The sequence below is a fragment of the Nonomuraea sp. NPDC048916 genome (genome assembly GCF_040649575.1).
Lineage (GTDB): Bacteria > Actinomycetota > Actinomycetes > Streptosporangiales > Streptosporangiaceae > Nonomuraea.
In genome coordinates this window covers 113,504-168,333 of sequence record NZ_JBEZFS010000014.1, presented here as the reverse complement: position 1 = coordinate 168,333, position 54,830 = coordinate 113,504, and the positions used below count along the sequence as shown (strand labels likewise).

At 70.5% G+C, this 54,830-nt stretch carries 61 protein-coding genes and 1 tRNA gene (1 of these 62 cut by a window edge); 29 read left to right on the top strand and 33 right to left on the bottom strand.

Features of this window, described 5'->3' with window-relative positions; all coding sequences use genetic code 11:
• The first annotated feature begins 150 nt into the window (after nt 1–150).
• Genes AB0C16_RS17900 through AB0C16_RS17890 form a run of 3 tightly spaced genes read left to right on the top strand, consistent with a single transcriptional unit; the run spans nt 151 to nt 3,302 of the window.
• Nucleotides 151–381 carry a hypothetical protein gene (locus AB0C16_RS17900; RefSeq protein ID WP_357684102.1) on the top strand — a complete coding sequence of 77 codons (231 nt, stop codon included), beginning with the start codon at nt 151–153 and terminating at the stop codon, nt 379–381.
• Between the two features lie 6 nt (nt 382–387).
• The gene (locus tag AB0C16_RS17895) at nt 388–1,425 is read left to right on the top strand and encodes an SDR family oxidoreductase (RefSeq protein ID WP_357684100.1); all 1,038 of its coding nucleotides are present in this window, start codon (nt 388–390) and stop codon (nt 1,423–1,425) included.
• Between the two features lie 50 nt (nt 1,426–1,475).
• A complete protein-coding gene (locus AB0C16_RS17890) occupies nt 1,476–3,302 on the top strand; it encodes a transketolase (protein WP_357684098.1) in 1,827 nt (608 codons plus the stop codon).
• A gap of 300 nt (nt 3,303–3,602) precedes the next feature.
• On the opposite strand, the gene AB0C16_RS17885 is transcribed toward AB0C16_RS17890, so the two are convergent.
• Both AB0C16_RS17885 and AB0C16_RS17880 read right to left on the bottom strand, forming a co-directional pair.
• On the bottom strand, nt 3,603–3,989 hold the full coding sequence (locus AB0C16_RS17885) for a ChaB family protein (protein ID WP_357684096.1): 387 nt from the start codon (nt 3,987–3,989) through the stop codon (nt 3,603–3,605).
• Nucleotides 3,990–4,076: 87 nt separating this feature from the next.
• Nucleotides 4,077–4,358, bottom strand: a complete 282-nt coding sequence (locus tag AB0C16_RS17880; protein ID WP_357684094.1) for a hypothetical protein — start codon at nt 4,356–4,358, stop codon at nt 4,077–4,079.
• Between the two features lie 34 nt (nt 4,359–4,392).
• Here AB0C16_RS17880 and AB0C16_RS17875 point away from each other — a divergent pair, with 34 nt between their 5' ends.
• The 7 genes from AB0C16_RS17875 (at nt 4,393) to AB0C16_RS17845 (ending at nt 8,827) form a co-directional block, all read left to right on the top strand.
• A complete protein-coding gene (locus tag AB0C16_RS17875) occupies nt 4,393–4,902 on the top strand; it encodes a shikimate kinase (protein WP_357684092.1) in 510 nt (169 codons plus the stop codon).
• 48 nt (nt 4,903–4,950) lie between these two features.
• Nucleotides 4,951–5,469 carry a GNAT family protein gene (locus AB0C16_RS17870; protein ID WP_357684090.1) on the top strand — a complete coding sequence of 173 codons (519 nt, stop codon included), beginning with the start codon at nt 4,951–4,953 and terminating at the stop codon, nt 5,467–5,469.
• A 141-nt stretch (nt 5,470–5,610) separates the two neighbouring features.
• On the top strand, nt 5,611–6,966 hold the full coding sequence (locus AB0C16_RS17865; RefSeq protein ID WP_357684170.1) for a serine/threonine-protein kinase: 1,356 nt from the start codon (nt 5,611–5,613) through the stop codon (nt 6,964–6,966).
• Between the two features lie 158 nt (nt 6,967–7,124).
• On the top strand, nt 7,125–7,262 hold the full coding sequence (locus AB0C16_RS17860) for a hypothetical protein (RefSeq protein WP_357684088.1): 138 nt from the start codon (nt 7,125–7,127) through the stop codon (nt 7,260–7,262).
• A 9-nt stretch (nt 7,263–7,271) separates the two neighbouring features.
• Nucleotides 7,272–7,508 (top strand): hypothetical protein, encoded by a 237-nt coding sequence (locus AB0C16_RS17855; protein ID WP_357684168.1) that lies wholly within the window; start codon nt 7,272–7,274, stop codon nt 7,506–7,508.
• Nucleotides 7,396–7,734: a crosslink repair DNA glycosylase YcaQ family protein gene (locus tag AB0C16_RS17850; RefSeq protein WP_357684086.1), complete on the top strand. Its 339-nt coding sequence runs from the start codon at nt 7,396–7,398 to the stop codon at nt 7,732–7,734. The genes AB0C16_RS17855 and AB0C16_RS17850 overlap by 113 nt, the downstream gene beginning before the upstream one ends.
• 148 nt (nt 7,735–7,882) lie before the next feature.
• Nucleotides 7,883–8,827, top strand: a complete 945-nt coding sequence (locus AB0C16_RS17845) for a sugar kinase (RefSeq protein ID WP_357684085.1) — start codon at nt 7,883–7,885, stop codon at nt 8,825–8,827.
• Nucleotides 8,828–8,876: 49 nt separating this feature from the next.
• On the opposite strand, the gene AB0C16_RS17840 is transcribed toward AB0C16_RS17845, so the two are convergent.
• The 3 genes from AB0C16_RS17840 to AB0C16_RS17830 form a co-directional block, all read right to left on the bottom strand.
• The gene (locus AB0C16_RS17840; RefSeq protein WP_357684083.1) at nt 8,877–9,359 is read right to left on the bottom strand and encodes a DUF4232 domain-containing protein; all 483 of its coding nucleotides are present in this window, start codon (nt 9,357–9,359) and stop codon (nt 8,877–8,879) included.
• A gap of 81 nt (nt 9,360–9,440) precedes the next feature.
• Nucleotides 9,441–10,685 (bottom strand): cytochrome P450, encoded by a 1,245-nt coding sequence (locus AB0C16_RS17835; protein ID WP_357684081.1) that lies wholly within the window; start codon nt 10,683–10,685, stop codon nt 9,441–9,443.
• A 26-nt stretch (nt 10,686–10,711) separates the two neighbouring features.
• Nucleotides 10,712–12,043: a glutamine synthetase family protein gene (locus AB0C16_RS17830; RefSeq protein ID WP_357684079.1), complete on the bottom strand. Its 1,332-nt coding sequence runs from the start codon at nt 12,041–12,043 to the stop codon at nt 10,712–10,714.
• Between the two features lie 185 nt (nt 12,044–12,228).
• On the opposite strand from AB0C16_RS17830, the gene AB0C16_RS17825 reads away from it, so the two are divergent.
• Entirely contained in the window at nt 12,229–13,056 is an 828-nt protein-coding gene (locus AB0C16_RS17825; RefSeq protein ID WP_357684077.1) for an acetoacetate decarboxylase family protein, read from the top strand.
• 271 nt (nt 13,057–13,327) lie between these two features.
• On the opposite strand, the gene AB0C16_RS17820 is transcribed toward AB0C16_RS17825, so the two are convergent.
• The gene (locus AB0C16_RS17820; RefSeq protein ID WP_357684075.1) at nt 13,328–14,824 is read right to left on the bottom strand and encodes an APC family permease; all 1,497 of its coding nucleotides are present in this window, start codon (nt 14,822–14,824) and stop codon (nt 13,328–13,330) included.
• Nucleotides 14,825–14,997: 173 nt separating this feature from the next.
• Between AB0C16_RS17820 and AB0C16_RS17815 the strand changes: the two genes are divergently transcribed.
• A complete protein-coding gene (locus tag AB0C16_RS17815) occupies nt 14,998–15,570 on the top strand; it encodes a MarR family transcriptional regulator (protein WP_357684073.1) in 573 nt (190 codons plus the stop codon).
• 18 nt (nt 15,571–15,588) lie between these two features.
• On the opposite strand, the gene AB0C16_RS17810 is transcribed toward AB0C16_RS17815, so the two are convergent.
• The gene (locus AB0C16_RS17810) at nt 15,589–16,287 is read right to left on the bottom strand and encodes a gamma-glutamyl-gamma-aminobutyrate hydrolase family protein (RefSeq protein ID WP_357684071.1); all 699 of its coding nucleotides are present in this window, start codon (nt 16,285–16,287) and stop codon (nt 15,589–15,591) included.
• 101 nt (nt 16,288–16,388) lie between these two features.
• On the opposite strand from AB0C16_RS17810, the gene AB0C16_RS17805 reads away from it, so the two are divergent.
• The 6 genes from AB0C16_RS17805 (at nt 16,389) to AB0C16_RS17780 (ending at nt 22,535) form a co-directional block, all read left to right on the top strand.
• Nucleotides 16,389–17,843 carry an aldehyde dehydrogenase gene (locus AB0C16_RS17805; RefSeq protein WP_357684069.1) on the top strand — a complete coding sequence of 485 codons (1,455 nt, stop codon included), beginning with the start codon at nt 16,389–16,391 and terminating at the stop codon, nt 17,841–17,843.
• On the top strand, nt 17,836–18,777 hold the full coding sequence (locus tag AB0C16_RS17800; protein ID WP_357684067.1) for a catechol 1,2-dioxygenase: 942 nt from the start codon (nt 17,836–17,838) through the stop codon (nt 18,775–18,777). The genes AB0C16_RS17805 and AB0C16_RS17800 overlap by 8 nt, the downstream gene beginning before the upstream one ends.
• Nucleotides 18,777–19,622 carry a fumarylacetoacetate hydrolase family protein gene (locus AB0C16_RS17795; protein WP_357684065.1) on the top strand — a complete coding sequence of 282 codons (846 nt, stop codon included), beginning with the start codon at nt 18,777–18,779 and terminating at the stop codon, nt 19,620–19,622. Before AB0C16_RS17800 ends, AB0C16_RS17795 begins: the two co-directional genes overlap by 1 nt.
• Nucleotides 19,623–19,635: 13 nt before the next feature.
• Entirely contained in the window at nt 19,636–19,824 is a 189-nt protein-coding gene (locus AB0C16_RS17790) for a ferredoxin (protein WP_357684063.1), read from the top strand.
• A gap of 5 nt (nt 19,825–19,829) precedes the next feature.
• The gene (locus AB0C16_RS17785) at nt 19,830–21,020 is read left to right on the top strand and encodes an FAD-dependent oxidoreductase (RefSeq protein ID WP_357684061.1); all 1,191 of its coding nucleotides are present in this window, start codon (nt 19,830–19,832) and stop codon (nt 21,018–21,020) included.
• A gap of 99 nt (nt 21,021–21,119) precedes the next feature.
• Nucleotides 21,120–22,535 (top strand): aminobutyraldehyde dehydrogenase, encoded by a 1,416-nt coding sequence (locus AB0C16_RS17780; RefSeq protein WP_357684166.1) that lies wholly within the window; start codon nt 21,120–21,122, stop codon nt 22,533–22,535.
• A gap of 8 nt (nt 22,536–22,543) precedes the next feature.
• Here AB0C16_RS17780 and AB0C16_RS17775 read toward each other — a convergent pair whose 3' ends face one another.
• From AB0C16_RS17775 to AB0C16_RS17755, 5 genes are read right to left on the bottom strand one after another with little or no spacing between them, the layout of a single operon-like run.
• Nucleotides 22,544–23,560: a branched-chain amino acid ABC transporter permease gene (locus AB0C16_RS17775; RefSeq protein ID WP_357684059.1), complete on the bottom strand. Its 1,017-nt coding sequence runs from the start codon at nt 23,558–23,560 to the stop codon at nt 22,544–22,546.
• The gene (locus AB0C16_RS17770) at nt 23,557–24,414 is read right to left on the bottom strand and encodes a branched-chain amino acid ABC transporter permease (RefSeq protein ID WP_357684057.1); all 858 of its coding nucleotides are present in this window, start codon (nt 24,412–24,414) and stop codon (nt 23,557–23,559) included. Before AB0C16_RS17770 ends, AB0C16_RS17775 begins: the two co-directional genes overlap by 4 nt.
• A complete protein-coding gene (locus AB0C16_RS17765; protein WP_357684055.1) occupies nt 24,411–25,652 on the bottom strand; it encodes an ABC transporter substrate-binding protein in 1,242 nt (413 codons plus the stop codon). Before AB0C16_RS17765 ends, AB0C16_RS17770 begins: the two co-directional genes overlap by 4 nt.
• A gap of 12 nt (nt 25,653–25,664) precedes the next feature.
• Nucleotides 25,665–26,360: an ABC transporter ATP-binding protein gene (locus AB0C16_RS17760; RefSeq protein ID WP_357684053.1), complete on the bottom strand. Its 696-nt coding sequence runs from the start codon at nt 26,358–26,360 to the stop codon at nt 25,665–25,667.
• Nucleotides 26,347–27,114, bottom strand: coding sequence for an ABC transporter ATP-binding protein (locus AB0C16_RS17755; RefSeq protein ID WP_357684051.1), 768 nt, complete (start codon nt 27,112–27,114; stop codon nt 26,347–26,349). Before AB0C16_RS17755 ends, AB0C16_RS17760 begins: the two co-directional genes overlap by 14 nt.
• Before the next feature lie 364 nt (nt 27,115–27,478).
• On the opposite strand from AB0C16_RS17755, the gene AB0C16_RS17750 reads away from it, so the two are divergent.
• Entirely contained in the window at nt 27,479–27,643 is a 165-nt protein-coding gene (locus AB0C16_RS17750) for a hypothetical protein (RefSeq protein WP_357684049.1), read from the top strand.
• Nucleotides 27,644–27,675: 32 nt separating this feature from the next.
• On the top strand, nt 27,676–28,059 hold the full coding sequence (locus tag AB0C16_RS17745; RefSeq protein WP_357684048.1) for a histone-like nucleoid-structuring protein Lsr2: 384 nt from the start codon (nt 27,676–27,678) through the stop codon (nt 28,057–28,059).
• Between the two features lie 252 nt (nt 28,060–28,311).
• Here AB0C16_RS17745 and AB0C16_RS17740 read toward each other — a convergent pair whose 3' ends face one another.
• The 17 genes from AB0C16_RS17740 to AB0C16_RS17660 form a co-directional block, all read right to left on the bottom strand.
• On the bottom strand, nt 28,312–28,767 hold the full coding sequence (locus AB0C16_RS17740; protein WP_357684046.1) for a RidA family protein: 456 nt from the start codon (nt 28,765–28,767) through the stop codon (nt 28,312–28,314).
• Nucleotides 28,764–29,270 carry a (2Fe-2S)-binding protein gene (locus AB0C16_RS17735; RefSeq protein WP_357684044.1) on the bottom strand — a complete coding sequence of 169 codons (507 nt, stop codon included), beginning with the start codon at nt 29,268–29,270 and terminating at the stop codon, nt 28,764–28,766. Before AB0C16_RS17735 ends, AB0C16_RS17740 begins: the two co-directional genes overlap by 4 nt.
• A gap of 1 nt (nt 29,271) precedes the next feature.
• Nucleotides 29,272–31,512, bottom strand: coding sequence for a xanthine dehydrogenase family protein molybdopterin-binding subunit (locus AB0C16_RS17730; RefSeq protein WP_357684042.1), 2,241 nt, complete (start codon nt 31,510–31,512; stop codon nt 29,272–29,274).
• Nucleotides 31,509–32,375 carry an FAD binding domain-containing protein gene (locus tag AB0C16_RS17725; protein ID WP_357684040.1) on the bottom strand — a complete coding sequence of 289 codons (867 nt, stop codon included), beginning with the start codon at nt 32,373–32,375 and terminating at the stop codon, nt 31,509–31,511. Before AB0C16_RS17725 ends, AB0C16_RS17730 begins: the two co-directional genes overlap by 4 nt.
• Nucleotides 32,375–33,001, bottom strand: a complete 627-nt coding sequence (locus AB0C16_RS17720; RefSeq protein WP_357684038.1) for an SRPBCC domain-containing protein — start codon at nt 32,999–33,001, stop codon at nt 32,375–32,377. Before AB0C16_RS17720 ends, AB0C16_RS17725 begins: the two co-directional genes overlap by 1 nt.
• Nucleotides 32,998–33,795 carry a fumarylacetoacetate hydrolase family protein gene (locus AB0C16_RS17715; protein ID WP_357684036.1) on the bottom strand — a complete coding sequence of 266 codons (798 nt, stop codon included), beginning with the start codon at nt 33,793–33,795 and terminating at the stop codon, nt 32,998–33,000. The genes AB0C16_RS17720 and AB0C16_RS17715 overlap by 4 nt, the downstream gene beginning before the upstream one ends.
• Nucleotides 33,796–33,827: 32 nt before the next feature.
• The gene (locus AB0C16_RS17710) at nt 33,828–34,166 is read right to left on the bottom strand and encodes a Dabb family protein (RefSeq protein ID WP_357684034.1); all 339 of its coding nucleotides are present in this window, start codon (nt 34,164–34,166) and stop codon (nt 33,828–33,830) included.
• Between the two features lie 4 nt (nt 34,167–34,170).
• Complete coding sequence (locus AB0C16_RS17705) at nt 34,171–34,830, bottom strand: PAS domain-containing protein (protein WP_357684032.1); 660 nt, start codon at nt 34,828–34,830, stop codon at nt 34,171–34,173.
• The gene (locus AB0C16_RS17700; protein ID WP_357684030.1) at nt 34,827–35,897 is read right to left on the bottom strand and encodes an ABC transporter substrate-binding protein; all 1,071 of its coding nucleotides are present in this window, start codon (nt 35,895–35,897) and stop codon (nt 34,827–34,829) included. The genes AB0C16_RS17705 and AB0C16_RS17700 overlap by 4 nt, the downstream gene beginning before the upstream one ends.
• A gap of 21 nt (nt 35,898–35,918) precedes the next feature.
• Nucleotides 35,919–36,773: an ABC transporter permease gene (locus AB0C16_RS17695; RefSeq protein WP_357684028.1), complete on the bottom strand. Its 855-nt coding sequence runs from the start codon at nt 36,771–36,773 to the stop codon at nt 35,919–35,921.
• 7 nt (nt 36,774–36,780) lie between these two features.
• Nucleotides 36,781–37,581 (bottom strand): ABC transporter ATP-binding protein, encoded by an 801-nt coding sequence (locus tag AB0C16_RS17690; protein ID WP_357684026.1) that lies wholly within the window; start codon nt 37,579–37,581, stop codon nt 36,781–36,783.
• 146 nt (nt 37,582–37,727) lie between these two features.
• A complete protein-coding gene (locus tag AB0C16_RS17685; protein WP_357684024.1) occupies nt 37,728–38,591 on the bottom strand; it encodes a PhzF family phenazine biosynthesis isomerase in 864 nt (287 codons plus the stop codon).
• A gap of 19 nt (nt 38,592–38,610) precedes the next feature.
• Entirely contained in the window at nt 38,611–40,944 is a 2,334-nt protein-coding gene (locus tag AB0C16_RS17680; protein ID WP_357684022.1) for a pyruvate dehydrogenase, read from the bottom strand.
• A gap of 103 nt (nt 40,945–41,047) precedes the next feature.
• The gene (locus AB0C16_RS17675; protein WP_357684020.1) at nt 41,048–41,260 is read right to left on the bottom strand and encodes a hypothetical protein; all 213 of its coding nucleotides are present in this window, start codon (nt 41,258–41,260) and stop codon (nt 41,048–41,050) included.
• A 492-nt stretch (nt 41,261–41,752) separates the two neighbouring features.
• Nucleotides 41,753–41,826, bottom strand: a tRNA-Lys gene (locus AB0C16_RS17670).
• 46 nt (nt 41,827–41,872) lie between these two features.
• Nucleotides 41,873–42,796, bottom strand: a complete 924-nt coding sequence (locus AB0C16_RS17665; protein ID WP_357684017.1) for a nucleoside hydrolase — start codon at nt 42,794–42,796, stop codon at nt 41,873–41,875.
• Between the two features lie 256 nt (nt 42,797–43,052).
• Nucleotides 43,053–43,445 carry an OsmC family protein gene (locus AB0C16_RS17660; protein WP_357684015.1) on the bottom strand — a complete coding sequence of 131 codons (393 nt, stop codon included), beginning with the start codon at nt 43,443–43,445 and terminating at the stop codon, nt 43,053–43,055.
• Between the two features lie 72 nt (nt 43,446–43,517).
• Between AB0C16_RS17660 and AB0C16_RS17655 the strand changes: the two genes are divergently transcribed.
• Nucleotides 43,518–44,195 carry a hypothetical protein gene (locus AB0C16_RS17655; RefSeq protein ID WP_357684012.1) on the top strand — a complete coding sequence of 226 codons (678 nt, stop codon included), beginning with the start codon at nt 43,518–43,520 and terminating at the stop codon, nt 44,193–44,195.
• A 59-nt stretch (nt 44,196–44,254) separates the two neighbouring features.
• Nucleotides 44,255–45,028, top strand: a complete 774-nt coding sequence (locus tag AB0C16_RS17650) for an FAD:protein FMN transferase (protein ID WP_357684009.1) — start codon at nt 44,255–44,257, stop codon at nt 45,026–45,028.
• Here the strand turns inward: AB0C16_RS17650 and AB0C16_RS17645 are convergent.
• Nucleotides 45,025–45,300, bottom strand: coding sequence for a hypothetical protein (locus tag AB0C16_RS17645; RefSeq protein WP_357684006.1), 276 nt, complete (start codon nt 45,298–45,300; stop codon nt 45,025–45,027). The genes AB0C16_RS17650 and AB0C16_RS17645 overlap by 4 nt on opposite strands.
• A 136-nt stretch (nt 45,301–45,436) precedes the next feature.
• Between AB0C16_RS17645 and AB0C16_RS17640 the strand changes: the two genes are divergently transcribed.
• Nucleotides 45,437–45,817, top strand: coding sequence for a phage holin family protein (locus AB0C16_RS17640; RefSeq protein ID WP_357684003.1), 381 nt, complete (start codon nt 45,437–45,439; stop codon nt 45,815–45,817).
• A gap of 3 nt (nt 45,818–45,820) precedes the next feature.
• Nucleotides 45,821–47,140, top strand: a complete 1,320-nt coding sequence (locus AB0C16_RS17635; protein ID WP_357684000.1) for an aromatic amino acid ammonia-lyase — start codon at nt 45,821–45,823, stop codon at nt 47,138–47,140.
• A gap of 181 nt (nt 47,141–47,321) precedes the next feature.
• On the opposite strand, the gene AB0C16_RS17630 is transcribed toward AB0C16_RS17635, so the two are convergent.
• Nucleotides 47,322–48,281 (bottom strand): LacI family DNA-binding transcriptional regulator, encoded by a 960-nt coding sequence (locus AB0C16_RS17630; protein WP_357683997.1) that lies wholly within the window; start codon nt 48,279–48,281, stop codon nt 47,322–47,324.
• 210 nt (nt 48,282–48,491) lie between these two features.
• Between AB0C16_RS17630 and AB0C16_RS17625 the strand changes: the two genes are divergently transcribed.
• Both AB0C16_RS17625 and AB0C16_RS17620 read left to right on the top strand, forming a co-directional pair.
• Complete coding sequence (locus tag AB0C16_RS17625) at nt 48,492–49,367, top strand: amidohydrolase (protein ID WP_357683994.1); 876 nt, start codon at nt 48,492–48,494, stop codon at nt 49,365–49,367.
• Nucleotides 49,364–49,927, top strand: coding sequence for a cysteine dioxygenase family protein (locus AB0C16_RS17620; protein ID WP_357683991.1), 564 nt, complete (start codon nt 49,364–49,366; stop codon nt 49,925–49,927). The genes AB0C16_RS17625 and AB0C16_RS17620 overlap by 4 nt, the downstream gene beginning before the upstream one ends.
• Here AB0C16_RS17620 and AB0C16_RS17615 read toward each other — a convergent pair.
• On the bottom strand, nt 49,905–50,564 hold the full coding sequence (locus AB0C16_RS17615; protein ID WP_357683988.1) for a (2Fe-2S)-binding protein: 660 nt from the start codon (nt 50,562–50,564) through the stop codon (nt 49,905–49,907). The genes AB0C16_RS17620 and AB0C16_RS17615 overlap by 23 nt on opposite strands.
• A 115-nt stretch (nt 50,565–50,679) precedes the next feature.
• On the opposite strand from AB0C16_RS17615, the gene AB0C16_RS17610 reads away from it, so the two are divergent.
• Entirely contained in the window at nt 50,680–51,681 is a 1,002-nt protein-coding gene (locus tag AB0C16_RS17610) for a LacI family DNA-binding transcriptional regulator (protein WP_357684164.1), read from the top strand.
• Between the two features lie 77 nt (nt 51,682–51,758).
• On the opposite strand, the gene AB0C16_RS17605 is transcribed toward AB0C16_RS17610, so the two are convergent.
• On the bottom strand, nt 51,759–52,970 hold the full coding sequence (locus tag AB0C16_RS17605) for an MFS transporter (RefSeq protein ID WP_357683985.1): 1,212 nt from the start codon (nt 52,968–52,970) through the stop codon (nt 51,759–51,761).
• Nucleotides 52,971–53,074: 104 nt separating this feature from the next.
• Between AB0C16_RS17605 and AB0C16_RS17600 the strand changes: the two genes are divergently transcribed.
• Nucleotides 53,075–54,058 (top strand): ArsR family transcriptional regulator, encoded by a 984-nt coding sequence (locus tag AB0C16_RS17600; protein ID WP_357683982.1) that lies wholly within the window; start codon nt 53,075–53,077, stop codon nt 54,056–54,058.
• 121 nt (nt 54,059–54,179) lie between these two features.
• Nucleotides 54,180–54,830 carry the 5' portion of a sugar-binding domain-containing protein gene (locus tag AB0C16_RS17595; protein ID WP_357683979.1) on the top strand. The gene runs 309 nt beyond the window's last position, so 651 of the gene's 960 nt are visible here — the first part of the coding sequence; it begins with the start codon at nt 54,180–54,182; its stop codon lies off the right edge, out of view.

Here is a 54,830-nt window from a genome sequence, read left to right as displayed (position 1 = left end):
CTCGCCGGGAGGCCCGCAGCGCCCCGGCGACCCGCCACGTTAGGCGGCAAACGGTCCGGGCAGTTGGCCCACATGTCTGAGAAGAGCGACATACCCGATAAAAGCAACGTCCCAGAAAAGAGCACTTGGGAAAAGCGTGAGCATTGGGAAGTGCGGTCGAACTCCGGCAGGCCCATGGTGCCCGCGACGCCACGCGACGTCGTGCACATCAGAGTGGGGTCGTTCGTCCTCATCTTCTCCTTCGCGTTCGGCGTGCTCGGCCTCATCGCCAAGGCTCCCCTGCTGACCGTCATCGCGATCGTGGCCGCCGTGGTGACGATCGTCGACATCGTGCTCGCCATACGACGCCAGAAGGACCGCAACGTGGGAGAGGCAGGCTGAGAAGGCATGCGACCGCAGCAGGAAGAATCACGACGTACGGACGGCCTCCGCGACAAGGTGGTCGTGGTCACCGGGGCGAGCGGCGGTGTCGGGCGGGCCGTGGTACGCCGGCTCGGCGAGAAGGGCGCCAAGGTGGCGCTGATCGCCCGGGGCACGACCGGGCTCGGCGCGGCCGCGGTCGACGTGGGCGCGGCGGGCGGCACCGGCCAGGTCTACGAGGCGGACGTCGCCGACTACGAGCAGCTGCGCAAGGCGGCCGAGCGCGTCGAGGCCGAGATGGGCCCCATCGACGTGTGGATCAACGTCGCCTTCTCCTCGGTCTTCGCCAGGTTCACCGACATCTCGCCCGAGGAGTACGAGCGGACCACCGCCGTCACCTACCTCGGCTACGTCTGGGGCACCCGGGTGGCCCTGGACCTGATGCGCCCGCGCGGCAGGGGCGCGATCGTGCAGACCGGGTCGGCCCTGTCGCAACGCGGCATCCCCCTGCAGTCGGCCTACTGCGGCGCCAAGCACGCGGTCAAGGGCTTCACCGAGTCGGTGCGCACCGAGCTGCTGGCCGAACGGAGCGGGATCCACATCACCCTGGTCCAGTTGCCCGCGGTCAACACCCCGCAGTTCGACTGGGTGCTGAACAAACTGCGCCGCCACCCCCAGCCGGTGCCTCCCATCTACCAGCCGGAGGTCGCGGCCGACGGCATCGTCCACGCGGCCGAGCACCCCGAGCGCAAGGAGTACTGGGTCGGCATCACCACGGCCGCCACCCTGCTCGCCCAGCGCGTCGCCCCCGCGCTGCTGGACCGCTACCTGGCGCGCACCGGCGTGGACGCGCAGCAGACGACTGAGCAGCCCCGCACCGGCGTGGCCAACCTCTGGCAGCCGGCGGACGAGTCGGCGGACTACGGCGCCCACGGCGGCTTCGACCACCGCTCCCACGGCCGCAGTCCGCAGCTCTGGCTCTCCCAGCACCGCCGCCCCGTCCTCCTCACGCTCGCCGCCGGTGCGCTGGCGGGCGCCCTCACCGCCCTGCGCCGCGCCCGCTAGTCCCGAGCGGCACCCAGACGGGGCCGGTTGAGCGACCAGAAGGAGGCTCCATGCCTGAACGTGATCTTCAGTATCTGGCCGACCTGGCCGCCCAGCTGCGGGTGGACTCCGTGCGCAGCTCCGCGGCGGCCGGCTCCGGTCATCCGACGTCGTCCATGTCGGCGGCCGACCTGATGGCCGTGCTGTTCGCCTGCCACTACCACTACGACTTCGCCCGGCCCGAGGACCCCGGTAACGACCACCTGATCTTCTCCAAAGGGCACGCCTCTCCCCTGCTCTACTCGCTGTTCAAGGCCGCGGGCGCCGTCACCGACGAGGAGCTGCTGTCCTTCAGGAAGCGGGGCAGCCCGCTGGAGGGTCACCCGACCCCGCGGCTGCCCTGGGTGGACGTGGCCACCGGCTCGCTGGGGCAGGGCCTTCCGATCGGCGTGGGCATCGCGCTGGCCGGGCGGCTGGAGCGGCTGCCGTACCGGGTGTGGGTGCTGTGCGGCGACGGCGAGCTGGCCGAGGGGTCGATCTGGGAGGCCGCCGAGCACGCCGGCCACGCGGGCCTGGCCAACCTGACCCTGATCGTGGACGTCAACCGGCTGGGACAGCGCGGGCCGACCCGGCACGGCTGGGACACCGGCGCGTACGCCCGCAGGTTCGGCGCGTTCGGGTGGCACACGATCGAGATCGACGGACACGACCCCGGCCAGATCGACTTCGCGCTGGGCGACGCCCGCAACACGCGCAGGCGGCCGACCGTCATCCTGGCCAAGACGCGCAAGGGCGAGGGCGTCATGGAGGTGGAGAACCGCGAGGGCGCGCACGGCAAGGCGCTCAAGGACCCTGAAACCGCCATCGGCGAGCTGGGCGGTCCGCGCGAGATGACCGTCGAGGTGCACCGGCCGGAGCCGGGGACCGAGGCGTACCGGTTCGGAGGAGGGCCGCTCACCCTGCCGGAGTACGCGGTCGGCGAGCGGGTCGCGATCAGGACCGGTTACGGCGAGGCGCTGGCGGCCTTGGGCGCGGCCCGCGGCGAGGTGGTGGCGCTGGACGGGGAGGTGGCCGACTCCACCAGGACGCAGGAGTTCGCCACCAGGTTCCCCGAGCGGTTCTTCGAGATGTACATCGCCGAGCAGCAGCTCGTCGCCGCGGCGGTCGGCCTGCAGGTGCGGGGCTGGATCCCGTACGCGGCCACGTTCGCGGCGTTCCTGACCAGGGCGTACGACTTCATCAGGATGGCCGCGGCGAGCCGCGCGTCGATCAGGCTGGTCGGCTCGCACGCCGGGGTGTCGATCGGCGAGGACGGGCCGTCGCAGATGGGGCTGGAGGACCTGGCCATGATGCGCGCGATCCACGGCAGCACGGTGCTCTACCCGTCAGACGCCAACCAGGCGGCGGCCCTGACCGCCGCGATGGCCGACCTCGACGGGGTGTCCTACCTGAGGACGACCCGCGGGGAGACACCGGTGATCTACCCGCCGGGCGAGCGCTTCCCCGTGGGCGGCTCCCGGGTGCTGCGGCACTCGCCCGACGACCGGGCCACGATCGTGACCGCGGGCGTGACCGTGCACGAGGCGCTCGCGGCGGCCGACGAGCTGGCCGGGCAGGGCGTCTCGGTCGGCGTGGTCGACCTCTACTCGATCAAGCCCGTCGACGCGGCCGCGCTGGCCGAGGCGGCGACCACCACGGGCAACCTCATCACGGTGGAGGACCACCGGCCGGAGGGCGGGCTCGGAGACGCGGTGCTCGACGCCGTCAGCGAGCTCGGGCCGAGGGTGGTGAAACTGGCCGTGCGGGACCTGCCCGGATCCGCGACCCCCGAGCAGCAGTTGGCGGACGCCGGCATTGACCGCCACGCGATCGCCGAGGCGGTCAAGCGGTTGCTCTGACTTCCTCCCCCCTCTGACTTCCTCCCCCGCTCAAAAACTCCTCCGTCAAAGGATTCCTCCCCGGCCCGAGGGCCGGGGCATCCTCCACAGGGTTGTCGGGAACGGGCGCGGGGTTGTCGGGAACAGGGCCCGAAGGCCGGGGCATCCTCCACAGGGTTGTCGGGAACGGGCGCGGGGTTGTCGGGAACAGGGCCCGAAGGCCGGGGCATCCTCCACGGGGTTGTTGGGAACGGACGCGGGGTTGTCGGACAAGGCACGCGGTTGTCGGACACGTGCACGTGTCGTCGGCAACGGGCGGGGTCAGCCGCGGGCTTTGGCGGCGGCCCGCCGGTTGGCCTTCTTGATGGCCTCGACGAGCTCCGGCTTGGTCATCTTCGACCGGCCGGGGATGTCGAGCCTGATCGCCACCTGCCGCAGGTGCTCCTTGGTGGCGTTGGCGTCGACGCCCTCGGCCGTCATGCCGGAACGGCCGGCGGCGCGCTGGTCCGACGGGCCCTTCCTCGGCTTCGGCTCCCAGTGGTCACCCACCTTCTCGAAGGTGTGCTTCAGGGCGGCGAAGGCCGTCATATGGGCGCGGCGGCCCTCGCCGTACGTCTCGACGGCGGAGTCGTGCGCCTTCATCCAGGTGTCCTGCGCCTTCTTCGGCGAACGACGGATGGTCGACGGCAACTCCTGGCGGGCTGGCATGACGGTGCACCTCCTACGGTGGCGCTTTCTACGGTGGCGGTTCCCACAGCGGTGGTCCTACAGCCGTGGTATCTACAGCCGTGGTATCTACAGCGGCGGTTCGTCGTAGCGGCGGCGCTCCTCGTACACCGTGGTGCGCCGCGTCTCGGGCTCGTCGACGAGGTCGCGGCGGACCACGGGCTCGTTGATGGGGCCGACGGCTCTGCGGGTGACGCTGATCCGGTAAAGGCCGAACAACAGTCCGACCAGGCCGCCGATCATGAGAATGACCCCGACGACGTTGATGTCGAGACCCGCGAGATCGAACTCCACGGCCCAGGTGAGGATCGCGCCGAGCATGATGAGGATGATGCTTCCGGCGATGGTCATGATTACCTCCTTGACAGAAGGAACCTCTTTCCTCATGGCAAAAAACAAACCAGTAGTGGTGGTCGGGTTGATGGGCGCGGGCAAGACGACGGCGGGTCGCCTGATCAGCGCCGCGCTCGGCCGGCCACTGAGCGACAGCGATCCCTTCCTCCGGGCCCGTTACGGCGCCAGCGCGGCGCAGATCGCCGCCACCGAAGGGGCGGGCGTGCTGCACGAGCGTGAGGCCGAGCACGTGCTGGCGGAGCTCCATGGCGAGCCGAAAGTGATCATCGCCGCGGCCGGCTCCATCGAGGATCCGCGGGTCCGCGCGGCTCTGCGCGGGAGTTTGGTGGTGTGGCTGGACGCGCCCGACTCGGTGCTGGCCGAGCGGATGCGCACCGGCGACCACCGGCCGGACTTCGCCCCGGCGACCGTGCGGGCGCGGCGCGAGCCGTTCTTCCGCGAGGTGGCCGACATGACCTTCGACGTCAGCGTGGTGAAGCCGGAGGAGATCGCGGCGGCGGTGTCGGCCGAAATGGGATTGCCCGCGGCTGACCACGGCTGATAGCCAGGGGGGATGTTCGCTGAGAAACCCACTCTCGCGGGTGAGCGCGTGACGCTCACCCCAGTCGGCCCCGAGCACGCCGAGGGCCTGTACGAGCTGGTCACCGACCCGGAGGTGCGGCGGCTGACCGGCTCGCACGCGGAGTTCGACCGGGACACGGCACGGCAGTGGTACCTGACGAGGGGCGAGCGTCCCGAGCGCCTCGACCTGGCGATCACGGCTGGAGACGCGTACGTGGGCGAGATCGTGCTCAACGAGCTCGACGCCGCCAACCTGGCGTGCAATCTGCGCATCGCGCTGCTCGGCTCCCGGGTGTTCGGCAGGGGCTACGGCACCGAGGCCATCACGCTGGTGCTCGACCACGCCTTCACGACGACGCCGCTGCACCGGATCAGCCTGGACGTCCACGCCTTCAACGACCGGGCCAGGCACGTCTACAAGAAGGTGGGGTTCGTCGAGGAGGGTGTGCGCCGCGACGCGCTGCTGTGGGACGGCGAGTGGCACGACTCGGTGGCCATGTCCATGCTGCGGACCGAGTGGCTGCCAAGATCGGAAAGCCTGGCATAATGATCATGACGCACGGGTCCTCCGAGGCGCGCGGGGGACCTGTGACGTTCTTCCCCCACCTCCCCCACGCGGGAGTCCTTCCCCTACCCAGAGGTCGAGGCCAACCAATCACCGGTTTCGCGCATCTAAGCACCAGTGACGATGCGCTTGGTGCCGGGTGACCCGGAGAGCCTCGGCGGCTACTGGCTGGCGGGACGGCTCGGTGCGGGTGGGCGGGGCGTCGTCTACGACGCCTACGACGACGAGGGTCGCCGGTTCGCGGTCAAGGTGCCCCGGGGTGAGGTCACCGAGCAGCTGGGCGACGCCGTCTGGCGGGTGACGCCACACCACCTGGCCAGGGTGGTCGCCGTGGGGGTCGACCGGTCGGTCCCCTACATCGTGAGCGAGTTCGCCGAGGGGCCCGACCTGCGGCAGGCGGTGGCCGTCCACGGCCCCTACGCCGGCGAGGAGCTGGACGCGCTGGCCGACGCGCTCGCGACGGCGCTGCGCACGCTGCACGCGGTCGGCATCGCCCACCGCGACCTGCGGCCCGAGAACGTGCTGCTCTCCCCCAGCGGACCCACCCTGATCGACCTCGGCGTGGCGGCCACCGGCTCGGTCGGCACCCGCACCTACCTGGCGCCGGAGGTCGTCACCGGGCGGCGGCCGGGGCCGGCGGCCGACGTGTTCGCCTGGGGCGCGGTGCTGCTGTTCGCCGCCACCGGGCGCGACCCGTTCCGTGGCGAGAGCCCGGGCGGGGTCATGCACCGGCTGCTGGCCGTGGACCCCGAGCTCGACGAGCTGCCCGCCCGGTTGCGCGAGCTGGTCGGCCGGGCCCTGGCCAAGGAGCCCGCCGACCGTCCGGCCGCCGCCGGGCTGCTGGTCGGCGCCACGGCCGGCCTGGGCCCTCCCGACGGCCTGGCCGGGCCGCGCTCGCTCGGCTCCGTGGCGGAGGAGGTCTACGCGTCGCTGACGCCAGGTCAGCGGGAGGAGGCGCCGGGACTGCTGCTTCGGCTGCTCGACGGCGACGCCGTGGCGGGCGACGAGCACGGCGTGCTCGCCCGCCTCACCGACGCGGGCCTGCTCGTGCGGCAGAGCGTGCGGGTCGCGCCCGCCCAGACCGCCGTGGGCAAGCTCGTGGCCGTGAGCGGCGACCGGGTCATCCCGGCCAGCGCCGCGCTCGTCCACGCCTGGCCCCGGCTGCGCGCGTGGGCGAGCGCCCGGGCCGGTGAGCCGGGCACGACCGGCGACCGGGCCGGGCAGGCGGCCTCCGTGGAGGGGCCCGCGATCGGCGTCCGTGCCGCCGTGGCCCCCGAACCCGCCCTGACCTCGGCGTACGCCGCCCACCGCGCCAGGACGGCCGACCTGCGCCGGTTGGCCGGGCTGCTGACCGGGCTGCTGGCCAGGCTGCTGACCGGGCAGGCCGTCATCGGCGGCGCGCGGGCCGCGGCGGCCCGCGCCTACACGGCGTCGCTGCTGAGAGGCAGGTCGGCGGGCGGGCCACGAGCCGGGAGCTGACCCGTGCGGCGACCGCGCCCCGGCTGGACCACCACGCGCGGGCCGGGCGGCCGCATCCAGGCCGAGCGCGACGCCGACGCCGGCTGGACCATCGGGCCGGGCCCACCTCAGGCGCATCGCGGAACGATTTCTGCCGCGATTCCCTCTACGGTGTGGGCATGGATCCCCTCATCAGCCGCCGGGCGCTCAACCGAGCCACCCTGGACAGGCAGTTGCTGCTGCGCCGCGCCGACCGGTCCGTGCTCGACGTGGTCGAACACCTCGGCGGCCTGCAGGCGCAGACGCCGCACACCTGATACACCGGGCTGTGGAACCGGATCGAGGGCTTCCGGGCATCCGACGCCTCCGGCCTGCTGTCCTCGCGCGAGCTCGTCCGCATCGCGTTGCAGCGCTCGACCATCCATCTGGTGAGCGCGCGACTGCCTGTCGATGCGGCCGCTGGTGCAGGTGGTGACGGAGCGGATGACCTTGGAACTGGTGCGGTTCCGGGACGAGGACGGTCGGACTTACTACGATTTGCCGGACGCTCCACGGCCTTCTGAGGAAATTTCCGCGCCTGTCCGATTGATGTACGACTTCGACAACCTTTTCCTGTCACATGCGGATAGGTCGAGAGTGATCACCGAGGCCGGGGTCGCCGCCATGAGCGGGTTCATGAGACGTCGCCGTCTCCCACGGCCCCTCCGCCACATGACGCCACCCGGGGCCGCTGGCGCGGGCACGCCTGGCGGGCCGCCGGAGGGCGCCTGCCCGGCGACGATATGGTGACATCGAGGATTGATCGCGGGATTGATCACCACATCCACCGCGCTGACGCCGTGGTCGCCGCCGTCCCGGTCCGGGCCTTGCCGCGCGGGTGAGGGCGCCGGAAGCGTGTGACACGGGTCGCGCGTCTCGAGAAAGCGGGCACGACTCGATGACCGACCTGGTGACCTTCGGTGAGACCATGGCGCTGTTCGCCGCCCGCCGTACTGGTCCGCTGCGTTTCGCCCGTGACTTCGACCTGGGCCTCGGCGGCGCCGAGTCGAACGTCGCGATCGGCGTCGCCCGCCTCGGCCACAGCACCGCCTGGACCGGCCGCGTCGGCGCCGACGAGTTCGGCGACCTGATCCGGGCCACGCTCATGGGCGAGGGCGTGCTGACCCGCGCGATCGCCGATCCCGAAGCGCCCACCGGGCTGATGATCAAGGGCCGGCGCACCGCCGACCTGATCGATGTCCGCTACTACCGCAAGGACAGCGCCGGCTCCCGCCTCTCCCCCGGCGACCTCGACCCCGATCTCATCAGGTCCGCCCGGGTGCTGCACGTCTCGGCGATCACGCCCGCCCTGTCGGCCTCGGCCCGTGATGCGGTACGGCACGCCATCGGCGAGGCGCGGGCCGCCGGGGTGCCCGTCTCGCTCGACATCAACTACCGCAGGAGGCTGTGGTCGCCGGCCGAGGCCGGCGCGTGGTTGCGTGAGACGGTCGGCGACGTGGACGTGCTGTTCGCGACCGAGGCCGAGGGCCGCCTGATCGCCGACGCCGGCGAGGCCGCCGACCTGGCCAAGGCGCTGGCCTCGCTGGGGCCGCGGCACGTGCTCGTCAAGTTCGGCGCCAGGGGCGCGCTGGAGCTGTCCGACGGCGAGATCCGGCGCGCGGAGCCGTACCAGGTGACCGAGGTCGACCCGGTGGGGGCCGGAGACGCGTTCGCGGCCGGCTGGCTGGCCGACTGGCTGGCCGGCGCATCGCCCGAGCGGCGCCTGCGGACGGCCTGCGCCGCCGGGGCGTTCGCCGTCACCTCGCAGGGCGACTGGGAAAGTCTGCCCCACCGGGCGGACCTCGAGCTCCTGCGAAGCCCCGCCGACGGCGTGAGCAGATGACCCGCCGACGACCCTCGCCAGCGCCGGCACGAACCTCCGGACGAGCCGCCTAGGTGACGGGGGTCACGTCGATGTGGCAGACCCGGTCCACCGCGAAGGCGATCGTGGTGTGGGGGCCGCCGCCCGGCGGGGTGACCCGGAGGGCCGCCGGTTCGCCGCAGTCGGACTCGACGACCGTCCAGTGCAGGACGGCGCGGGCGGTGCCGCCTGGTTCCAGGGTGACCACGGGCGACGGCCCGCCGGCCTCGGTCACCCGCTGGGGCAGGGCGGCGCCGAACGAGGAGAGCAGGACGAGCTCCGGACGGCCGCTGAGGGTGCAGGCGATCGCGGACCGGTTGGTGAACTCCAGCGGCGCGTAGCGGTTGCCCGCGCCGGAGTCCACCCGGCCCAGGTCCACCCGGAGCCGGGCCGCGGAGCACTGCCCGGCTGCCGCGGGCTCGTACCCCGGCACGGGCTCGTGCGCGAACGCCGGGGCGGCGCCGCCTGCCAGCAGGAGCCCGCCCACGATCCCGGCGATCCGAAGACTTCTCATCAGGAGTGGTTATGCCCTGGCAGGCGGTTTTTTTCACGTTCGCGGCGATATTGCCGGAAGGCGGCCGTGGAACGCGGCAGGTCAGGCGAGCGTGACCGTGACCGGAAGCTCCTTGATGCCGTTGACGAAGTTGGACCGGACCCGCCTGATGTCCCCCGCGAACCGGATGTCGGCCAGCCGGGGCAGCAGCTCCTCGAACATGATCCGGATCTCCAGCCGGGCGAGCGCGTTGCCCAGGCAGAAGTGCGGGCTGCCCTTGCCGAACGTGAGGTGGTCGTTGTCCGGCCGGGTCACGTCGAAGCTGTAGGGCGAGTCGAAGACCCTCTCGTCGCGGTTGCCGGAGGCGAACCACATGACGACCTTGTCCCCCTCGGCGATCTTGCGGTCGTGCAACTCCACGTCGCGCGTCGCCGTACGGCGGAAGTGGTAGACCGGGGAGGCCCACCGTAGGAACTCCTCGACCGCGACCGGCATCAGGCCGGGGTCGGACCGCAGCTTGTCCGCCTGCTCGGGGTGCTCGATCAGCGCGCGCATCGTGTGGGTGATGGCGTGCCGGGTGGTCTCGTTGCCGGCCACGACGAGCAGCAGGAAGTAGTTGTCGAAGTCGGTCGCTGAGAGCGGGACGCCGTCGGCCGTGGGCTCGTTGACCAGCTTGCTCACCAGGTCGGTGCCGTCGCCGCCGCGCCGCCGGCGGGCCAGGTCGCGGCCGTACTCGAAGACCTCCAGCGAGGCGGGGCTGCGGAAGGGCAGGTCGCGGTACTTCTCGCTCTCCTCGCTGTGGATCAGCACGTCGGCGTACTCGGGGTCGGTGTTGCCGATGATCCGGTTGCCCCAGTCGATGAGCTGTTGCGTGTCGCCCTCGGGCACGTCGAGCATCTTGGCCAGCACGTTGATGGGGAAGTCGGCCGAGACCTCCTTCACGAAGTCGAACGTGCCCTTGGCCAGGGCCGCGTCCAGGGTGCGCGCGGTCAGGCCGCGCAGGAAGACCTCGTAGCCCGCGACGGCCCTGGCGGTGAACTGGCGCTGCATGATGCGGCGCAGCACGCCGTGGCGCGGGCCGTCCGTCTCCAGCAGCGATCGCCTGATGGTGGCCTGCCGCTCGTCGACCTCCTCGAGGTTGACGAACTTCGAGGAGGTGAAGGTCTCGGCGTCGCGGTCGACCCGCACGATGTCCTCGTGTCTGGTCACCGACCAGAATCCGCTGCCGTGCTCCTCCTCCTGCCAGTTGACGGGCGCCTCCGAGCGGAGCACGTCGAACATGCGCCACGGGGTCTCGCCGTCAAGGAACTTGTCGTTGTCCGCCAGGTCGACGTCTTCCAGGCGCATGGGGTCCCTCCGAGGATGTGCGTGAACTACAGGTGGTAGGCGTACTCGCGGAACTCCCAGTCGGTGACGAACTGGGAGAACCGTTCGACTTCGTTGCGCTTGTAGGCGAGGAAGCTGCTGACGAACTCCTTGCCGAGCACCTCGCCGAGCGCGGCGTCGTCGTCGAGCGCGTCGAGCGCGACCGGCAGCGACATGGGAAGCAGGGGCGACCTGGACGTGTCGTAGCCGTAGCCCTCCAGCGGCGCCGGCGGGTCGATCCGGTCCCTGACGCCCAGGTAGACGGCGGCGAGCAGGCCCGCGATGCCGATGTAGGGGTTGGCCGTGGCGTCGCCGAGCCGCAGCTCCATGCGGCTGCCCGCGCCGCGCTCCGGCGGTACGCGGAGCATCGCGCTGCGGTTGTCGAGCCCCCAGTCGATCAGCCAGGGGGCCAGCGTGTCGGGACCGAACCGTTTGTAGGAGTTGATGGTGGGGTTGAGCAGCGCGGCGAGGGCGGGCGCGTGCGCGAGGACGCCGCCGATGGCGTGCCGCGCGGTCTCGGACAGCCCGTACGCCCCGTCGGGGTCGTCGAAGACGTTGCGGCCGTCGGCGTCGTCGCACGAGAGGTGCACGTGGAACCCGGAGCCGCCCTCGTCGTTGAACGGCTTGGCCATGAAGGTGGCCATCAGCCCGTCCTGGCGGGCCAGCTCCTTGATCGCCGACTTGAAGCGGAAGGCCCGGTCGGCGGCGTTCACGGCCTCGGAGTGGTGCAGATTGATCTCGAACTGCCCGCCGGAGAACTCGTGGTTGCCCATGGTGGCGCCGATGTCCATCTGGCGCAGCATCCGCAGGGCGCGGAGCACGTGGGACCCCCGGTCGCCCTTGGTGCCCGCCACGTAGACGTTGCCCGGCGCGTCGTCGTAACGGCGCCAGCCGCCCGCCCCGTCGGGTTCGAGCAGGAAGTACTCCAGCTCCGGGCCGACCAGGGCGGTCAGCCCCAGCTCGCCCAGCCGGGCGGCGGCGGCGCGCATCACCTCGCGCGGGGACTCAGGGAAGGGCTCGCCACTGACCGGGTCGAACGCGTCACCCAGGCAGCTCGCCACGCCCGGCTCCCACGGCAGCGGCACCAGCGTGGACAGGTCGGGCCTGATGGCGACGTCGGGCAGCCCCCTGTCGAGGCCGCCGGGCACCGGGACGACGTCGCCCTGCGGCGAGGTGTAGTAGACCGCCTGGCAGAAGGCGATCCCGCTCTCCACCACGTCGGCCAGCCGCTCGACGAGCACATCCTTGCCCCGCTCGGTTCCGATGAGATCGGAGTAGCCGATGCGGACTATGTCGATGCCCTGCTCGGACAGGCGCTGGACGGCTCGTTCCGTGCTCAAGAGGGCTCCCTCGGGACGGGCACGCCGAAACGGCGGCATGTTCGTTTGGGCGCAAACAATACGCCGGAAATCGTTGAACAACAAGACCTTTGCGGTTTCAACATATTCGACTCCTGCCGTGACAAGCCGCAGCTCAGGGCATATCGTATGGATCCAAATGAATTTTTCGCAGACTAGGAGGCGCCATGGCTGCCGTACGCGGATTCTTCACGCCCAAGACGGCGACCGGCCGTTCCTCGCTGATCCCCCACCCGCCGTGGCACTACTCCGGTGACCTCCTCACCGTGGAGTACCGCACCGATCCCGCCAGGGTGGCCGAGCTGCTGCCCGAGCCGCTCGGGCTCGCCGACGAGGATCCCGGCGCGGTCGCGGTGATCTGGGCGGACTGGCAGTCGTGCTCCGGCGGCCGGGAGGAGCTGCTCGACCCGGTGCGCTCCCAGTACAAGGAGTGCTTCGTGGTGGTGCGCTGCTCCTACCGGGGGCAGACCTACTCGCGATGCGTCTACATCTGGGTGGACAAGGACTTCGCCATCGCCCGCGGCACGCACCAGGGCTACCCGAAGAAGCTCGGCTCCATCCACCTGACCCGCCCGCATCCTTACGGCCTGGCCGCCCCCCGCATCGGCGCCGGCGGCGTCTTCGGCGCCACGCTGGCCGCGGCCGACCGGAGGCTCGCCCAGGCCGTCGTACGGCTCCGCGAGCCGAGCGAGACCAACGGCTTCGTCAACGGCCACCCGATGGCCCACCACCGCTGGCTGCCGTCCATCGAGCCCGGCAAGGGGCCGGCCCTGGACGAGCTCATCGCCACCTCCGGCGCGTCGTTCGAGGGCGGGCAGGCCTGGGCCGGCGACGCCGAGATCGAGCTGTTCGAGGCGCCCACCGAGGAGCTGGCCGGGCTGACCGTGGACGAGGTCATCGGCGGCTACTACCGCCAGGTCGGCACCACCTGGAACGGCGGCACGCTGCTGGAGTCCGGCACCTCGGGCGCCCTCACCGAGCCTGGCGACCGCTGATCCGGCCATGACCGGTCCGGTGATCCGGCCATGACGGGTGCCAGATCCAGCCATGACCGGTGGAGGCCGGCGATCCGGCCATGACCGGTGGAGGCCGGCCATCGGTCTCCACCGGCGCACGGGGGCGCGCCCGTGACCGGTGGAGGCCGCTGGTCTCCACCGGCGCACGGGGGCGCGCCCTGACCTCACCGTCAGGGCGCGCCCCCTTTTCGCTTGCCGGCGCCGGACGGCGTGAACGACGAGCGCCGCGCTCGCCGCTCAGGTCGCCGCCTCAGGCGCTTTCTCGCACCTCGCCGCCGTGCCCGATCCGGGCGAAGGTCCGCGGGTCGCGTGCCTTCAGCCAGGCGCCGTACACGAGGCCGACGATGCCCGCGAACACCACGATGCCGGGGATGAGCCAGTTCAGCACCGAGCCCGGCGGGGTGCCGAGCAGCGCGTTGAAGTTGATCAGGGCGAGCACCAGGATGACGCCCAGCGCCGCGGCGGACAGCACCGGAGCGACGCGCCTGCTCCAGCCGCCCTCGCCGCGCCCGTCGCGCCGGAAGAAGCCGATGACCGCGACCGAGGTCACGACCAGCAGCAGGATGACGCCGAGCGCGCCCAGGTTGGTGAACCAGTTGAACAGCGTGCCGGTCGGGTCGCCGCCGAGCAGGCCGAAGCCGAGCACGACCAGCGCGGCGAAGGTCGTCTGGGTGAGCGAGCCGGCGGCCGGCGAGCCGTGCAGGGCGTGCGAGGTGCCGAGCACGCGCGGCAGCACGCCCTCCCGGCCGAGCGCGTAGAAGTATCTGGCGACGGCGTTGTGGAAGGACAGCAGGGCCGCGAACACGGCGGTGACGAGGAACACCTGGGCCATCGACGCGAACCCGGAGCCGAGCGTCTTCTCGCCGAGCACGAAGACCAGGTCGGTGCCGCTCTTGCCGGCCTCGTCGATGATCTGGCCGGTGCCGGCGCCCATGGCCATCGCCCAGGCGGTGAAGGCGTAGAAGACTCCGATGAGCGCCACCGCGATGTAGGTGGCGCGGCTGACGGTGCGGCGCGGGTCGCGGCACTCCTCGCTGTAGATGGCGCCCGACTCGAAGCCCATGAACGAGGCCATCACCCAGCAGAAGGCGGCGCCCACCGCGCCGGTGGTCATCGCGTCCCAGCTGAACGGCTGGAGCGACAGTCCGTCCGGGGCCGCGGCGACCTGCGACACGTCGAAGACCAGCACGATCAGGCTCTCGCAGATGAGCAGGACCGCGAGCACCTTGGCGTTCAGGTCGACGCGGCGGTAGCCGAGGAACCCGATCACGGCGAGGGCCGCCAGCGAGGCCGCCCACCAGGGCACCTCGACGCCCAGTTTGGCGGAGATGAGACCGGAGGCGGCGAAGCCGAACAGGCCGTAGAGGCCGACCTGCATGGCGTTGTAGGCGACCACGGCGACGAAGGAGGCGCCCACTCCGGGGATCCGCCCGAGCCCCTGCGCGATGTAGGCGTAGAACGCGCCGGCGTTGGAGATGTGCCTGCTCATCGCGGCGTACCCGACGGAGAAGAGAGCCAGGACCGAGGCGAGCACCAGGATGATGAGCGGGATGCCGGCCACGCCGGTGGTGGCGTAGCTGAGTGGCATGCCACCCGCGGCGACGGTCAGCGGCGAGGAGGCGGCGACCACGAAGAAGACGATGTCCGGCACGCCGATGCGGCGGCGGGACAGGCTCTGCGTCGCGGTCCCCGCCGGGGCGCCGCCGCCGGTGGACGACCGTCCAGTACCGATTGCCTCATCAACCATGGCAACCTTCCATACGGGGTGGAGCGGGTGACTTTTCCTCAGGTGATCCGCCCGCTCTACGGTTCGACCACCAGGACTCCGCAGGTCGTTTGCATCCTTACGACCTGCTGTTGGGCGTGGATCGTACGTGTACAAATGAAGTTGACGCAAGAGTTGACTCGAAGGGAGCCAGTGTGCCCGCGCACTACTCGCTGTCGGAGACCGAGGAGGCGGTCAAACGCCGGCTGGGCGACATCGCCGTGCGGCGTGACGCCCTCGCTGCGGTCTCCAACATCTACCGAGCGGCCAGCGCCGTCCGGCAGCACCTGGAGAATTCGGCGCTGCGCCCGGCCGGCCTCACGTGGAGCGCGTTCGTCGTCCTGTGGGTGGTGTGGATCTGGGAGGAGATCGAGACCCGGCACGCCGCCTCCGAGGCGGGCATCTCGAAGGGCACGCTCACGGGCATCATCAAGACCCTCGAGTCCCGTGATCTCGTCGAGCGCCGTCAGCACCCCGACGACGGCAGGCGCGCGCTGCTGAGGCTGACCCCCGAGGGGCTGTCGCTGATGGAACGGCTCTTCCCCGCCTTCAACGACGAGGAGGCGTTCGTGGTGGAGGAGCTGAAGCCTGAGGAGGCGCTCCACCTGGCCGACACGCTGCGCCGCATCGTCACCCATCTGGAGGAGAAGGGCGAGGAACGCCGCGGCGACCTGCTCGGCGACGAGCCCGTCCCGCCGCGCCGGGGCGGCCGCCGCCGGACGAGCTGACCCCGGCGCCCGACCGGATCAGCGCCGGGCGGCGGTGACGAGGGCGTCGAAGAGGCGCTGGTTTGCGGGGTCGGTCGCCGCGGTGTCCTCCGGGTGCCACTGGACCCCGAGCAGCCAGCCTCCGCCCGCCGGCGCGGCCGGTTCGGCGGCCTCGACCGTGCCGTCCTCCGCGTACGCCGTGGCCACCAGGCCGGCTCCGAGCGACGACGCGCACTGGTGGTGGTAGCAGGACGCCTCGATCTTCTCCCCGCCGACCACCTGGGCCAGCAGCGACCCCCGCCGTACCCGTACCTGGTGGACGACGTGGCGGTGGTCGGGCTCCATGTGCTGGCGCAGCCGCCCGCCCAGCACCACGTTGACCACCTGGAGCCCCCGGCAGATCGCCAGCGTCGGCAGCCCCGTGTCCAGGGCGTGCCGCGCCGCCGCGAAGTCGAAGGCGTCCTGCTCGGCGTCCACGTCGTAGACGCTCTCGTGCTCCCGGCTCTCCCCGTACGAGGAGGGGGCGAGGTCGCCGCCGCCGGGCAGCAGCAGCCCGTCGGCGACGGCCAGCCGGGCGGCGGCGTCCGGCCCCACCGGATGCATCAGGAACGGCTCGCCTCCGGCGCGGTAGACGGCGTCGGCGAGCGCCCGCGCGGTGACCACGGCGGCGTAGCGCAGGGCGGAGGTGGTGGCGGCGAACCGCGAGGGGATCGCGATGATCGGCCGGCGATCGGACATCCAGGCTCCTCAAGCTCGTTTGCCTCCAAACGATAGTGGCATATTGACTCGTCAGGAGGGGTGCCCCTAAATTGTTTGGAACCAAACGACTTGGAGGGCAGATGGCCACTGTCGGGGATGTCCAGGTCCACGAGGGACACTGGATCGGTGGCGAGCGCGTGGCGTCACCGGCCACGTTCGACGACGTGTCGCCGATCGACGAGCGGGTGATCGCGCGGATCGCCCGCGGCGGCGCCGACGAGGCGGCCAGGGCCGTGCGCGCCGCGGCGAAGGCGTTTCCCGCCTGGGCCCGCACGAGCCGTGAGGAGCGCGCGCGCCTGCTCCACGCCATCGCCGACGGCGTCGAGAAGCGGCTGGAGCAGCTCGCCATCGTGGAGACCACGGACAACGGCGCCCTGCTCCGCTCGCACCTGCGCGGTGTGATGCCCCGGGTGGCGCACAACTTCCGGTTCTTCGCCGACTGGCTGCTCGACCTGGGCCACGACGACTTCGAGACGAGGGGGCACCGCAACCACGTCTCGTGGGACCCCGCCGGGGTCTGCGCGCTGATCACCCCGTGGAACGCCCCTCTCATGCTGGCCACCTGGAAGATCGCCCCGGCGCTCGCCGCGGGCGACACCGTCGTGCTCAAGCCGGCCGAGTGGTCCCCGCTGACCGCCTCGCTGCTGGCCGACATCACCGCCGAGGCGGGCCTGCCCGACGGCGTCTTCAACGTGGTGCAGGGCTACGGCGAGGAGGCCGGGGCGGCCCTGGTCGCCGACCCGGAGGTGCGCCGGATCAGCTTCACCGGCTCCGTGCCGACCGCGCGGCACATCTCCCGCGCCGCCGCCGCCAACCTCACCCCGCTCTCACTCGAACTCGGCGGCAAGTCACCGCTCGTCGTCTTCGCCGACGGCGACCTCGACCTGGCCGTGAACCTCGCCGTGGAGCAGTACGACAACGCCGGGCAGGTCTGCCTGGCCGGCACCCGGCTGCTCGTCGAGGAGGGCGTCGCCGCCGAGTTCACCGAGCGGTTCGTCACCAGGGCCGCCACGCTGCGCCAGGGCGACCCGCGCGACCTGGCGACCGACCTCGGCCCGCAGATCCACCGCGAGCACTTCGACCGGATCGACGGCTTCGTCCGCCGAGCCGGGGAGGCCGGCGCGACCGCGCTGATCGGCGGCGGGCCCAACACCGACCTGGGCGGCCTCTACTACCGCCCGACGCTGTTCACCGGCGCCGCCGCCGACAGCGAGATCGTCAACGAGGAGGTCTTCGGGCCCGTCCTCACGCTCCAGACGTTCCGGACCGAGGAGGAGGCGGTCCGGCTGGCCAACTCCACGAAGTTCGGCCTGGCCGCGACCCTGGTGACCGGCTCGCCCGAACGGGCCGAGCGCGTCACCGGACGCCTGGTCGCCGGCACCGTCTGGGTCAACTGCTTCTTCGTCAGGGACCTCCGGGCGCCCTTCGGCGGCGCGCGCCAGTCGGGCGTCGGCCGCGAAGGCGGCAACTGGAGCTTCGACTTCTACTGCGATGTGAAGAACGCCGTCTTCGCACCAGGAGGCTGGAATGGGTGAGATCGTCGGCGCGGGCATGCTCGCGCACGCCCCCACGATCATGTTGCCGCTCGAGGTCCGCAAGGAGCTCAACGAGGGCAAGGAGATCAGCATCGTCCCCGGCCTGCACCGCCTGCGGGAGGAGGTCTTCGAGACCGCCGACTACGACACGGTCGTCGTCTTCGACTCGCACTGGGCGACCACGGTCGAGTTCGTGGTCACCGCGCAGGACCGCAGGTCCGGGCTCTTCACCTCCGAGGAGCTGCCGCGCGGCATGTCGCGGATCCCGTACGACTTCCCCGGCGACCCCGAGCTGGCCCGCCTGATCGCCTCCTACCAGGAGAAGCACTCCACCTGGATCACCGCGATCGACGACCACCACCTGCCGATCTTCTACGCCACGGTCAACCTGTGGAAGTACCTCGGCGTGCCGGGCAAGCGCTGGATCTCGATCGGCATGTGCCAGACGGCCGAGACCGAGGACAACCTGCGCCTCGGCCGGGCGGTCGGCGAGGCCGTCGCGGCGAGCGACCGCAAGGTGCTGCTCATCGCCTCCGGCGCGCTCTCGCACACCTTCTGGCCGCTGCGGCACCTCCGGGCCCACGAGTCGAGCGATCCCGTGCACATCTTCACCCCCGAGGCGCGGGCCGCCGACGAGGAGCGCCTCGAGTGGATGCGGAGCGGAGACCACGCCCGCGTGCTCGACACGATGGACGACTTCTTCCGCTTCAAGCCGGAGGCCAGGTTCGGCCATTACCTGATGATGGCCGGCGCCCTCGGCGAGCACGACTTCGCCGCGCCCGGCCGGCTCTACAGCGACTACGAGAACGCCACCGGCACCGGCCAGGCGCACATCTGGTTCGACCGTCCGGAGGGCGGGTTCGCGGCGCCGCGGGCCACGGACGCCTCCGGCGACCCGTACCCCTATCCGTTCCGACTCGAAGGAGCCGGCTGATGCCCGAGTACCGCAGGATCCTGCTCGACGGGGCCGCCACCCAGGTCCGCAGGGAGGGTGACGAGCTCGTCAGCGCGGACGGCCGCGTGGTGGGCGCCGACGACGCCGTCCACCTGCCGCCGTGCGTGCCGTCCAAGGTCGTGGCGGTGCACCTGAACCACCGCAGCAGGGTCGAGGAGTTCATGACCTCGCTGCCGCCCGCGCCGACGTACTTCCACAAGCCCACCTCCGCGCTGAACGCGCACAGGGGCGCGGTCGTCCGGCCCGAACGGTGCAAGTACCTCAACTACGAGGGCGAGGTGGCCATCGTCATCGGCCGGACGGCACGCAACATCTCGCCCCAAGAGGCCGGGGAGTACATCGCGGGCTACACGATCGGCAACGACTACGGGCTGCACGACTTCCGCGACACCGACGCCGGCTCGATGCTGCGGGTGAAGGGCTCCGACACGCTCTGCCCGCTCGGCCCCGGCCTGGTCACCGACTGGGACTTCCGCGGCAAGCGGCTGCGCACCTACGTGAACGGCTCGGTCGTGCAGGACGGCTCCACCGACGAGATGGAGTGGGACATGCACTACCTCGTCGCCGACATCGCCCGCACGATCACCCTCTACCCGGGTGACGTGCTGCTGTCGGGGACCCCGGCCAACTCCCGGCCGGTCCAGCCGGGCGACGTGGTCGAGGTCGAGGTCGAGGGCCTCGGCAGGCTCGCCAACCACATCGTCAGCGGTCCCGCCCCCATCCGTGACGACTGCGGCGCCCAGCCCACCGAGTCCGAGGAGGTCATCTCGACCACCTTCGGCGGTGACTGGGAGTTTCGCGGCATCCGCGGCCCGAAGCGTTAAGGAGTAGAACCCGATGAAGGTCATCGTCGACATGGAGATCTGCAAGGACCACGGGCAGTGCGTCTTCTCCGCCCCCGAGGTCTTCCAGCTCAACGAGAACGGCCGCCTGGTCTACGTGGCCGAGCCCGACGAGTCGCTGCGCGACGCCGTCGAGGAGGCCGCCGACGTGTGCCCGCTCCAGGCCATCACGGTCGAGGGCTGAGCGGGATGAGCCGGCGCGTCCTCATCGCGGGCGCCTCGATGGGCGGCCTGCGGGCGGCGGAACGGCTGCGCGCCGCCGGGTTCACCGGCGAGATCGTCGCCGTCGGCGACGAGGCGCACCTGCCCTACAACCGGCCGCCGCTGTCGAAGGAGGCGCTGGCCTCCGAGGTGACCCACGAGGCGGTCGCGTTCCGGCTGCGCCCGGCGGTCGCCGACGTCACCTGGCGGCTCGGCGTCCCCATCGCCGCCGCCGACCTCCGGGCCGGCACCGTACGCCTGGCCGACGGCGCCGAGCCGGCCTACGACGGCCTGGTGGTCGCGACCGGGATGCGGCCCCGCCGGCTGCCCGTGCCCGGCCCGCGGGCGGGCAGGCACGTGGTGCGCACCCTGGAGGACGCCCGCGACCTGCGCGCCGAGCTGCGGCCGGGGGCCAGGCTGCTGGTGGTCGGCGCCGGCTTCATCGGCTGCGAGGTGGCGGCGACGGCCCGCGCGCTGGGCGCGTCGGTGACCGTCGTCGCGCCGGAGGCCGTGCCCATGCGCCGGCCGCTCGGCGACGACCTCGGGGCCGCGCTCCGGCGCCGCCACGAGGCGCGCGGGGTGGTGTTCCTGCTGGGCAGGACGGTCGCCGCCTTCCTCGGCGACGGCCGGGTGACCGGGGCCGAGCTGTCCGACGGCACCCGCCTCGACGCCGACGTCGTCGTCGAGGCCGTCGGCTCGGCGGCCAACACCGCCTGGCTGGACGGCAACGGGCTCGACCTGTCCGACGGCGTGCTGTGCGACAACGCGATGCGCGTCGAGGGCCGGCCGGGCGTCGTCGCGGTCGGCGACGTGGCCCGCTTCCCCAACCCGCGCTACGACGGCGTGGCGCGGCGGGTGGAGCACTGGAGCATCCCGACCGACACCGCCAGGCGCGCCGCCGCGACCCTGCTGGCGGACCTCGGCCTGGCCGAGCCCGACCCGGCGCCCTTCGCGCCGCTGCCCACCTTCTGGAGCGACCAGTACGACCTGCGCGTCCAGTCGTTCGGAGTGCCCGCCCTCGGCGAGGACGACATCCGGATCCTGGAGGGCGACCTCGACGGCGAGGTGGCGGTCGGCTACCACCGCGACGGCGAGCTGGTCGGCGTCGTCCTCATCGGTCTCGCCCCGGCCGTCGCCCGCTACCGCGCCATGCTCATGCGGACCCCCACCGCCGCCTGAGCCGAAGGCCGGCGCCCAGGCGAGCACAGAGGGCCGGCACCAAGGCCCGGCACCAAGGCCGGCACTGAGGCGAGCACTAAGGAGAGCACTGTGGAAACGCTGCGCAACGTGATCGCCGGGGAGTCCCGCGACCCGGCCTCCGGCGAGTGGATGGACCTGGTCGACCCCGCGACCGAGAAGGTCTACGGCACGGCCCCGCGTTCCGGCGCCGAGGACGTCGCCGCCGCGGTCGAGGCCGCCACCGAGGCCGCGACGACCTGGCGGCGCACCACCCCGGCGGAGCGGCAGCGGCTCCTGCTGGAGCTGGCCGCGCTCATGGAGGCGAACCGCGACGCCCTGGCCGGCGCCGAGGTGCGCGCCACCGGCAAGCCGCGTGGCATCGCCCTGGTCGTCGACGTGGACAAGTCGATCGACGCGATCCGGTTCTTCGCCGGCGCCGCCCGGGTGCTGGAAGGGCTCGGCGCCACCGAATACACCGAGGGGCACACCTCGTTCGTCAGGCGCGAGCCGGTCGGCGTGGTGGCCCAGGTGACGCCGTGGAACTACCCGCTGATGATGGCCGCCTGGAAGCTCGGCCCGGCCCTGGCCGCGGGCAACACGGTGGTCATGAAGCCGTCCGACACCACGCCGGGCTCGACCGTGCTGCTCGGCGAGCTGTGCGCCCGGGTGCTGCCGCCCGGCGTGGTGAACGTCGTGTGCGGCGACCGCGACACCGGCCGGGCGATGGTCGAGCACCGCGGCGTCGAGATGGTGGCGATCACCGGCTCCACCCGCGCGGGGGCCGAGGTGATGGCCGCGGCCGCCGCCGACCTCAAGGACGTCCATCTGGAGCTGGGCGGCAAGGCGCCCGCCGTGGTCTTCGGCGACGTCGACCTCGCCGCCACGGCGCGCGCCGTCGCCGAGGCGGCCTACTTCAACGCCGGGCAGGACTGCACCGCCGTGACCCGGGTGCTCGTCGAGGAGCGGATCCACGACGACTTCGTCGCCGCCCTCGCCGAGGCCGCCGCGTCACTGGTGACGGGCGGGCCCGACGAGGAGGGCGTCTTCTTCGGGCCGTCCAACAACGCCGCCCAGGCGGCGCGGGTGGCGGGCTTCCTCGACCGGCTGCCCGCGCACGCCCGCGTGGTCACCGGCGGGACGCGCCTCGACCGTCCCGGCTACTTCTTCGCGCCCACCGTGGTCGCCGGGGTCCGCCAGGACGACGAGATCGTCCAGCAGGAGGTGTTCGGGCCGGTCGTGACCGTCCAGCCCTTCATCGGCGAGGACGAGGCGGCCGAGCTGGCCAACGGCGTCGACTACGCGCTGGCCGCGAGCGTGTGGACCAGGGACACCGGCCGGGCCATGCGCCTGTCGGCCGCGCTCGACTTCGGCGCGGTCTGGGTCAACTGCCACCAGGTGATCATCCCGGAGATGCCGCACGGCGGCTTCAAGCACTCCGGCACGGGCAAGGACCTGTCCAGGTACGGCTTCGACGACTACACGCGGGTCAAGCACGTGATGATCAGCCACACCTGACCCGGCCGTCAACGCGAGGTGGGCGTCGGCGCCTCCGGCCGGTCCGGGGCCCCGGCCGCCTCGGCCCTGCCCTCCCGGCGGGCCTCTCGGGCGCGCAGCAGGTTGGCCACCGTGCCCCAGATGCCGGCCCGGAACACGAGCACGACGAGCACGAAGACCGTGCCGGTCACGATGCCGATCTCCTGGAACCCGGCCGTCGCGAGGTAGTCCTCCAACTGGACCACGAGGGCGGCTCCGACGACCGAGCCCCACAGCGTGCCGATCCCGCCGAGCACCACGATCATGACGGCCTTGCCCGAGGTGGTCCAGTAGACCTCCTGCAGCGAGGCGAAGCCGTGCGAGATCACGAACAGCCCTCCGGCCAGGCCGGCCAGCGCCGCGGACAGGGTGAAGGCCAGCAGCTTGTAGCGGTCGACCGGGTAGCCGAGCGCGCGGGCCCGCGACGGGTTGTCCCTGATGGCGACCAGTACGTGGCCGAAGGGCGAGCGGACGATCCGCCAGGCGAGCCAGAATCCCAGGAGCACCATCGGCAGGCCCGCGTAGTAGAAGACGAAGGGGTCCGACAGGTCCACGCCCATGAGTTCGCGCGGCACGCCCTGCAGCCCGTTCTCTCCCCCGGTGACCGACCTCCACTGGTTCACCACGAAATAGATCATCTGGGCGAAGGCGAGGGTCACCATGGCGAAGTAGATCCCGGTCCGCCGTACGGACAGGTAGCCGATGGGCACGGCCAGCACGGCCGCGGCGAGCGTGCCAGCGAGGATCGCGAGCGGGAACGGGACCTGGAGGTTGATCGCCACCAGCCCGGTCACGTACGCCGAGCCGCCCCAGAAGGCGGCGTGCCCGAACGACAGCAGCCCGGTGTAGCCGAGCAGCAGGTCGACCGAGACCGCGAGCAGCGCCCAGCAGGCGATGTCCATCGCGATCGGCGGATAGACCAGCCACGGCAGTGCCAGCGCCAGGACCGCCACGAGCGGGATCGCCAGGCGGCCGAGGCGGGAGCCGGCCAGAGATCGGATGATCACGCGAGTGTCTCCTCACGGCCGAAGAGCCCGGCCGGGCGCCACAGCAGGACGACCGCCATCAGGATGAAGACCAGGGTCTGCGAGAGGGCGGGCACGTAGAGGTTGCCGAGCGCCGACACCACCCCGATCAGGAAGCCCGCCGCGGCGGAGCCGAGCACGGAGCCCAGCCCGCCGATCACCACCACCGCGAAGACCGTGATGATGAGGTCGGCGCCCATCAGCGGGTTGACCGCCCGCATCGGCGCCGCCAGCACCCCGGCCAGCGCCGCGAGCGCGACGCCGAACCCGAACACCGGCGCCACCCAGCGCCCGACATCGATCCCGAACGCCCGCGTGAGCTCGGGCCGCTCGGTCGCCGCCCGTACGATCATGCCGATCCGGGTCCTGGCCAGCAGGAACCAGGCGAACACGCAGACCAGGCAGGAGAAGCCGAAGACGAACACCTGGTAGGCCGGATACTCGAAGAGCAGCAGGTTGACCGAGCCCTGGATCGGCAGGGGGTACGGCTGTGACTGCACTCCGTACCTCGTCTTCATGGCGTCCTGCAGGATCAGCGTGAGCCCGAACGTGAGCAGGAAGTTGTACAGGGGATCGGCCGAGGCCAGGCGCCGGATCAGCGTGCGTTCCAGCGCCACGCCCGCCAGGCCCAGCACGGGCGGGACGAGCACGAGCGCGGCCCAGAAGGGCAGGCCGAAGGAGTCGAGGGCGATGAAGGCGCCGAACGCGCCGAGCATGTAGAACGCGCCGTGGGCGAAGTTGACCACGCCCAGCATGCCGAAGATGACCGCGAGCCCGAGGGCGAGCAGGGCGAAGAACGCCCCGCTCACCAACCCGTTGAAGACCTGCTCGATCATGACAGCTTGCAGGTGTTCTCGCTGAGCGGCTTGAACGCCTCGGCTGCCGGGATCGTCTTGATGATCTGCTCGTAGTCCCAGTCCTCCTTGACGTCGGCCTTCGCCTTGACCTGGGCCAGGTAGACGTCGTGGATCATGCGGTGGTCCTCGGCCCTGACCTGGCCGTTCTTGGCGAACACGTCCTCGAACGCGTAGCCCTCCAGCTGCTTGACGACCGCGTCGGAGTTGTCGGTCCCGGCGCGCTGGACGGCCTCCAGGTACTGCAGGGCGGCCGAGTAGTTGGCCGCGTGGGCGAAACTCGGCCGCGTGGCGGCGACCTGCTGGAACTTGTCGGCCCAGGCGCGGTTCTCGGGCGAGCCGTTCCAGTACCAGGCGTCGGTGAACTTGGTGCCCTGGAAGGCGTCCACGCCGAGCGAGTGGATGTCGTTGATGAACATCAGGCCGACGGCCAGGCCGATGCCCTTGTCCCGGAGCTTGAACTCGTTGTACTGCTTGACGAGGTTGACCAGGTCACCGCCGGCCTGCATGGTGCCGATCACGCTCGGCTTGAGCGAGGGCGCCTTGAGCAGGAACGTGGAGAAGTTGTCGTTGGGGAACGGCGTGGGGTCGCTGGCCACCACGGTGCCGCCGGCGGCCTGGATCGCCGTGCTGAAGCTCTTCTGCATGTCCTGCCCGAACGCGTAGTCGGGGTAGACGATGTACCACGACTTGGCGCCCTCGGTGGTGACGGCGGTGCCGGTGCCGTGCGCCAGCATGTAGGTGTCGTACGCCCAGTGGAAGGTGTACTTGTTGCAGTTATCGCCGGTCAGCGCCGTGGTGGCGGCGCCGACGTTGATGTGCAGCTTCTTCTTGGCCTTGGCCTGGCCGGCCACCGCCAGGGCCGCCGACGAAGTCGGCACGTCGAGGATGATGTCCGCCTTCTGCCGGTCGTACATTTCCTGGGCCTTGGTGTTGGCGATGTCGGGCTTGTTCTGGTGGTCGGCCGAGACCACCTCGATCGTCTTGGCTACCGCCTTATCGCCATATTTCGCCTTATAGTCAGCGATGGCCATCTTGACGGCCTCGACGCTGTTCTTGCCTGACAAGTCGGCGTACACACCCGACTGGTCGTTGAGGACGGCCAGCACGATCTTGCCGTCGCTGATCTTCTCCGCGCCCCCGCCCGGTCCCCCGCCACACGCGGCCAATCCCATGGCCACCACCGTCGCCGCAACGGTGCGGCTCACGCGCTTGGTCATCTTCTGGCTCCTTTAGATTCCGAGATAGTGCAGAAGCTCGTGTTCACGGGCACGAACCTGGGCGTTGTCCAGCGATTCGACGATCCGGCCCTCCGCCAGGAGGTAGTGACGGTCGGCGACGCTGGTCGCGAAATGCACGTTCTGCTCGATGAGCAGCACCGACAGGCCACGCTCCCTGGCCTCCCGGATGATGGCGCCGATCTGCTTGACGAGCAGCGGGGACAGGCCCTCGGTCGGCTCGTCGCACAGCAGCATGCGGGCCCCCATGCGCAGCACCCTCGCCATGGCGAGCATCTGCTGCTCCCCGCCCGAGAGCTTGGTGCCCGGCGAGTGGCGCCGCTCGCCCAACCGGGGGAACGCCTCGTACACCTGCTCCAGAGACCAGGCGTGCGGCCCGGACGAGAACGGCAGGCGGAGGTTCTCCTCCACGTTGAGCGAGGCGTAGACGCCGCGGTCGTCCTGCACCCAGCCGAGGCCGCGACGGGCCCGGCGGTGCGGCGGCAGCCGCGTGATGTCCTCGTCCTCGAGCCGCACCGTCCCCGCCACGCGCCCCTCGTGCAGGCCCATCACGGACCGGAGCAGCGTGGTCTTGCCCGCTCCGTTGCGGCCCACCAGGGTCACGACCTCGCCCTCGCCCACGGTGAGGGAGACGTCGCGAAGCGCCTGCGCCTCGCCGTACCAGGCGGACAGTCCGTCAACGCGCAGCATCGGCGTCTCCCAGGTAGGCGGCGATCACCCGGGGATCACGCCGGACCTCGTCGTAGGGGCCCTCGACCAGAACCCGGCCGAGCTGGAGCACGGTGACCCGGTCGGCCAGCGTGCCGACCACGTTCATGTTGTGCTCGACGAGCACCACGGTGCGGCCCTGGCGCACCCGCTGGATCAGCTCGACCGTGCGGTCGATGTCCTCGACGCCCATCCCGGCCGTCGGCTCGTCGAGCAGCAGCACCTTCGGGTCCAGCGCGAGCGCCAGGGCCAGCTCCAGAGCCCGCTTGCGCCCGTAGGCCAGGCTCGCCACCGGCACCTCCCGGTGATCGGCCAGCCCGACCCGGTCGAGCAGGTCGACGGCCTCGGCCGAGAACCTCCGCATGGCCTTGCCCGAGCGCCAGAACCCCCAGCCGAGCGGAGTGGAGCTCTGCAACGCCAGCCGCACGTGCTGCTCGGGAGTGAGCTGCCCGAACAGGCTGGTGATCTGGAACGACCTGGCCAGCCCGAGCCGGACCACCTGCTCGGGCGAAGACCCGGTGATCGCCCTGTGCCCCAGCCGGATCTCCCCCGCCGACGGCCGGTGAAATCCGGTCAGCAGGTTGAACAGCGTGGTCTTGCCCGCTCCGTTGGGCCCGACCAACGCGTGGATGTGGCCTTCGGCGATGTCCAGATCGACCTCGTCGACCGCCCGGAAACCCCTGAACTCCTTCACCAGCCCACGCACGGTGAGAACAGGCGTCGTGCTGCTCGTCAAGCCGCGACCTCCTTCGCCACCGTGACCACTCGAAGCGCTGGTCCGGAAGGTCTCGCAACCCTGCCCGCAACCCGCGGTGACCGCAAGCTATCCGTGGCCAGATGGCCGAACTATGTGCTGGCGTCCCACATTCGGCCAGCCGATGAGGTGCATGTGACACACATCACTCTCCGCCCCTATGTGGACGCTGTACGTCCGGCCCCACGCGACGGCCTACCGAATAGGCCCGAAGAGTCCGGCTTCGGCCGGACGCCGGAGATCTCCGGGATCAACACAGCCCCGCGTCCATCGCCGGCCCTACGCCAATGAACATGCCCGGGACAGGCCCGCGCCCAGGTGGCACGGCATCAAGCACACCGGTGGAGTGCGTGAGCTAATCATCATCCGCAATCCGGACCCCGATTCGCGCCTGCCGTACCTGATCCGGCTGCCGCTCAGCGATGGGCTGTTCCTGCGGGCGGGTGGGACGTGGCCGCGGGAGAAGGCGATCTTCTGTTTCCCGGTGGGGCAGTGGAGCGCAAGAGCCTGAACGATCTGGTGTCATCCCTGCTCAACACACGGTTGAAGTTTCAGCTGACCGAGCTGGCGGCGCTCTCGCACGCGGCCGTGGTGGTCGAAGACCGCTACAGCCAGGTGTTCAAGCTGGAGTACGTGCGCCCGGCGGTGGTCGCCGACGGGATCGCTGAGTTGCAGGTGGCCTTCGCGAGTGTTCCGATCGTGTTCTGCGAGACCCGGCAACTGGCCGAGGAGTGGACCTACCGGTTCCTGGCCGCCGCCTACGCCGCCGCTGACCACGTGTCCGCCGAGCCCTCGCCGGCCGGCGTGTCCCGGGAGCCGTCGACTGCCGAGGTCCGGGCATGGGCTCGCGGACATGGTCTGGACGTGCCCGGCAAGGGACGGCTCCGCCCCGAGGTTTGGGAGGCTTACCGGCGCGCCCATCCCTGACATCCGCGGACGGCTTCCGATCCGTACGGCGGCGCGACGGGGCTACGCTCGACCACACCGCGAGCGCACAGCCTGCGCCTCGGTGTCCTTCCAGGGCCGGTTGGACAGCTTGGGGTTGAGCCGCTCGTTGACACGAGCATCCACCGCCGGAGAAGCCGCCCCTCGCGGGTGATCACTGCTTTCCTCGCGCTGGTTGACGATAAAGAACGCATAGGGACCACCGTTGATGCCGAGGCCGCCGGGAGCGGCATCTCAGGTCCTCGCCCCGAGGACGTCGACCTCGACGGGGCTGTGGCGGGGCAGGCCGCACACGCCGATGGCGGTTCTGCTGTGGCGGCCGCGCTCACCGAGGACGTCGACCAGGAGTTGCGACGCCGCGTTGGCCACGCCGCTGTGGTCGGCGAAGCCCCGGGCGGCCGCCACGTACACGGTCATGCGGAGCATCCGCAGATCGTCCAGGGTGCCCACGTGGGCGTACAGGTGCGCGAGCGCGTTGGCGACGGCCTGGCGGGCGCAACCGCATGCCTGGTCGAGATCGACGTCCTCGCCGACGAAGCCGGTGGCGATCAACTGTCCGTCGCGTACCGGGATCTGTCCGGCCACGTAGAGCAGACCATTGTGGACGCTGACGGGAAGGGTCGGCCCGGAGGGCTGCGGCGGATCGTCGATTGAGTATCCGAGACCGCGCAGGCGTTCGGTGGGGCTCATGCGGGCCGCTCCTCGCCTGAGGCGCTGGAGTTCGCCCTTCGGCACAGCGAGCCGACGGCGTCCAGTATTCGTGGGTAGGTGCCGCAGCGGCAGAGATTGCCGCTCAGGTATTCCCGGGTGGTGTCGTCGTCGGCTTCCGGGTACTCCTCCAGCAGAGCGTGGGCCGCGAGCGTCATCGCGGGGATGCAGAAGGAACATTGGAACGCGTGGTGGTCGGTGAACGCCTTCTGCACGGCGGCGCCGGCCTCGGTGGCGTCCAGCCCCTCGGCGGTCACGACGGTGCAGCCGTCGGCCATGACCGTGAGCATGAGGCAGCCGCTCACCGGCTTGCCGTCCACGATGACCGTGCACGAGCCGCACACGCCGATCCCGCAGGTGGTCCGGACGCTCTGTAGGCCAAGGCGTTCGCGGAGGGTCCACACCAGGGCTTCGGAGGGGTCGATGTCGAATATCTCGAGTGAACCATTGACGCGCAGGCTCACGGTCGTGGCTATGTCGGTCATGTTAGGCTCCCGCCTCCTCGTAAAGAGCTCGAAGGACGCGCTCAGGGGTCATAGGGAGCTCCCGGATGCGGATGCCGCAGGCCGCCCTGATCGCGTTGCCGATAGCCGGTGCCATCGGAGGTACGGTCGACTCGCCCACGCCGTGCAGCTCCCGCCGGCCTCCCCGCGGGCCCTCGATGGCGGAGCCGCCCAGGATCGGCGGCATGTCGAGCATCGACGGGATCATGTAGTCGGACAGGTTCGGATTGGTGATCTGGCCGTCCTCATAGAGGAGCTCCTCGAACAGTGCCGGGCCGAGTCCGAAGATCATGCCACCGTCTGTCTGCTGCCTGACCCTGATCGGGCTGACGGTGCGGCCGGAGAAGCAAGCTCCATGAGCACGGAGGACACGGACCTTGCCGGTCTCCAGCTCGACATCGACCTCCACCGCGACTCCGCCCTGATGCCAGTGCGTGCTGGCGCTGCCCTGGCCATTCGAGTCCAGCGAGCCCAAACCCCCCGTCGAGACCCATCGCCCGTGGGCCTCGCAGGAATCGAGGCCGCTGTGCCGGAGGATCTCCTCGTACGTGCACCGGCTCCCGCCCGGGTCGGTGAAGCCTCCCGGGGCGTTCCGGAGTCGGGAAGGGTCGGTGCCCGACATGGCGGCGGCAAGCCCGCGCAGCTTCTCCCGCAATTGCGCGGCCGCGTCCTGGACCGCCGATCCCATCGCGAACGTGGTCCGGCTGGAGGCCGTGAGTGAGTCGTACGGTGCGACGGCGGTGTCGGGCAAGTGCACGCGGACGCCGGACTGAGGCACCCCCAGAGCCTCGGCCGCCAGTGTGCGCAACGTCTCATGGGCTCCCTGCCCGATCTCGACGCTGGCGATCAGCAACTCGACGCCGCCGGCGGCGTCGAGACGGATGAGGCACTCGCTGCGCGAGGGTGTCTGCGTGCTCTTGATCACAAGAGCGACACCGGTCCCCCGGACGTGCCCCGAACGCACCGGCGGTGCCGGAGGCAGGGCCGCCAGACCCGAGGTCACCGCGTCGAGGATCTCGTCGTAGTGGAGATCCTCCATGATCTCCCCCGTCGGGTAGCGGTCGCCCTCGCGCAGCAGGTTGATCCGGCGTATCTCGACGGGGTCGATCCCCAGGTCAGCGGCGATGTCGTCGATCTGGGACTCGTAGGCCCAGCACAGCTGGGACGTCATGGCGCCGCGGAAGGGCCCCGACGGCACGGTATTGGTGTACGCGGTGGTCGAGGTGACCGACACGTTGGGCACGTGGTACGGACCCGGTGCCCGGACCATGCCGTAGCCGGCCGCGTCGGCGCTGTTCGTCGCGTAGGCACCGGCGTTCCACAACACATCCACGATGCGGGCGACGATGCGCCCGTCGTCGCGCACGCCGGTCCGGATGCGTATCCGCGCCGCATGCTTGCACACGGTATGGAATTCCTCGCTCCGTGACAGTTCGAGCCGTACGGGACGGCCGACCGCTCTCGCCGCCGCCGCCACGACAGGCTCGATCGTGGTAACCACCTTCGCTCCATATGCCCCACCGACGTCCCGGCAGCGGACCCGGACCTGCTCCTCGGGCAGGCGCAACGTGCGCGCCACGGTCTCCTTCACCACGTGGGGAGCCTGCGTGGAGGTCAGGATCACGACGCCGTCCCCGGTCCACTGGGCGAGCGCGACATGCGGCTCCATCGGCACATGGCTGGCGGGTGGGCTGAGATAGGTGTCGTCGTAGTGGCGGTCGGCGCCGGCCATCGCTGCGTCGGCGTCGCCGTGGCGTAGCGTCCAGGTGGCCAGCACGTTGCCGGCCTGCGCCTCGTGTACGAGGGAAGCGGCATCTGACGTGGCTTCCCGCGGGTCCACGACATGCGGCAGGTCGACGTAGTCCACATCGACGAGGGAGCATGCTTCGATGGCGAGCCGCCGCGTCTCAGCCAGGACGATGGCAACGGGGTCGCCGACGTAGCGGACTCGGTCGTGGGCGAGGACGGGCTGGTCCTGACGCGCATCGCCGAACATGAGGGGGTCGCCGTTGACCGCCAGGTCCTCCGCGGTCAGCACGGCGACGACTCCAGGCAGCGCGGCGGCGGCACCGGTGTCGACGGCCCTGATCTCGGCGTGCGGGACGGAGCTGCGCACCAGGGCGGCGTGGAGCATGCCCGGCACCCGCTCGTTCAGCACGAACGGCAGCCGGCCGGTGACCCGAGCGCGGGCATCGGACGCCTGCGTGTCCGGGGGCTGGTTCATCGGGTGTCCTGTTCTGCTGCTTGGCTGAGAGCCCGCCGGATCATGATGTCGATAAGCCGGGTGCGGTACCAGGCGGAGCCGCGGGCGTCATCCAGCGGCTGGATGAGGTCCGCGTACCGGGCGGCCACGTCCTTCCAGGTGGACGGAGTGGCCGCCTTCCCGGTCGCCTCCGCCAGGACTTCGGGGAAGATCTGCGGGGTGCCGGTGACGGCCCCGACCACCACCCGGATGTCGGCCACCGTGCCTCCCATCGTCTGCAGGCAAACCGCGACGCCCACGCAGGGGCGGTCCTCGGAGGAACGGCTGATGTACTTGACGTAGGTGGACCGGGTGCCCGTCTCGGGTACGGGAACGTGGATCTCAGCGATGATCTCGCCCTCGTCGAGGGCGTTCTCGTAGAAGCCCGTGATGAGGCGCTCGACGGGAACCATGCGCTCACCGCCGCTGGCCAGAACCCGGCATGTCGCCCGGTGGGCCACGAGCACCGACGGCGGATCCGAGGCGTAGTCGGATTCGGCCAGGTTCCCGGCCAGCGTCGCTCGGTTGCGGATGCGCACATTGCCGACCCTGCGACATGCCTCGGCCAGGCCGGGGACCACGTCTCGGACCAGCGGATGGGATGCCACAGCGGAAAGAGTCTCTCCGCCGCCGATCCGAAGCGTACGGCCTGCCAACTCGACGCCGGAGAACATCGGATCCTGCACGCGGTCGAGGCTGATCAGTACGGACGGCGCGACAAGCCCTTGCTCGATCATGAGTACCAGCGCAGTGCCACCCGAGATGACCTTTCCTTCGTCCCCCGCGTCCGCGAGCGCATCAAGGGCTGTACCGAGATCCCGCGGCCGGTGAAACTCCCTGATCATCACAGCTCCCGGACCTGATCGGCCGACGCCGGTCGGCGCAGGCGACGCGTGAGCCGGTGCCACAGGGACCGGAGCGCGATGCCGATGACCATGCGCGCGGTGAGCCTGCGCGACGCCTCTTCCGCAGCGGGTGGGAGCCCGTCGCTCTCGGCGGCGGCACCCTCCCTGCCGAGGTCGGCCGCCGCGCCGAGCCGCATGTTCACCTCCCTGGCGAAGTCGCGCACGACCTCCTCTGCTGTCGCTTTGATCACTCCGCTGCCGAACTGCGCCAACCGCCCCCGAAGGACGATGTCGGCCACTGCGGTGACGGTGGTCGCGCCGTCGGCGGACTCCACCAGGTAGGCCGTGAACGACACCTGGACTGAGGTTCCCGAACCCCGGTCCCGGCCCCGCCCCAACGCGATGAGCCGAACGGGTGCCGCGTCGCGGTCCAGCGAGATCTCTCCCTGGAAGCTCGTCTTGATCGGCCCAACGTGCAGCCGCAGGGTGCCCCGATACCGGTCCGGTTCGATCTCCTCGACATCTTCGAGCCCGGGTACGCACTGACGCAGACTCGCTATGTCAGTCAGGAACTCCGCCACCATGTCGCGTGGTGCGCGAACGGTGAAATCCTGCTGAATGATCACAACGGGAACCTCCATGCCGGGTGCGGTGCGGTTACGGTGTTCGCCAGGGTTCCGATCCCCTCGATCGCGACTTCCACGGTGTCACCTGGGGCCACCTTGGTGAGTCCGGCGCAGGACCCCATGAGGATGACGTCCCCCGGCTCGAACGTGAGGTACGAGCTGGCGTACGCAATGATCTCCGGGACCTTCCAGATCAGCTCGGCCGTGGAGCCGCTCTCGCACCTCTCCCCGTTGACGGTGAGAGTGACGCGCATCGCATGCGGATCGCTGATCTCGGTCGCGATCCACGGGCCGAGCGGGCAGAACGTGTCGGAACTCTTGGCGCGGAACCACTGGCCGTCGGAGATGAGCCACTGCCGGACCCCCACGTCGAGGGCGCAGGTGAAACCGAGAACGTGGCGCATCGCCTCGGCCTCGGAGACGGAGCGGGTTGTGCGTCCCATCACCACGGCGAGTTCTCCGGCGACATCGAGCACGTCGACGCCCGCCGGGCATTCGATGGGAGCACCTGGCCCGGTGACCGTGTTGGGGGCCTTCAGGAAGATCATCGGTTCGTCGGAAGGGGAGGTGTCGAGCGCGGCCTGTGCCGAACGATGGTTGAGTCCGACGCATGCGATCGTGCCCGGCCGTACCGGTGCCACGATCTCGACAGACGCGGTCGGCTCCGGTGCCTCGCTCGTCTCCCCCGCCTGGTAAGGGCCGTCGACGATTTCGTGGATCGCTTCGCCGTCGGCCGACAGCATGCCGTGACGGAGCTGGCCATCGCCACGACGGTAACGAACAATTCGGGACATCTTCTGTTTCCTCAATCCCGGCTGGCCGCGCCTCAGTAATCCACCGACACGGTGGATTGGCAGTAGCGGTCGACCTGGGTGGCGACCGATTGATGCTCCGGGTGTGCCCGGTACCGCGCCAGGTCCTCAAGACTGTCGAAGGTCGCGATGAGGCAGAGATCGTATGCTCGTTCTGATGGGAGGATGTTGCTCCCCACGGACAGGCTGCGTATCTGCGGAACCTGCCCGTGCAGCGAGCCGAGCATTCTCTGCGAGGTGGCGATTTCTCCGGCATGCTCGGCCCGGAATTTGAACAGTACGACATGCGTGATCACAAGCAGGGGGCTCCAGTTCGGGAATTTCCACCGAATGTCGTCGGCGGCTGTTCGCACCTGATCAGCGGGTACTGCGAACCTGGTCGATATACCGGTAGACGGTCGGCTCCGAGATGCCGAAGCACTCGGCGACCATGGGAACGGCTCCTTTCACGAGGAACGCTCCCTTACCCTCCAGGAAGTCGATGGCTCGCAGCCGCTCCTCGCGGCTGAGCTTCTTGGGGTTGCGGCCGAACTCCTTGACGGTGTTCCGCACGAGGACCTGGAGCATATTGAGGACCTCGGCCTCGCCGAGAGGCGCGCCGCCGCCCTCGGGCCGGCTCTCCACGTCGGCTATCCCGAGGAACGCGTTCAGCCTGCCGGCCAGCGTCTGCAGCTGGCCGACGTCGTAATTGATGCAGACGGCGATGAGCGGGTCGCCGTTCTCGTCACGGATGAGGCAGGTGGTGGATTTCAGCACCCTCCCATCCGCGAGCGGGGTGGAGTAATTGGCCAGCACGTTCTGATCGCCGATGTTCGGGAGCACCTTGTAGATCAGATCTCGGATCGGGTGCCCGAGCTGGCGTCCGCTGACGTGCCCGTTGACGAGATGGATCAGCGAATGCGTGGGATTGCGCAGGTCGTGGACCGCGACCTCGCAGTCCTCGCCGAACATGGCACCGATGCCCTCGGCGATGACCTTCGCGGTCGCGAAGACGTTCACGTGCTGCGGGGCGGTCAAAGGTATCGATCCTCGAAGAGTTGATCGGTGGCGGGTACGGACGCGGGGAGCAGATCGTTGGCCGACAGGACCTTCTTCGTCGTCTCCACCGCCGACGGGTCCCAGCGGTTGCCCTCGGAAACGGCGGACTGGAGCTTGACGGCCGCGCTCGTCAGAACCTCCGGCGGGAACTTCGGGAAGTGCGTGTGCAGGGCGGCTGCGACGTCCTGCGGTCTGCTGTTCTTGATGAAGTCCGATGCCCGGGTGAGGGCGGCCACCATGCTCCGGACCGTCTCACCGTCCTCGTCCAGGGTGGTCGGCGTGACCCACAGACCCTCCATCATGAAGCTCTGCAGCTCCGGATCCTCTCCGGCGCTATGGTCGATCAGCGTTATGCCGCTGCCTCGGGCCACGGCTGTCTCCCCGAAGGGGATCGAGATGTAGATGACGTCAACCTGATCGTTCTCGAGGGCCGCGAGAACCGACGCGCCGGCACCGAGGCCAATGATCTTCGCTCCTGTGTCAGGGGAGACGCCGATGTTCTTCAGGTTGTAACGAGCCACCTGCCACGTGAGCGCGCCGGGCGCGGTCACCCCGATCCTCAGGCCCTTGAGGGCCGTGATCCGCTCCTCAAAGGTGCTCTTCTCGGTGATGCCGAGGCGCCTTGCGGTCTTGGTGGACATCGTCGCGTTCACCAGGCACTTGTCGAAGAGCGCCGCCACGGCGACCAGACGGCGATTCTGCTTGAACGAGGTCAGCACCTGAGCGCCGTCGTTGATGGTGAACCGGGCGCTGCCGGCGAGAACCGCCTGGACGTCGGGCCCGCCGCCATCGGTCACGATGGTCTCGACCGACAGTCCCCGCTGCTGGTAGTAGCCTTCCGACCTCGCGATGTAGTTCTGCGCGTAGGCCAGCGAATCGACCGCCTGCGTCAGCCGGATGGTCTCGGCCGGTATTCCCTCCGCTGCGGATCGTCCGCAGCCCGCAAGCAGGGAGGCGGTGAGAGAAACGCCGCCGAGTGCGGCCAATCCTTTGAGCATGTCGCGCCGGTCGATGGATCCCGGTCGCCGAAACTTGAGATGGGACATGACGCCCTCCTTCGGGCAGGTTCAGATTCCCTTGGCCTGACGGGTTTCTCTCAAGTCATCGGGCTGCCAGAAGAGGATCCGGCGTGCGATTCGTTCGAGTGCCATGTTGAGCAGTACGGCGACCAGCATCAGGACCAGAATGCCAGCCATCGTTCCCGCGGTGTCGTAGGTATTGGACGAGAGCTTGATCTGGTAGCCGAGCCCGGAACTCGACGCGATGAACTCCCCGATCACAGCTCCGATAAGGGCATATGGCAGGGCCAGCTTGATCCCGAGAATGATCAATGGCATCGCGCCGGGAAGGGTCACCTTGCGGAATATCTGGGACTCGCTGGATCCCATGACGCGGGACACGCGGACGTAGTCGCGATTCACGCTCCGCAGTCCCTGGAGTGTGTTGTAGAAGACGATGAAGAAGACCAGGGTGATGACCAGGACGACCTTGGACAGCAGCCCGATGCCGAACCAGACGACGAAGAGAGGGGCGAGCGCGACCCGGGGAGTCGCGTTGAGTGCAACGAGGAACGGATCGAGGACATCGGCGAGACGCGGCGCACGGGTCAGGGACAGACCCGCCACAAGGGCACCGATGGTCCCGATGACGAAGCCCAGGAGCGTCTCCTCCATCGTGACCATCAGGTTGTTCCACAGCTCTCCGCCCTCAGCGGATGCGACGGTGGCCTGCCAGATGGCTTCCGGCGTCGGAAGGTAGAGCGGATCGACGAAACGGCCCAGCAGCAGCTGCCAGACGATGAGGATCGCCGCCAGCACGATCAACCGCAGGACGACGACCGGCAGCGCGCGCACCCGTCGACGTCGGGGGGGAGTGACCGTCTCCCGCGTCTTGCCGCTGTGTGCATCATTCACAATTGTCATGGCAACGTCACTTACCTGAGCCTTGACCGGCGAGCAGGACTTCATCCCGCAGGCAATCCCACAGCTCGCTGAGGAGCTCCTGGAACCGCGGGATCTCGTGGATGTGGTTCAGGTCGCGGGGACGCTCCAGCCCCACCGTCCGGATCATCTTGATCCGCCCCGGCCGTGCCGTCATCACCACAACCCGGTCGCCGAGCGCGATGGCCTCCTGCAGGTCGTGGGTGATGAAGACGACGGTCTTGCGTTCTTCGGCGCATAGGCGCTGCAACTGGTCCTGGAGAAGGAGGCGCGTCTGGGCATCCAGAGCCCCGAACGGCTCGTCCATGAGCACGATGTCGGGATCGTAGACAAGCGCGCGTACGATGTTCCCGCGCTGCCGCATGCCGCCGGACAGCTCGAACGGCAGACGGTCTTCGAAACCCGCGAGACCTACCCGTTCCAGCAGGCTCATGGCTCGTTCGCGCCGGACGTTCTTACTCACGCCTCGAATCTCGAGGGGGTACTCGACGTTGCCTAGGAGGGTTCGCCAGGGAAACAGGGTGTCGGACTGGGTGACATATCCAATCTGGACGCCTGACTTCTCCGCGTCGACACCGCGGAAGCTGAGCGTGCCCCCGGTCGGCTTTTCCAGCCGGGCGAGGATGTTGAGGAGAGTGGATTTCCCACAGCCGCTGGGGCCGACGATGGTGAGCACCTCGCCGTCCCGCAGATCGAGAGTGAAATCCCGGAGGGCCTCTACGGTCTTGCTGCGGCCGGAGAACGATCGATCTACGTTGGCGAGTTCGATGATCGGCGTATCTTGAACCATGATGCTCGCTCCTGAGCGAGAGTTGAGCCTGCGATGCCGGGTGGGAGGTTGTCGAGATCCTTGGCTACGGAGATGGCGGCAAAGGAATCTCGAGACATGGGTGGCGTGAACGCGATGGCGGTATCGCTCGCGCGGGAGCCTCAAGTTCATCGCAGGGGCATCGCGGCTCCCGTGACGGAGATCCCTCGTGCGCGGTCGTCCGGAATGAACAGCCGGAGGCTGCTCGGGCGGCCCATGTCCACGCCCTGTGTGATGTCGACCTCCACTGGAGGGGTCACCAGGCCCACTTCCCGGAGGTAGCCGCCAAAGGCCGCGGCGGCGGCACCGGTGGCCGGGTCCTCTACGACACCGCCGGGCGGGAACGGATTGCGCGAGTGGTAGCTGTGCTCGTTCTCTTTCCAGACGAGCTGGATCGTCGTCCAGTCACGCGCCGCCATGAGCGCGCCCAGCCGATCGAAGTCGTAGTCGAGGTCGCGAAGGCGTTCGCGGGTGTGGGCGGCGAGCACAGGGTGGTCGTTGCCCGCGTTGCCGATCGCGGGGGAAAGGTCGGGGTCCAGATCGTCTGGAGCCCACCTGAACGCGGCGAGCACCTCGTGAAGGTCCTCCTCGCCGATGTCCCGGACCTTCGGGGGCACGCTGATGAGGGTCGCGGTGAAGCCGTCGCCGGCATGATGCGTCTCGACCGGGATCAAGCCGACCTTCGTCTGCAGGCTCAAAGAGCCCGCGCCCTCCCGATCCGCATGGGCTATGGCGAGGGCGATCGTCGCGTGCCCGCAGAAGCCGATCTCCGCGAGCGGTGAGAAGTAGCGCACGGCATGCGGGCCACCCTCGATCACGGGCGCGAACAGGAATGCGGTCTCAGAGAAGCCCACATCAGCCGCGATCTTCTGCATCTGCTCGTCGGTGAGGCCGTCTGCGGACAGGACGACTCCCGCCGGGTTACCGCCCTTCGGGTCACGCGTGAATGCGGTGTACCGCAGGATTTCCGGATGGTGGTCCAGGTCGAGCATCGCCACTCCAAGTGTCGGATCAGTGCGAGATGAGGGACAGCGCGCGGGAGACGATGCTCTCGCTGTCGATTCCGAAATGCCGGTAGAGATCCGGAACGTCACCGGACTGCCCGAAGCCGTCCACTCCGAGGGTGGCTATGGGCGCTCCCCGGATCGCGCCCAGCCAGTCGATCGTGTGCGGATGCCCATCGATGACCGCGACGATGGGCCGGACGTCATCGCCGGGGAACAACTCGTCGAGCACCCGCGGATCGCCGTCACCGGACAACCCTCGGGAGGTCCGCCATGCGCGGTAGATGAGATCGGGGCTGGTGAGGCAGACGAGGTCGACGGCGACGCCCCGGCGGTTCAGGCTCTCCGCCGCTGCGATGACCTCGGGAAGCACGGCCCCTACCCCGACCAGCGTCACCGCCCGCCCGTCCGCGCCGGGCAGCGTCTGAAGAAGATATCCCCCGGAAAGCACGGCCCTGCGTCGAGCCTCCCTGGCCGCCGAAATCGCCGGCACCAGCGCCAGCGACTGATCAACCGGGCGGGTGCTCAGCCGGAGATAGGCGCTCTCGCCTCCTCTCCTTCCAATGCGGCTCAGCGCGTGCATCAGGATCCATTCCAGGTCCATGGCGAACGCCGGCTCCCAGCTGACACACTCCGGCTGTTCCAGGCCGAGGGACGGGGTGGTGATCGACTGATGGGCACCGCCCTCGGGGGCGAGGGTGACTCCCGACGGGGTGCCGACCAGGATGAACTGGCCTCCGGCGTAGATGGCGAACGACCATGGCTCCAACGCCCGGGCGACGAACGGGTCATAGATCGTCCCGATGGGGAGCAGGGGTTGCCCGTACCGCGACCACGTCGCGCCGAGCTCCCCGAGGAGGCCCACGAGGTTCACCTCGGCGATGCCCAGGGGAATGTGCTGGCCGGAGGGGGTCTCGTCCCACCGCAGCACCGAATCGGGATCGTCGGAGAACCAGTTGGCGCGTTCCCCGGCCGACCACACCCCGACCTTGTTGATCCAACCGCCCAGGTTCGTCGACGACGCCACGTCCGGCGAAACCGTCACCACGCGCCGCGCGACGTCGGGGGCGCGCCGGCTGAGGTCGAGGAGGACCCGACCGAGGCTCTGCTGCGTCGTCAGCCGGCCCCGGTGTCCATTGCTCACCTCTGGCGGGACGGTGGGCGGGACGCTCGAGGGCAGTTGCGCCCGCATCAGCCTCCGGCCTGTCGCCTCGCACAGGGCGGCCTCCGGCGAGTCCTCGGGAAAACGCCGCCACGGGTCCTCCGGATCCGCCCCGAGGTCCCGCGCCAGCTGCTCATACTGCGCAGCGGAGATGAGCGCCGAGTGGTTCCGCGGATGCCCCTGGCCGGGCAGGCGCCAGCCCTTCACCGTATAGGCGAAGACAACCGACGGACGGTCCGACACGAGGTCGGCGCCCCGGTAGGCGTTGGTCAACGCTTGCAGGTCATGACCGCCCAGGTTCCGCACCCCGGCATACAGGGTCTCTTCGTCGAGCTCACTCATCAGACCGGCGATCGCCCGAGCGCCCGGGCCGTTGCCCGGCAGTCGCTCGCGCAGCTGTTCCGTAGGCAGCCGCAGGAGCCGCTGGTACTCCTCGTTGGTCATGGCATCAAGGCGACGCCGCAGGTCCTGTCCCCCGGGCAGACGGAAGATCTCCTGGAGCCGGGTGCCGTACTTCAAAACCTGGACGTGCCAGCCGGCCCCCTCGAACATTCTGATCCGCCGGTCCGCCTCAATGCCGGGAATGACCCGGTCCAGCGACTGCCGGTTCAGGTCGACGACCCAGAGCACCCTGCCCAGTGACCCGACGAGGGGATCGGCCACCGCCTCCCAGCACGCACCCTCGTCGAGTTCGGCATCGCCGAGCAGGGAGATGTGTCGGCGATCAGCGGACACGCCGAGGTGGTCGGCGGCGTACCGGTTGCTGAGCGAAGACCACACCGCGGCCGTGGCGCCGATCCCGACCGAGCCCGTGGAGAAGTCGACGCGATCGGGATCCTTGCGGCGGCTGGGATAGCTCTGCAGGCCCCCGTAGGCGCGAAGTTCGGTGAGGTATCGCGGGTCCAGGTCTCCCAGTAGGTAGTTGATCGCGTGCAGCGCCGGTGCAGCATGCGGTTTGACTGACACGAGATCGTCAGCCGACAGGTGCGTGAACCACAGGGACGTCATGATCGACGTCATCGAGGCGCTGGATGTCTGGTGCCCTCCGACCTTCACCCCGGAGCGGCTGGGGCGCACCGTGTTCGCGTGGTGAACGACGGCTGCGCTGAGCCACAACACCCTGTCCTCCACCTGATGCAGCAGGCCGATGTCCGGAGGAGAGATGGGAAGTGCGGTCATAGAAACCCCACAGGAGTTGATGCTTGGTGCGAGAAAAATATCAGCAGTGATGAGAAATTATCAAGAGCAGGATTGGGGGTTGCGTGGTCTTGCCCCGATGCTCCTATGCCGCAGCCAGCCCCGCTCGACCATGCGCCACCAGCCGGGCGCAGCTCGTGATCAGCACCGCGCAGCTCGCGCTCCCCGGCAGCAGCGAACGCACCTGCTGCTCGTTCAAAGCGTTGTCCAGCAGGAGGAGGACCCGTCGATCGGCGAACTGCGCCCAATACATGCGGGCCAGATCGTCCAGATATTCCGGGACGCTCTCGGAGTCCACCCCCAGCTCGCGCAGGAATCGTCGTTGGAGGCGGTCACGACCTGGGCTGCGGTGAGCCCGGCGGCGTACCGGTAGTACTGCTCGACAACCTCATCGGGCCACTGGTCGTCAATCCGATATTCATAGACTGGCGAGTCTTGTCCTGGTCGGATGTGATGCATCCCCGTGCGGCCGGACGGACTGCCATGTCCAGCTCACGCAGCTCCGCCCACGACACCCACGTGCAGCCATGAAGGGCAGCACCGAGCTCGTTCGCATAGTCGGTACGGATCGGTTCCGACACGTCGGCCGGTAGGCCCCGGCTGGCCGCGACCGGAGTCCAGCCGAGCCAGTTACGGACGCCGAAGAGGCAACCGAACGCCGCGTAGTCACGGCCGTCATGGAGCGGGTAGAGGGGACAATCATGATCGCGATGGAGCATGGGCCACCGGCGGGTTGGGCTCCAAATGAAGAAAGCCCAGGTCAGCTTCACTGACTTGGACTTTCGATCGGTGCGCCGCCAGGGACTCGAACCCCGGACCCGCTGATTAAGAGTCAGCTGCTCTGACCAACTGAGCTAGCGGCGCTTGCGACAGAAGTAACTGTAGCAGCAGCCGCATACCGCCGCGCACATCAATCGAGCCGCTCTCCCAGCCGGGAATACGCGTCCAGCACCATGTCCCAGAAGCGGGAGACGTCCAGCGAGGTCGCGACCAGGGCGTTCGGCCGGCGGTCGCGCGGGGCGAAGTCGGTCACCGTCATCCCGGAGGTGTAGCGCCCGGCCGTCTCGACCCGCACGACAGCCGGGACACAGGTGAACAGCGACGGATCCAGCACGTACGCGACCGCGCAGGCGTCGTGGATGGCGGGGCCGCCCTCGGCGGTGACCATGCCGTAGGAGGACGCGGCGGGCACGAGCAGGGTGGACAGCCGGCCGAGGGGGCGCATCCGGTCGAGGACGGGCGTCGTGACGAGGGCGGTGAGGGTGACGTCGAGGCCCAGCATGGTGACGGTCCAGCCGGCGTCGAAGACGATCGAGGCGGCCTCCGGGTCGGCGGCGATGTTGAACTCGGCCGCCGGGGTGTGGTTGCCCCGGGTGTAGGTGCCGCCCATGATGACGAAGTCGCCGGCCCATTCGACGACGCGCGGCTCGCGGCGTACGGCGAGGGCGATGTTGGTCAGGGGGCCGGTCGCGACCAGGGTGATCTCGCCGGGCGCGTCCCGGAGCGTGTCGACGATGAGGTCGACCGCGTGGCCGGGCGACGCGGGGCGGACCGGCGACGGGAGATCGGCGTCACCGAGGCCGGAGACGCCGTGCGTGCGGACCGCGCGGACGTCCTCGCGGAGCAGGGCGCCGGCGCTGCCGGCGGCCACGGGCACGTCACCGAGGTCGAGGAACTCCCTGAGCGCCAGCGCGTTCGCGGTGGTCCGCGCGAGGTCGACGTTGCCGGCGACCGTGGTGATGCCGGCGAGGTCGAGCGACGGGGAGCCGGCCACGAGCGCCAGGGCGAGCGCGTCGTCGATGCCGGGGTCGCAGTCGATGAGAACTTTCGTCACGCGAACGTACTGTACGCAGAAATCGGGGCCGGGCGGTTTCCCCCAAAGCCGCCCGGCCCCGATCTTTCGGCGGTCCAGGCCGGCGCACTTTCCCCCAAAAGCCGCCGGCGGTCCCGCTCTGCAGACGACGGTCCCCCTCCGCGTCCGCTTCGGTAAAGGTCTGCTAGTCAGTCGCAGGACTCTTGACCTGCCTCGACACTACCGAGACGAATGCAACGGACGCGTCATAACGGGGTCGAATATCGACCTAATCAGGCTACGGAACCTCCAAACGGACCTCGGTTCCCTCCTCCAGCGACCTGCTCACCGTGCAGTACTTCTCGTGCACCCTGGTCGCCACCGCCCGATAGACCTCCTCGGCCTCCGGGGAGGGCAACTCGACGTCGTAGGTGATGGTGACCGGGCCGAGCCGGTTGGGTTCGACCTTCACGGCCTCCACTGTCATCGCCAGGCGGACGAGCCTGTGACCGCGCTTGGCGGTGAGGGGCTCCACCGTCACGATGTTGCAGCCGCCGACCGCCGCCAGCAGCAATTCGACCGGGGTGAACGCCCCTTCCTCGTCGCCACTGCCCATCAGGACCTCGGCGCCGCGGGCGTTCGTGGCCCGGAATCCACCGTCCTCTGTCCGTTCAACGCGTACGTTAGCCATGTTTTAGACCTTACTCAGGTGGCTCTCATGTTCACCGCTCATGGTCAAGGCATGGTTGGTGACATGCGACCGATGCAGTGGCCCCTCCTCTTCTGGGGCGGCGTCGCGGTGGCCGAGTTCGGCGCGCTGCGGCCGGAGTTCGGCCACCCGTTGCGGCCCGCCACCCTGGCCGCCGCGGCGGCGCTCGTGGCGCTCGGGCTGCTCTCCGTCAAGGCGGCGGACCTGTCCGAGCCGGCCAGGCGGCGCCTGCGCTTCGCCGGCTATCCCGTCGGCGCGCTGGTGCTGGCCCACCAGTTCGGCCCGGCCACCCACGTGACCGGCCTCAGCCGCACCGGCTCGCTCATCCTGTACGGCTTGGCGGCCGTGACGGCGGTCTGGAGCCACGCCGGGCCCTCGGCGCCCAGGAAGTCGCTGCTCATCGTGTCCGGCCTGGACCCCTCGGAGCTGCGTGAGCTGCTGACCGGCCGCACCGACGACACCATGGCGGTCTACCGCGCCGACCGCGTCACCGACGAGCTGCGCGACCTCGAGAGCAGATACGCCCTGGTGCTGGTCACCGGTGACGAGCACGACCCGCGGGTCAAGGAGCGCATCAGCGCCTCGGGGCTGCGCCGGCAGGTGCCGGACATCGCCGAGCGTGAAGTGATCGTGGCGGGTCCGCGCACCTTCACGAGATACGTCCGCGGCGCCCTGGCCCGCCTGGCCGTGCCCAACACCCAAGTCCGGATGAACGGCGTCAAGCGTCGGTAAAGGGCTTAGCGCGACATTACGCGTCTCGTGGGACGGTGGGCAACGGACAAGGAGGCAAGGTGACGACTTTCCCCGGAAGCGCCCGTGTCGAGATGGTCAGCGGCATAACGGTCAGCGTTGACATCCGCACGGCCCTGCCGCGACGAGAACTGACTCCCCTGCTCGACAACGCCTTCGCCTGGCTGCACTGGGTGGACGACACGTTCAACCCCCTGAACGAGACCAGCCAGATCGGACGGCTCAACCGAGGCCAGACCATCAAACAGATCCCCGAGCTCATCGAGGTGCTGCACCGCTGCGACGAGCTCAGCGAGGCGACCGGCGGCTGGTTCGAGGCCCGCATCAACGGCGTCGTCGACCCATCGGGCTACATCAAGGGCTGGGCACTCGAACGGCTCTCGCGCGGCCTGGTCATGGCCGGCGCGGGCGACCACCGCATCAACGCGGGCGGCGACATCAGGCTGCGCGGCTCGGCCACTCCCGGCAAGCCCTGGAGCGTCGGGATTCGCGACCCCCATACGGGCCTGCTGCGCAAGGTCGTCCACGGCCACGATCTCGGCATCGCCACCTCGGGCGGCTCCCGCATCGTCAACCCGCGCACCGGCCGTCGGCAGCACGGGCTCAGCTCGGTCACGGTGCTCGGCCCCGACCTCGGGGTGGCCGACGCCTACGCCACCGCGTTGTACGCCATGGGCCCGGTGCCGGCCAGGGGCTTCGCCGCGGACCTGGCGAAGGGGCCGTACCAGACCATGATCATCGAGCGGGACGGGAGGGAAGTGAGCACCCCTGGGTTCGCGGAGTACGTCGAGCCGGAGGCGCAGCTGGCCGGCTAGGCCTCGGGGTGCTTGGCCAGGTAGTCGATGTAGACGGGGCGCAGTGCCTCGCCGAGTTCGCCCTCACCGGCCGCGATGGCGTCGCTCAGCAGCGCGGACACCCGGCTGAGGTCGGCGGTGGTCTCGGTCTCGTGACCGGTGGCGGCCTCGGCCGCGGGAATGACCTTCAGCAGGTTCCACAGGAATTCCAGATCCCCGTGGCGCACGGCGTAGCGGACCGCGCGGTCGTGCAGCTCGCTGGTCGGCAACGACTCCAAGCCCTCGGTGTTCATCTCGCCCCCTCCCTGCACGCCCCTTCCCCAACCTGGAGCCCCATAACCGATGTCCGCGCGAGATGATCGGCGGGCACATAGCGTGGTGCCTGCCGCCCCTATCGAGCGCCGATCAGAAATGGGAGGATCCACCAGCGTGAGATTCATCATCAGAACCCTGGCGGCCGCGGTCGCCCTCTGGGTCGCGGTCCAGGTCCTGGACGGCATCAAGATCACGACCACCGAATACTCCCCCGAATACTGGGGCACGCTGCTGATCGTCGCCCTGATCTTCGGCCTGGTCAACGCCATCGTGAAGCCGATCGTCAAGGCGCTCGGCTGCGCGATCATCGTGCTCACGCTCGGCCTGTTCCTTCTCGTCATCAACGCGGCCATGCTGTTGCTGACCAGCTGGATCGCCGGCCAGTTCAGCATCCCCTTCCACGTCGACGACTTCTACCCCGCCGCCTTCTGGGGCGCGATCATCATCAGCCTGGTCAGCTGGGTGCTCGGCCTGCTCATCCCCGACAACGACTGACTCATGGAGCTCGACGGCGCCGGGCTGACCTGCGCGCAGGTGCACGCGGTGGCGTACGGCACGGCCCAGGTCACGATCGGCTCGCTCGATCGGGCCCGGGCCGCGTGGGGCACCGCCCAGGAGCTGACCGGCCCGGTCTACGGACGGAGCACCGGCGTCGGGGCGAACAAGGACATCCAGGTCGAGGGTGGCGGTCTCGATCTGCTGCGCAGCCACGCGGGCGGGGCCGGCGCGCTGGTGCCGGCCGAACAGGCCAGGGGGATGCTCGCGGTCCGGCTCAACCAGCTCCTCGCCGGCGGCTCGGGGGTCGATCCCGGGCTGCTGCCCGTGCTGGCCGAGGCGATCAACGCGGGATTCACCCCGCCGATCCGCACCTACGGGGCGATCGGCACGGGCGACCTGACCGCGCTGGCCACCACCGCCCTGTGCCTGCTGGGCGAGATGGGCTGGCGGACCGGGCCCGACGGTGTGCCGGCGCCTCACTACCCGCTGGCCTCCGGTGACGCGCTGCCGTTCATCAGCTCGGGCGCCGCCACGCTGGCCGACGCGGCGCTCGCCTGCCACCGGCTGCGCGGGTTGCTCGACGCCGCCGTCGACGTGGCCGCCCTCTCCTTCGGGGCCACCGGCGCCTCGGCCGAGCCGGTGGCGGCGCTCGTACAGGAGGCGCGTCCGCACCCCGGCCAGGCGATCACGGCCGCGCGCCTGCGCGAGCTGCTCGGCGACCGGCCCGGCACGCGGATCCAGGACCCCTACGGCTTCCGCGCGTTCGCCCAGGTGCACGGGGCCACGGTCGACGCGCTGGCCAGGGCGGAGCAGGTGATCGAGACCGATCTCAACTCCGCCACCGAGAACCCCCTCATCGCCGGCTCGCTGGCCTGGCACAACGGCAACTTCCACTCGGCGCCGGTCGCCCTCGTGCTCGACACGCTGCGCGCGGCCCTGGTGCCGGCGGCCCAGCTGAGCACGGCACGCCTGGCCACGCTGATGGAGCCCGGATACACGGGCCGGCCGCCCTTCCTCGCCGGCCGGACCGGCGGCTCGGGGGTGCTGATCCTCGAGTACGTCGCCCAGGACGCCCTGGCCGAGCTCCGGCACCTGGCGACCCCGGTCACGACCGGCACCGCGGTGATCTCCCGGGGCGCGGAGGACCACGCGGGGTTCGCCACACAGGCCGCCCGCCACGCCCTGCGCTGCCTGGAGCCGCTGGAGATCGTGCTGGCCTGCGAGCGGGTGGCCGCCACCCGCGCCCTCGGCGAGCCCGTGCCGGACCGCCCCCTCACCGCGGACATCGAGGACGCCAGAAGGGCCCTCACGGCTCCCTGAGCCCCCGAGATTCGCGCCACGACCGACCCTTCGCAGGATTTTCCGCTGGAGCACTCACCGCCACGAGCGCGACAGGACCGAACCTCGGCCACGCAGGATGAACCACTGGGGCACTCGCGCCGTCACGAGCACGACAACCGAGCCCCGCCCGCGCAGGGTGGGGTCGCTGGAGCACGCGCCGTCACGAGCGCGACAGGACCGAGCCGCGCTCGCGCAGGGTGGGTTGCTGGACGACGCGGCGACGGCGGGTGGCGCCGTCGGCCGCCGCGCTGATGAGGCGGACCGCGGCCCGCACGATGCCGTCGATGTCCCAGTCGACCGTGGTGAGCCCCGGCGTGAGCAGGCCGGACATGGGGTGGTCGTCGTAGCCCATGACCGAAATGTCGCCGGGGATCGACAGCCCCCGCTCGGCCGCCGCGGCGTAGACCCCGTAGGCGATCGAGTCGGCGAAGCAGAAGACCGCGCTCGGCCGGCCGTCGCGCAGGACGCGATGAGCGGCCTCCGTCGCCGCGGCGAGCCCGTGGGAGGCGGTGGCCACCTCGATGTCGAGCCCGAGGCGGTCGGCCTCGGCGGTGACGTGGACGTCGGCGGGACGGTCGGGGGTGCTCGGCCGGGTCGGGGTGAGGACGGCGACGTGGCGGTGGCCCTTGCCCTTGAGGTGCTCGAGCGCGAGCGTGACGCCGCGGCGGTTGTCGAAGACGACCTCGCCCGCCGTGCCGGCCAGCGAGTCGCCGATCGCGACCACGGGCAGCGTCTCGCAGAGCGCGGGCCAGAACGGCGCGGCGGGATCGACGGGCTGCACGATCATCCCGTCGACGCGCTGGTCGCGCAGTTGCTGGGCCAGAGCGCGCTCGCGCGCGGGGTCGCCGACGGCGTCGAGGATCAGGGCGTAGCGATCCTTCTCGCGCAGGCCCCTGCTGATGCCGACGGCCAGCGACTGCTGCCAGAGGTCTTCGAGCGAGCCGCAGAGCAGGCCGATCATGCCGGTGCGGCCGCTGGCCAGCGCCCTGGCGATGGGATCGGCCTCGTAGCCCAGCTCGGCCGCGGCGGCCCGGACCCGCTCCATCGTCTCCTCGGACACCTGGAGGCCCCGCAGGGCATAGGAGACGGCCGCGGGTGACAGGCCGGTCGCCTGGGCCACCTCTCGGATAGTCGCTCTCTTGCGAGGCATCCCGCCAGCTTATTGCGTGGCACCGACATTTTCGCCTGCCCGCGAAGGAACGCGGACCCATTGACACAACTGAGGTGAAGCGGTTCACTGAACCGTATCACTGAAGCGGTTCACAACCCCGCTTCACCAGGTGATAGGTTTACCGATAATCTAAGTAGGAAATACGGGGAGGGGGTGACCGTGGGCATCGACGTGCACCAGCACCTGTGGACCGGCTCGTTCGTCGAGGCGCTTCGCGCCCGCACCTCCCCGCCCCGCCTCGATGGGTGGACCCTGATCCTGGACGGCGAGCCCCCCTACCAGGTGGACCCGGCCGACCACGCGAGCAGGGACACCACGGGCCTGGAGCTCGCCCTGGTCTCCCTGTCCAGCCCGCTGGGCATCGAATCCCTCCCGCCGGAGGAGGCCTGGCCGCTGATCGACGCCTACCACGAGGGCGCGCTCGGGCTCGGGCCGCCGTTCGGCGCCTGGGCCGCCACCTGCCACAGCGAGCCCGACCCCGACCGCCTGGCCGCCGACCTCGACCGGGGGTTCGCCGGGCTGCAGATCCCGGCCACGGCCGTGCCCGACGACCGGCTCCTGGACGTGCTCGCCGCCAGGGACCTGCCGCTCTTCGTCCACCCGGGCCCGGCCCAGGGCGCGCCCGGCATGCCCGCCTGGTGGCCCGCGCTGGTGCCGTACGTGCAGCAGATGCACGCCTCCTGGCACTACTTCCACGCCATCGTCAGGCCACGGCACCCGAGGCTGCGCGTCTGCTTCGCGCTGCTCGCCGGTCTGGCCCCGCTGCACTCCGAGCGGCTGATCACCCGTGGCGGCGACGGCCGGGGCCAGATAGACACCGGCTTCTTCGTGGAGACCTCGTCGTACGGTCCGCGTGCGATCGACGCGATCGTCCGCGAGCTGGGCGTCGACGTCGTCGTCAACGGCTCCGACGCCCCCTACGCCACCGCACCCGACCCGGGCCTGGGTGAGGCCGCCGGGCACGCCATCCGGGTCACCAACCCCCGTCGTCTACTCGGCGGACGTCTACTCGGAAGAGAGGAGTTTCGCACGTGAGCGAGCACACCATCCACCAGATCCAGGACGGGGGCGCCTGCGCCCGGCTCCCGGAGCGCACGCTCGACCGGCGTGAGCTCCGTGACCTGGTGGACGACCTGGCCGCGCGTCCCGAGGAGTGGCGCGACCAGGTCGACTTCCCCGCGGGCGGCGGGCGGCACTACGCCTCGCTCTACCGCGACGCGTACGTGGACGTGTGGCTGCTGTGCTGGCGGCCCGAGGACGACACCGGCTGGCACGACCACGACATCTCCTCGGGCGCGGTCCACGTGGTCCAGGGAGCTCTGCTCGAGTGCAACCCGCGCATCGGCGGCGAGCACCTGGAGACGGTGATGGCGGAGGGACGGTCGTTCTCGTTCGGCCCCGACCACATCCACCGGCTGACCGGCACGACGGACCACAGCGTCTCGATCCACGCCTACTCGCCGCCGCTCTGGCGGCTCGGCCAGTACTCGATCGACGCCACCGGCGTGATGCGCCGCGTCTCGGTGAGCTACGCCGACGAGCTGCGGCCCATGGAGACCGGCGAGCCGCGCCCTATGGACGACGCGGTGGCCTGAGCACGCAGCAGCTTCCGCAGGGCTCGGCGTCGGGCAGCGTGATCCACAGGCAGCAGGTCCTGCGGAAGTAGCCGTCGCCGGTCGGCTCGATCAGCCCGTCGACCGGCCGGCCGATCTCTCTCAGCAGCTCCATGTAGTCGGCGGGCGCGAGCAGGGTCAGCGGGTGGGCGAACGCCTCGGCGGTCGAGCCCCACAGGGTGCGCTCGCCCACCTTGGCCATCGCGCTGATGGCGCGCACCAGCGGCTCCTGCGACTCGGCGAGCGCGCCGCCGATCGCGCCCGCGCCGGACGCCCAGCTCACCCGGGAGGCCGCGATCGTCACCCCGGCATCCGACACCCTGAAGTAGGTGTCGGCCAGCCGCATGATCGGGATCCGGCCGTCCAGCGCCCAGCCGAGCGCCATCGGCATCGTGTGCCAGTAGGCGTAGGTCTTCCAGAACAGCGCCGCGCCGACGTGCCGCGGAGCGTTCCAGCGCGCGGCCGTCTCGTCGACCAGCCTGCCGAGCAGGTGATGCGGCGCGCGGAGCAGCTCCGAAGCCGGTGTCCAGCTCTCGTCGGGCGAGACCACGAGACCGGGCTCGACCCCGATCACCCCGCCCCGCTCGGCGGCCATGCGCTCGAGCACCTCGGTCAGCACGCCGGAACCCCCTCCTACGACCATAGGTAAGCCTAACCTAAAGCATTGGGCATCCGGAGTTGACAACGTTGTCTGTACGTCCGACATGGGACATGATCCGAGCGTGAGACCGACGATGAAGGACGTCGCCTCGGCCGCGGGGGTGGCGCTCAAGACCGTCTCCCGGGTCGTGAACGGCGAGCCGGGGGTCAACCCGGTCACGGCGGAGCGCGTGCGCGACGCCATAGACCGGCTGGGCTACAGCCGCAACGAGAGCGCCAGGGTGCTGCGCAGGGGCCGCACCTCGACCGTCGGCCTGGTCATCGAGGACGTGGCCGATCCCTTCTACTCGGTGCTCAGCCGCGCGGTGGAGGACGTCGCCATCACGCACGGCTGCCTGCTGCTGACCGGCTCGTCGGGCGAGGAGCCCGACAGGGAGCGCGAGCTGATCCGCACGTTCTGCGCGCGCAGGGTCGACGGGCTGATCGTGGTGCCGGCCGGCGGCGACCACTCCTACCTGCGTCCCGAGCTGGACGCGGGCACCCCTGCGGTGTTCGTGGACCGGCCGCCGGGCCCGGGGCTCGACGTGGACACCGTGCTCAGCGACAACGCGGGCGGCGCCCGGCTGGCCACCCGGCACCTGCTCGCCCATGGCCACCGCCGGATCGCGTTCCTCGGCGACCTTCCGTCGATCTTCACCGCCGCCCGGCGGCTGCACGGCTACCGGGACGCTCTGGGGCACCTGTTCGACGAGCGGCTGGTGTCGATGCGGCCGCCCTCGCCCGAGACCGTGCGGGCCGACCTCGACCGCATGCTGGCCTTCGACCGGCCGCCCACCGCGCTGTTCACGGGCAACGGCCGGCTCACCGTCACCGCGCTGCGCGTCCTGGGCGGGCAGCCCCTGGCGCTGGTGGGCTTCGACGACTTCGAGCTGGCCGACCTGCTCAGCCCCGGCGTGACCGTGGTGGCCCAGGATCCCGCCGGGATGGGCAGGCGGGCGGCCGAGCTGCTGTTCCGCCGCCTGGCGGGCGACGAGGGCCCCTCCGAGCACCACGAACTGGCGGTCCGCCTCATCCCCCGCGGCTCGGGCGAGCAACCCCCCGCCCTCACCCCTGAACCCACCCTGAACCCACCCTGAACCCACCCGCCTGACCTCCCCCCTCGAGGCTCATCCGCCGGAGACCGCCAAGGTCACACGCCGGAGGACCGCCGACGTCACGTGCCGGGGGACGGCCGGGTGGCCGCCACCGGCTCGGGCCGGAGCGCGCCGGCGAGCGCGAGCGCGACGAGGACGCCCGCGCCACCGGCCGCGACGATGGCCGGCCCGGGGCCGAGCGCCTCGCCGAGCACCCCGATCAGCGCCGCGCCCACGGCCTGCCCGGTCATCAGCCCGGCCGACTGCAGCCCGAACGCCTGCCCGCGCACGGCCTCCGGCACCGCCTCCAGGAACCGCCGCTGCAGTCCCAGTTGGTAGGAGAGCCCGGCGGCGGCCACGGCGGCCAGCGCGGCGGCCCAGGCCACTCCCGGCGAGGCGAGGAAGGCCAGCCACGGCAGTCCGAGCAGCACGGCCAGCGGCAGCGACAGCCGCTCCCTGAGGCCGGGGGCCACGAACCTGCCCACGACGAACTCCCCCACCGCCATGCCCACGGCGGCCATCGCGAGCACCACCCCGGCCTGCCCCTGCCCGCCGAGGTAGGGCACGACCATCGCCTCCGCCCCGGCCAGGCACACGGTCGGCAGCCAGCAGGCCAGCAGCAGCCCGCGGACGCGGCGGTCGGCCAGCAGTTGCCGGTTGACCCGGAGCGTCGTGCGCACCGCGCCGCGCCCGGCCGTGCCCCTGGCGGGCCGGTATGGCAGGCCGAACCTGAGCACCACGGCGGCCACCGCGGACAGTCCGGCGGTCACCGCGAGCGCGCCGTGCGGCCCGGTGACGGCGAGGAAGACGCCGCCGACGGCGAGCCCGGCGACCTGGGCGCCGGCCGAGGTGACGCCGAGCAGCGAGCGGCCCAGCACGAAGGCGTCGCCGGGCAGCACCTCGGGCAGCAGGGCGCTGCGCGCGGCACCGAACACCGGCGAGAACAGCCCGGTCACCAGCACCAGCGCGAGCATCGCGGGCACCGGCAGCCCGGCGTAGGCGAGCAGGAGGCAGACCGCCACCCTGACCAGCTCGCCGGTGATCATCACCGCCCGTGGCGGCAGCCGGTCGGCCAGCGACAGCAGGAACATCCCGCCGAAGATGTAGGGCAGCCAGCCCGCCATGTAGGCGGCGGCCGACAGTCCCGGCGACCCGGTCTGGGCGTACACCAGCACCGACAGGGCCAGCATCTTGATCGAGTCGCCGGACACCAGCAGCGCGAAGCTGCCGAACAGCACCCGGAACTCGCGAACCGCGAACACCTCACCGAAGGTGGCCCCGCGTTCGGTCACGTCCCACGCTCCTCTGGTCGGCGGCCCCGGGAGGAGGGGGCCGCCGGTCACGATGCTGGTGCGCCGGGGCGGAGGGGGGCGACTGTTTCGGATATAACCGAAAGGTGTTCAGGATCGAGATCACCCCGCAGGACGTGGCGGCCAGCCGGTTCGCGATCTCGCCGTTGATCGAGACCATGCACGCGCAGTGGGTCCTGTCGGGCAGGTCCGAGGCGGGGGTGCACCGGCGCTGGGTGGAACGGTGGCGCGAGACGTACAGGGAGCTCGAACGCCGGCATCCCGCGCTGCGGGCCGCGACGGCGATCACCGGCAACAGGGGGCACGCGAACGTCGACTTCGTCGCGCCGCCGCCCACCGGGCTGAGCGTGCCGTTCGAGACCGAGCTGGCCGCCATGCGCTCGACTCCGGTCGCCCAGGCGCACGCGGAGATCGGCGCGGTGCTGGCGGCCCGGCCCCCGGTGGCCGCGTGGGCCGTCGAGCTGCTGCTCGGCCCCGACGTGGTGCGGCTGCTGGCCGACGCGTACGAGGCGCTCTGGGCGGAGATCGTCTCACTGGCCTGGCCGCGCTTCCACGCGGTGCTGGAGCGGGACGTGGTCCAGCGGGCGGGGCGTTTGGCGACGTACGGCTGGGCCGCGGCGCTCGGCGATCTCAGCTCGCAGGTCAGGTGGCACGGTGACGGGTACATCGAGATCCGGATGGGCAGCCGCGACGAGCGGCACCGGCTCGGCGGCAAGGGCCTGCTGTTCCTCCCGTCGGCGTTCCTCGGCGTCGTCGGCGCCTACCTGGAGGAGGCCTGGCCGTACGCGCTGGTCTATCCGGCGCGCGGCATCGCCATGGAGCCGCCCGCGCCGGAGCCCGGCCTCGCGCTGCTGATCGGCCGCACCCGGGCGCGGGTTCTCGCCGAGCTCTCCGTGCCGGCCACCACGACGCATCTCGCGGCCCTGCTGGGTCAGGGGCTCGGCACCACGGGCGGCCACCTCGCCGCCCTGCGCGGCGCCGGTCTCGTCACCCGCGCGCGCACCGGGCGCAGCGTCCTCTACTCGCGCACGCCGCTCGGCGACGCCCTGATGGCGGGGTCGCTACCCTGACCCCCCGGTACGGGCGTGTCGCGGGCACGCGGGGATCGCTAGCCTGTGCACCGGAGAGCACGAAGGTATAGTCGTTGCGCATCCGTTCAGCAACAATGTTCAAGCCCCAGGGAGCGCGCGCATGAATGCCGCCGACATCGGACCGGAGGCACAGGCCCGGTTCCCTCAGGAGCTGATGTACGCGGCCGCCTCGCAGTATTACCTCGAGGACGCGACGCAGGCCGACATCGCCAAGCGGCTCGGCGTAAGCAGGGCCACCGTGAGCCGGCTGCTGACCGAGGCGCGCAAGCACGGCCTCGTCGAGATCCGGGTGCACCGGCCCGCCATGCTGGAGGAGGGCCCGCTGGCCGCCGAGGTGGCCGCCGCGCTGCGCCTGGAGCGGGTCTACCTGGTGCCCAAGGCCAGCGGCCCGACACTGGGCCCGTGGCTGGCCCCGGGGCTGGCCAGAGCGCTCGCCGCGGTGGGCCTGACCTCGGGAGACGTGGTCCTGGTCTCCTCCGGCAGCACGATCTACGAGTGCGCCCGCGAAGGGCTCGGCCGGTTCCCCGGCGTCACGATCGCGCCGGCCGTGGGCGGCCAGGAGGATCCGCAGCCCTGGTTCCAGACCAACGAGACCACGCGCCTGCTGGCCGAGCGGGTCGGCGGCGTGCCGAGCTACCTCTACGCGCCCGCCCTGCCGGGCCCGGAGCTGTTCTACTCCCTGCAGCACGAGCCGTCGGTCCGCAGGGTCATGGACCTGTGGGCGCAGGCGAAGTGCGCGATCGTGGGCGTC

Bases quoted from the DNA above. Each gene is read 5' to 3' on its own strand.
- AB0C16_RS17895 (WP_357684100.1), top strand. From the start codon at position 388: ATGCGACCGCAGCAGGAAGAATCACGACGTACGGACGGCCTCCGCGAC.
- AB0C16_RS17890 (WP_357684098.1), top strand. From the start codon at position 1,476: ATGCCTGAACGTGATCTTCAGTATCTGGCCGACCTGGCCGCCCAGCTG.
- AB0C16_RS17885 (WP_357684096.1), bottom strand. From the start codon at position 3,989: ATGCCAGCCCGCCAGGAGTTGCCGTCGACCATCCGTCGTTCGCCGAAG.
- AB0C16_RS17880 (WP_357684094.1), bottom strand. From the start codon at position 4,358: ATGACCATCGCCGGAAGCATCATCCTCATCATGCTCGGCGCGATCCTC.
- AB0C16_RS17875 (WP_357684092.1), top strand. From the start codon at position 4,393: ATGGCAAAAAACAAACCAGTAGTGGTGGTCGGGTTGATGGGCGCGGGC.
- AB0C16_RS17865 (WP_357684170.1), top strand. From the start codon at position 5,611: ATGCGCTTGGTGCCGGGTGACCCGGAGAGCCTCGGCGGCTACTGGCTG.
- AB0C16_RS17860 (WP_357684088.1), top strand. From the start codon at position 7,125: ATGGATCCCCTCATCAGCCGCCGGGCGCTCAACCGAGCCACCCTGGAC.
- AB0C16_RS17850 (WP_357684086.1), top strand. From the start codon at position 7,396: ATGCGGCCGCTGGTGCAGGTGGTGACGGAGCGGATGACCTTGGAACTG.
- AB0C16_RS17845 (WP_357684085.1), top strand. From the start codon at position 7,883: ATGACCGACCTGGTGACCTTCGGTGAGACCATGGCGCTGTTCGCCGCC.
- AB0C16_RS17840 (WP_357684083.1), bottom strand. From the start codon at position 9,359: ATGAGAAGTCTTCGGATCGCCGGGATCGTGGGCGGGCTCCTGCTGGCA.
- AB0C16_RS17835 (WP_357684081.1), bottom strand. From the start codon at position 10,685: ATGCGCCTGGAAGACGTCGACCTGGCGGACAACGACAAGTTCCTTGAC.
- AB0C16_RS17825 (WP_357684077.1), top strand. From the start codon at position 12,229: ATGGCTGCCGTACGCGGATTCTTCACGCCCAAGACGGCGACCGGCCGT.
- AB0C16_RS17820 (WP_357684075.1), bottom strand. From the start codon at position 14,824: ATGGTTGATGAGGCAATCGGTACTGGACGGTCGTCCACCGGCGGCGGC.
- AB0C16_RS17810 (WP_357684071.1), bottom strand. From the start codon at position 16,287: ATGTCCGATCGCCGGCCGATCATCGCGATCCCCTCGCGGTTCGCCGCC.
- AB0C16_RS17805 (WP_357684069.1), top strand. From the start codon at position 16,389: ATGGCCACTGTCGGGGATGTCCAGGTCCACGAGGGACACTGGATCGGT.
- AB0C16_RS17800 (WP_357684067.1), top strand. From the start codon at position 17,836: ATGGGTGAGATCGTCGGCGCGGGCATGCTCGCGCACGCCCCCACGATC.
- AB0C16_RS17795 (WP_357684065.1), top strand. From the start codon at position 18,777: ATGCCCGAGTACCGCAGGATCCTGCTCGACGGGGCCGCCACCCAGGTC.
- AB0C16_RS17790 (WP_357684063.1), top strand. From the start codon at position 19,636: ATGAAGGTCATCGTCGACATGGAGATCTGCAAGGACCACGGGCAGTGC.
- AB0C16_RS17785 (WP_357684061.1), top strand. From the start codon at position 19,830: ATGAGCCGGCGCGTCCTCATCGCGGGCGCCTCGATGGGCGGCCTGCGG.
- AB0C16_RS17770 (WP_357684057.1), bottom strand. From the start codon at position 24,414: ATGATCGAGCAGGTCTTCAACGGGTTGGTGAGCGGGGCGTTCTTCGCC.
- AB0C16_RS17765 (WP_357684055.1), bottom strand. From the start codon at position 25,652: ATGACCAAGCGCGTGAGCCGCACCGTTGCGGCGACGGTGGTGGCCATG.
- AB0C16_RS17760 (WP_357684053.1), bottom strand. From the start codon at position 26,360: ATGCTGCGCGTTGACGGACTGTCCGCCTGGTACGGCGAGGCGCAGGCG.
- AB0C16_RS17740 (WP_357684046.1), bottom strand. From the start codon at position 28,767: ATGAGCCCCACCGAACGCCTGCGCGGTCTCGGATACTCAATCGACGAT.
- AB0C16_RS17735 (WP_357684044.1), bottom strand. From the start codon at position 29,270: ATGACCGACATAGCCACGACCGTGAGCCTGCGCGTCAATGGTTCACTC.
- AB0C16_RS17730 (WP_357684042.1), bottom strand. From the start codon at position 31,512: ATGAACCAGCCCCCGGACACGCAGGCGTCCGATGCCCGCGCTCGGGTC.
- AB0C16_RS17725 (WP_357684040.1), bottom strand. From the start codon at position 32,375: ATGATCAGGGAGTTTCACCGGCCGCGGGATCTCGGTACAGCCCTTGAT.
- AB0C16_RS17715 (WP_357684036.1), bottom strand. From the start codon at position 33,795: ATGTCCCGAATTGTTCGTTACCGTCGTGGCGATGGCCAGCTCCGTCAC.
- AB0C16_RS17700 (WP_357684030.1), bottom strand. From the start codon at position 35,897: ATGTCCCATCTCAAGTTTCGGCGACCGGGATCCATCGACCGGCGCGAC.
- AB0C16_RS17695 (WP_357684028.1), bottom strand. From the start codon at position 36,773: ATGACAATTGTGAATGATGCACACAGCGGCAAGACGCGGGAGACGGTC.
- AB0C16_RS17690 (WP_357684026.1), bottom strand. From the start codon at position 37,581: ATGGTTCAAGATACGCCGATCATCGAACTCGCCAACGTAGATCGATCG.
- AB0C16_RS17685 (WP_357684024.1), bottom strand. From the start codon at position 38,591: ATGCTCGACCTGGACCACCATCCGGAAATCCTGCGGTACACCGCATTC.
- AB0C16_RS17680 (WP_357684022.1), bottom strand. From the start codon at position 40,944: ATGACCGCACTTCCCATCTCTCCTCCGGACATCGGCCTGCTGCATCAG.
- AB0C16_RS17660 (WP_357684015.1), bottom strand. From the start codon at position 43,445: ATGGCTAACGTACGCGTTGAACGGACAGAGGACGGTGGATTCCGGGCC.
- AB0C16_RS17655 (WP_357684012.1), top strand. From the start codon at position 43,518: ATGCAGTGGCCCCTCCTCTTCTGGGGCGGCGTCGCGGTGGCCGAGTTC.
- AB0C16_RS17645 (WP_357684006.1), bottom strand. From the start codon at position 45,300: ATGAACACCGAGGGCTTGGAGTCGTTGCCGACCAGCGAGCTGCACGAC.
- AB0C16_RS17635 (WP_357684000.1), top strand. From the start codon at position 45,821: ATGGAGCTCGACGGCGCCGGGCTGACCTGCGCGCAGGTGCACGCGGTG.
- AB0C16_RS17610 (WP_357684164.1), top strand. From the start codon at position 50,680: ATGAAGGACGTCGCCTCGGCCGCGGGGGTGGCGCTCAAGACCGTCTCC.